The organism is Micromonospora sp. URMC 106 (genome assembly GCF_051386395.1).
Lineage (GTDB): Bacteria > Actinomycetota > Actinomycetes > Mycobacteriales > Micromonosporaceae > Micromonospora.
The window spans coordinates 1-57,671 of the sequence record NZ_JBPQTP010000001.1 but is presented as its reverse complement, the minus strand read 5'-3'; the positions used below and the strand labels follow the sequence as shown (position 1 = coordinate 57,671).

The 57,671-nt window shown below is 74.7% G+C and carries 38 protein-coding genes and 1 pseudogene (1 of these 39 running past the window's edge); 30 read left to right on the top strand and 9 right to left on the bottom strand.

The window, feature by feature from the left end:
• A protein-coding gene (locus tag ACSNOB_RS00195; RefSeq protein WP_436684380.1) for a glycosyl hydrolase family 18 protein crosses the window boundary here: on the top strand, positions 1–1,240 show its 3' end. The gene continues 1,307 nt to the left of window position 1, outside the view; only the last 1,240 of its 2,547 coding nucleotides appear in the window; its start codon lies beyond the left edge, outside the window; the stop codon is at positions 1,238–1,240.
• A gap of 167 nt (positions 1,241–1,407) precedes the next feature.
• Positions 1,408–1,794, top strand: a complete 387-nt coding sequence (locus tag ACSNOB_RS00190; protein WP_393112524.1) for a hypothetical protein — start codon at positions 1,408–1,410, stop codon at positions 1,792–1,794.
• Between the two features lie 217 nt (positions 1,795–2,011).
• Here ACSNOB_RS00190 and ACSNOB_RS00185 read toward each other — a convergent pair whose 3' ends face one another.
• Entirely contained in the window at positions 2,012–2,938 is a 927-nt protein-coding gene (locus tag ACSNOB_RS00185; RefSeq protein ID WP_436684379.1) for a LysR family transcriptional regulator, read from the bottom strand.
• 230 nt (positions 2,939–3,168) lie between these two features.
• Between ACSNOB_RS00185 and ACSNOB_RS00180 the strand changes: the two genes are divergently transcribed.
• The 3 genes from ACSNOB_RS00180 to ACSNOB_RS00170 all read left to right on the top strand — a co-directional run bounded on the left by ACSNOB_RS00180 (position 3,169) and on the right by ACSNOB_RS00170 (position 6,476).
• Positions 3,169–4,137: a YeiH family protein gene (locus ACSNOB_RS00180; protein WP_436684377.1), complete on the top strand. Its 969-nt coding sequence runs from the start codon at positions 3,169–3,171 to the stop codon at positions 4,135–4,137.
• A 169-nt stretch (positions 4,138–4,306) separates the two neighbouring features.
• The gene (locus tag ACSNOB_RS00175) at positions 4,307–5,134 is read left to right on the top strand and encodes a DUF72 domain-containing protein (protein ID WP_436684547.1); all 828 of its coding nucleotides are present in this window, start codon (positions 4,307–4,309) and stop codon (positions 5,132–5,134) included.
• Positions 5,135–5,210: 76 nt separating this feature from the next.
• Positions 5,211–6,476 (top strand): MFS transporter, encoded by a 1,266-nt coding sequence (locus ACSNOB_RS00170; RefSeq protein ID WP_436684375.1) that lies wholly within the window; start codon positions 5,211–5,213, stop codon positions 6,474–6,476.
• A gap of 310 nt (positions 6,477–6,786) precedes the next feature.
• On the opposite strand, the gene ACSNOB_RS00165 is transcribed toward ACSNOB_RS00170, so the two are convergent.
• Complete coding sequence (locus ACSNOB_RS00165) at positions 6,787–7,692, bottom strand: polysaccharide deacetylase family protein (RefSeq protein WP_436684373.1); 906 nt, start codon at positions 7,690–7,692, stop codon at positions 6,787–6,789.
• Between the two features lie 52 nt (positions 7,693–7,744).
• Here ACSNOB_RS00165 and ACSNOB_RS00160 point away from each other — a divergent pair.
• A pseudogene (locus ACSNOB_RS00160) lies at positions 7,745–7,882 on the top strand (MerR family DNA-binding transcriptional regulator); the annotation flags it as partial.
• Here the strand turns inward: ACSNOB_RS00160 and ACSNOB_RS00155 are convergent.
• Both ACSNOB_RS00155 and ACSNOB_RS00150 read right to left on the bottom strand, forming a co-directional pair.
• Positions 7,855–8,028: a hypothetical protein gene (locus tag ACSNOB_RS00155; protein WP_436684553.1), complete on the bottom strand. Its 174-nt coding sequence runs from the start codon at positions 8,026–8,028 to the stop codon at positions 7,855–7,857. The pseudogene ACSNOB_RS00160 and the gene ACSNOB_RS00155 overlap by 28 nt on opposite strands.
• 53 nt (positions 8,029–8,081) lie before the next feature.
• Positions 8,082–8,255, bottom strand: a complete 174-nt coding sequence (locus ACSNOB_RS00150; RefSeq protein WP_436684552.1) for a hypothetical protein — start codon at positions 8,253–8,255, stop codon at positions 8,082–8,084.
• Between the two features lie 7 nt (positions 8,256–8,262).
• Between ACSNOB_RS00150 and ACSNOB_RS00145 the strand changes: the two genes are divergently transcribed.
• Entirely contained in the window at positions 8,263–8,415 is a 153-nt protein-coding gene (locus tag ACSNOB_RS00145) for a hypothetical protein (protein ID WP_436684550.1), read from the top strand.
• Positions 8,416–8,585: 170 nt separating this feature from the next.
• On the opposite strand, the gene ACSNOB_RS00140 is transcribed toward ACSNOB_RS00145, so the two are convergent.
• Positions 8,586–9,071 (bottom strand): nucleoside deaminase, encoded by a 486-nt coding sequence (locus ACSNOB_RS00140; RefSeq protein ID WP_436684371.1) that lies wholly within the window; start codon positions 9,069–9,071, stop codon positions 8,586–8,588.
• Positions 9,072–9,440: 369 nt separating this feature from the next.
• Here ACSNOB_RS00140 and ACSNOB_RS00135 point away from each other — a divergent pair, with 369 nt between their 5' ends.
• The 8 genes from ACSNOB_RS00135 (at position 9,441) to ACSNOB_RS00100 (ending at position 17,779) form a co-directional block, all read left to right on the top strand.
• Entirely contained in the window at positions 9,441–10,145 is a 705-nt protein-coding gene (locus ACSNOB_RS00135; RefSeq protein ID WP_436684369.1) for a GntR family transcriptional regulator, read from the top strand.
• A 135-nt stretch (positions 10,146–10,280) separates the two neighbouring features.
• On the top strand, positions 10,281–11,174 hold the full coding sequence (locus ACSNOB_RS00130) for a dihydrodipicolinate synthase family protein (RefSeq protein WP_436684367.1): 894 nt from the start codon (positions 10,281–10,283) through the stop codon (positions 11,172–11,174).
• On the top strand, positions 11,174–12,175 hold the full coding sequence (locus ACSNOB_RS00125) for a proline racemase family protein (protein ID WP_436684365.1): 1,002 nt from the start codon (positions 11,174–11,176) through the stop codon (positions 12,173–12,175). Before ACSNOB_RS00130 ends, ACSNOB_RS00125 begins: the two co-directional genes overlap by 1 nt.
• Entirely contained in the window at positions 12,172–13,581 is a 1,410-nt protein-coding gene (locus ACSNOB_RS00120; protein WP_436684363.1) for an aldehyde dehydrogenase family protein, read from the top strand. The genes ACSNOB_RS00125 and ACSNOB_RS00120 overlap by 4 nt, the downstream gene beginning before the upstream one ends.
• The gene (locus ACSNOB_RS00115) at positions 13,578–14,993 is read left to right on the top strand and encodes an aminopeptidase P family protein (protein WP_436684361.1); all 1,416 of its coding nucleotides are present in this window, start codon (positions 13,578–13,580) and stop codon (positions 14,991–14,993) included. The genes ACSNOB_RS00120 and ACSNOB_RS00115 overlap by 4 nt, the downstream gene beginning before the upstream one ends.
• The gene (locus tag ACSNOB_RS00110; RefSeq protein WP_436684359.1) at positions 14,990–16,132 is read left to right on the top strand and encodes an NAD(P)/FAD-dependent oxidoreductase; all 1,143 of its coding nucleotides are present in this window, start codon (positions 14,990–14,992) and stop codon (positions 16,130–16,132) included. The genes ACSNOB_RS00115 and ACSNOB_RS00110 overlap by 4 nt, the downstream gene beginning before the upstream one ends.
• Positions 16,119–16,373, top strand: coding sequence for a (2Fe-2S)-binding protein (locus ACSNOB_RS00105; protein WP_393106297.1), 255 nt, complete (start codon positions 16,119–16,121; stop codon positions 16,371–16,373). The genes ACSNOB_RS00110 and ACSNOB_RS00105 overlap by 14 nt, the downstream gene beginning before the upstream one ends.
• The gene (locus ACSNOB_RS00100) at positions 16,370–17,779 is read left to right on the top strand and encodes an FAD-dependent oxidoreductase (RefSeq protein WP_436684357.1); all 1,410 of its coding nucleotides are present in this window, start codon (positions 16,370–16,372) and stop codon (positions 17,777–17,779) included. The genes ACSNOB_RS00105 and ACSNOB_RS00100 overlap by 4 nt, the downstream gene beginning before the upstream one ends.
• 51 nt (positions 17,780–17,830) lie before the next feature.
• Here ACSNOB_RS00100 and ACSNOB_RS00095 read toward each other — a convergent pair whose 3' ends face one another.
• Together ACSNOB_RS00095 and ACSNOB_RS00090 are read right to left on the bottom strand one after the other, a co-directional pair.
• Positions 17,831–19,438 (bottom strand): L-lactate permease, encoded by a 1,608-nt coding sequence (locus ACSNOB_RS00095; protein WP_436684355.1) that lies wholly within the window; start codon positions 19,436–19,438, stop codon positions 17,831–17,833.
• Between the two features lie 246 nt (positions 19,439–19,684).
• Positions 19,685–20,899, bottom strand: a complete 1,215-nt coding sequence (locus ACSNOB_RS00090; protein WP_436684353.1) for a low temperature requirement protein A — start codon at positions 20,897–20,899, stop codon at positions 19,685–19,687.
• Between the two features lie 211 nt (positions 20,900–21,110).
• On the opposite strand from ACSNOB_RS00090, the gene ACSNOB_RS00085 reads away from it, so the two are divergent.
• From ACSNOB_RS00085 to ACSNOB_RS00045, 9 genes are all read left to right on the top strand, one after another.
• Complete coding sequence (locus ACSNOB_RS00085) at positions 21,111–21,701, top strand: hypothetical protein (RefSeq protein WP_436684351.1); 591 nt, start codon at positions 21,111–21,113, stop codon at positions 21,699–21,701.
• An 88-nt stretch (positions 21,702–21,789) separates the two neighbouring features.
• Positions 21,790–22,065: a hypothetical protein gene (locus ACSNOB_RS00080; RefSeq protein ID WP_393106307.1), complete on the top strand. Its 276-nt coding sequence runs from the start codon at positions 21,790–21,792 to the stop codon at positions 22,063–22,065.
• A 236-nt stretch (positions 22,066–22,301) separates the two neighbouring features.
• Positions 22,302–22,826 carry a DUF421 domain-containing protein gene (locus tag ACSNOB_RS00075; protein WP_436684348.1) on the top strand — a complete coding sequence of 175 codons (525 nt, stop codon included), beginning with the start codon at positions 22,302–22,304 and terminating at the stop codon, positions 22,824–22,826.
• A gap of 711 nt (positions 22,827–23,537) precedes the next feature.
• Entirely contained in the window at positions 23,538–27,902 is a 4,365-nt protein-coding gene (locus ACSNOB_RS00070; RefSeq protein ID WP_436684346.1) for a peptidoglycan-binding protein, read from the top strand.
• A 55-nt stretch (positions 27,903–27,957) separates the two neighbouring features.
• Entirely contained in the window at positions 27,958–31,524 is a 3,567-nt protein-coding gene (locus tag ACSNOB_RS00065; RefSeq protein WP_436684345.1) for a DUF6603 domain-containing protein, read from the top strand.
• Position 31,525: 1 nt separating this feature from the next.
• Entirely contained in the window at positions 31,526–36,328 is a 4,803-nt protein-coding gene (locus ACSNOB_RS00060; protein ID WP_436684343.1) for a hypothetical protein, read from the top strand.
• On the top strand, positions 36,328–40,845 hold the full coding sequence (locus tag ACSNOB_RS00055) for a hypothetical protein (RefSeq protein ID WP_436684342.1): 4,518 nt from the start codon (positions 36,328–36,330) through the stop codon (positions 40,843–40,845). Before ACSNOB_RS00060 ends, ACSNOB_RS00055 begins: the two co-directional genes overlap by 1 nt.
• Positions 40,842–42,680, top strand: coding sequence for a hypothetical protein (locus ACSNOB_RS00050; RefSeq protein ID WP_436684340.1), 1,839 nt, complete (start codon positions 40,842–40,844; stop codon positions 42,678–42,680). The genes ACSNOB_RS00055 and ACSNOB_RS00050 overlap by 4 nt, the downstream gene beginning before the upstream one ends.
• A gap of 48 nt (positions 42,681–42,728) precedes the next feature.
• Positions 42,729–44,534 carry a hypothetical protein gene (locus tag ACSNOB_RS00045; protein ID WP_436684338.1) on the top strand — a complete coding sequence of 602 codons (1,806 nt, stop codon included), beginning with the start codon at positions 42,729–42,731 and terminating at the stop codon, positions 44,532–44,534.
• A gap of 144 nt (positions 44,535–44,678) precedes the next feature.
• Here the strand turns inward: ACSNOB_RS00045 and ACSNOB_RS00040 are convergent, their stop codons facing one another.
• Both ACSNOB_RS00040 and ACSNOB_RS00035 read right to left on the bottom strand, forming a co-directional pair.
• Complete coding sequence (locus ACSNOB_RS00040; RefSeq protein WP_436684337.1) at positions 44,679–46,568, bottom strand: glycerophosphodiester phosphodiesterase family protein; 1,890 nt, start codon at positions 46,566–46,568, stop codon at positions 44,679–44,681.
• 125 nt (positions 46,569–46,693) lie between these two features.
• Positions 46,694–48,355: a glycoside hydrolase family 10 protein gene (locus ACSNOB_RS00035; protein WP_436684335.1), complete on the bottom strand. Its 1,662-nt coding sequence runs from the start codon at positions 48,353–48,355 to the stop codon at positions 46,694–46,696.
• A 212-nt stretch (positions 48,356–48,567) separates the two neighbouring features.
• On the opposite strand from ACSNOB_RS00035, the gene ACSNOB_RS00030 reads away from it, so the two are divergent.
• The 6 genes from ACSNOB_RS00030 to ACSNOB_RS00005 all read left to right on the top strand — a co-directional run.
• Positions 48,568–49,569, top strand: a complete 1,002-nt coding sequence (locus ACSNOB_RS00030) for a LacI family DNA-binding transcriptional regulator (protein ID WP_436684334.1) — start codon at positions 48,568–48,570, stop codon at positions 49,567–49,569.
• A 526-nt stretch (positions 49,570–50,095) separates the two neighbouring features.
• Entirely contained in the window at positions 50,096–51,475 is a 1,380-nt protein-coding gene (locus ACSNOB_RS00025) for an ABC transporter substrate-binding protein (RefSeq protein ID WP_436684333.1), read from the top strand.
• A gap of 77 nt (positions 51,476–51,552) precedes the next feature.
• On the top strand, positions 51,553–52,503 hold the full coding sequence (locus tag ACSNOB_RS00020) for a carbohydrate ABC transporter permease (RefSeq protein ID WP_436684332.1): 951 nt from the start codon (positions 51,553–51,555) through the stop codon (positions 52,501–52,503).
• Between the two features lie 12 nt (positions 52,504–52,515).
• Positions 52,516–53,403: a carbohydrate ABC transporter permease gene (locus ACSNOB_RS00015; RefSeq protein WP_436684331.1), complete on the top strand. Its 888-nt coding sequence runs from the start codon at positions 52,516–52,518 to the stop codon at positions 53,401–53,403.
• A 170-nt stretch (positions 53,404–53,573) separates the two neighbouring features.
• A complete protein-coding gene (locus tag ACSNOB_RS00010; RefSeq protein ID WP_436684330.1) occupies positions 53,574–55,253 on the top strand; it encodes a glycoside hydrolase family 13 protein in 1,680 nt (559 codons plus the stop codon).
• 120 nt (positions 55,254–55,373) lie between these two features.
• Positions 55,374–57,671 (top strand): galactose-binding domain-containing protein (locus ACSNOB_RS00005; RefSeq protein WP_436684329.1); only part of this gene is annotated, 2,298 nt, incomplete at its 3' end.

Genomic DNA, 57,671 nt, shown 5'->3' with positions numbered 1-57,671 from the left:
CGCCGGCGCGGAGGTGCCGGCCGGGGCGAACCCGATGTGGCACGCCAAGAACCTCGAACAGGGCATCACCCCCGACTACCTGCCCGCCTACGGGTTGACCCCCGGCACCGACCCGGCCGACCGGCTCACCGGCAGCTACGCCCGGCACTACTCCCCGGCCCTGGTCGCGCCCTGGCTGTGGAACGCGCAGAAGAGCGTCTTCCTCTCCACCGAGGACGAGCAGTCACTCGGGGCGAAGGCCGACTACGTCGTGGACAAGGGAATCGGCGGCGTGATGATCTGGGAACTCGCCGGTGACTACGCGTACGACCCGGCAAAGGGCCAGTACGCGATGGGCGACACGCTGACCGGCCTGCTGCACGACAAGTTCACCGCCGCGCCGGCCTACGGAGCGCGCCGCGCCACCATCCCACTGCCCACCCGGACCATCGCGGCGACCGTCTCGGTAGGAGGGTTCGCCCTCGGCGACAACAACTACCCGATCAACCCCGAGCTGCGGCTGACCAACAACACCGGCAGCCCCATCCCCGCCGGGGCGCAGTTGGAGTTCGACTACCCCACCACCACGCCGACCCTCACCCAGCAGTCCGGCTGGGCGTTGACGATCGTGTCGACCGGCCACACCGGCGGCAACCGCGGTGGGCTGAAGGGCGACTACCACCGGGTACGCCTCACCGTCCCGGCCGCCATCGCACCCGGGTCGCACGCCGAGGTGACCCTCAACTACCAGCTACCGATCTCCGGACCGGCCAACTTCACCCTCGCCTTCGGCGGCCAGACGTACGCACTGGCCAGCGACTTCGCCCGTGGGGGCGAGCCGGTGACACCGTCGCCCAGCCCGACGGGCTCGACCCCGCCCGGCGGCGGGACCTGCACGGCGCCGGCCTGGTCCGCCGGCACTGCCTACGCCGGCGGGGCACGGGTGTCGCACGGCGGCCGCACGTGGAGCGCGAGGTGGTGGACCCAGGGTGAGACACCGGGCAGCGCGGCGGTCTGGTCCGACGACGGGCCCTGCACCGGCGCGCCGTCGCCCACCGCGAGTCCGTCACCCACGGCGACGAGCAGTCCGTCACAGACCGGGGGCACGTGCACGGCGCCGGCCTGGTCGGCCGCCACCGCGTACAGCGGCGGCGCCGTGGTCTCCCACGGCGGTCACCGGTACACGGCACGGTGGTGGACCCAGGGCGACGTACCCGGGTCGAGCGGCCAGAGCGTCTGGACCGACAACGGCCCCTGCTGAGATCTCCGGGCGGGCCGCCAGAGAGTCGGCGGCCCGCCCGGTCCCGGGGTCAGCGCCAGCCCGCCTTCTTCCAAGCTGCCGCGTTCAGCCGGAACCGGTCCCCCGGGGCGACCGCGTGACATCCTCTATCGACAGTTGTCATCGTCCATACAGAGGAGACGTCACACATGCGATCTCGGTTGCTCTCCATCGCGTCCGCGCTGGCGCTCGTCACGAGCGGCTCGGTGCTGGCGCTGATGCCCGCGAGCCCGGCCAGCGCGCACTGCAGCGGCCACGGCACCCACCCGGATCTGTACAGCGGGGGCGCCATCTCGTTCGGGAACGGGACCAACATCCGCGCCTACCCGCACGTCGACTGCGGCAGTCGCGGACTCGGATACCCGAGCCAAGGGATCGACGTCCACTGCGCCACCTACACCAACGCGCTGTGGATCTTCCTCCGCAACACCACCACCGGAGTCAACGGGTGGTCCCGGCTGGACGCCCTCAACGTCTCGCAGCCCACCACCATCGCCGACTGCTCGAGCGCGGTCGCCACGCACCGGCTGGCCTGAGCGCCGGCGGCGGACGTCGGCCGACGCGCGACCTACCGTCAGCGATCCGGGACCAGGCTGAAGGTATCCGCGCGTCGCCGGACCCGGCCTCCCCACGGACGTCGGGTCGCCGTCGCCGGAGACCGCCGTCCGCGGGGGCGCCACCGCCACGGAGGGCTGCTCAGCGCAGCCGGTGACACCCTGCGCCGCCGCAGCGGCACCGACCTCGACGGCTGGGCTACCGCGCGGATCCGTCCGCTCCCCGACGCGGGCGAGCCGCGATGGCGAGGAGGTCCCGGGCCGGTCCCGCAGGCCGTTGACCCGCCGGCCAGACCGCGCGGAGCGGGCGGCGGAGATCCACGCCGGTCACCGGGACCCGCACGAGACGGCCGGCGGCCAACTCGTCGTCGATCGCCAGGTTGCTCAGGACGGCGGGGCCGGCGCCGGCGGCCACCGCCGCTCGCATCGCGCTGGTGGTGGAGAGTTCCAGCAGCGGCGGGGCGAGCGGCGCGTGTGCGCGCAGCGCCGTTTCCAGGGCGTGCCGGGTGCCGGAGTTGGGCTCCCGCTGCACCAGGCGGGTCGCGGCGAGTTCGGCAGCCTCGATCGGCCGGCGCCGCCGCGCCCACCGATGGCCGGGATGGGTCACGACGGTGAGTTCGTCGTGGGCGACGACGCGCGAGTCCAGCCCGGGGGCCACCTGCGGCCCCTCCACGAAGCCGAGGTCCGCCGCGCCGTCACCGACGGCCCGTGCGACGTCCGTGGAGTTCATCGCGTGCAGGCTGACCGCCGTCTGCGGTCGCTGTGCGGCGAGCCGGACGAGCCACGTCGGCAGCAGGTGCTCCGCCACGGTGAGGCTTGCGGCGACCCGCAGCCGCACGTCCCGCTCGGCGCGCAACGAGCGGATGCCGGCGTCGAGTGTCGCAGCCGCCCGCAGCACGTCGCGTGCCCAGTCGGCCACCAGCCGGCCCTCGGACGTCAGCGTGGATCCGCGCGGACCCCGCTCGATCAGCGGGAAACCGACGAGCCGCTCCATGGTGCGGACCCGGGCCGTGACCGCCGGCTGTCCGATCCCGCGTGCCTGTGCCGCCCGGCCGAGGCTTCCGGTGGCATCGACGAGCAGCAACAGCTCGAGCGCGTCCAGGTCCGGAACTCGCGACAAATCCACGCCAACACCCTACGCCGACCCATCAGCCGCCCTGATGACCCCATCACCCGGAGCCACCTAGTGGGCCGACCGCCACTGCTGCACTGTCAAGGGGATCTCACCTCTCGGGAGGCACCGTGGTCAACGGAGACCGGAACAGGCCCACCCTGGCCGTACGCGACGCTCACCGCGGGCACGAGGGCGCTCGACCGCGGCAACCCGGGTCACGACCGCGCCGGGCACCGAGCGCCATGCCCGGGCTGCTCCTGGTCGCGGCGGCCACCGCGGTGGCGTTCGCCGTGACGCGCGTCCTGCCGGCCGTGCCCGCCTCCACGGTCGCCGTGGCGCTGGGGATGCTCGTGGTGAATCTCGGCGCGCACCGGCCGGCGTTGCGTCCCGGCACCCGGGTGGCCTCCCGGCACCTGCTGCAGCTCGCGGTGGTGCTCCTCGGCCTACAGCTGAGCCTCGGCCACCTCGCGCAGATAGGCGTCCCGGGCCTCGCCGTCGTGGTCGGCACGGTCGTGGTCACGTTCACCGGCACCCGGCTGCTCGGGCGGCTGCTCGGGGTCTCCCGCGCCCGCTCGCTGCTGGTCGCCACCGGCTTCTCCATCTGCGGTGCCTCGGCGGTCGCGGCGATGGAGAAGGTGACGGACCACCACGACGACGACGCCCCCGCAGCGGTGGCGCTGGTCACGCTGTGCGGCAGCCTCGGCATCGTCCTGCTGCCGCTGCTACGCGGGCCGCTGGACCTGGACCCGGTCGCGTTCGGCGAATGGGTCGGCGCCAGCGTCCACGACATCGGGCAGACGGTCGCCACCGCCAACCAGGTGCCCGGCGCGCTCCACACCGCCGTCACGGTGAAGCTGGCCCGGGTCGCGCTCCTCGCGCCCCTCGTGGCCACGGTGGCCCTCGCCACGCGCCGGGCCGCAGGAGGGGTGTCGGACGCACCGCGCCGGCGGCCGCCGGCGGTGCCGCCGTTCCTCGTCGGGTTCCTCGTCGCGGTCGCCCTCGCCAGCACCCCGCTGATCCCGGACCGGCCGGCAGCCGCCGCGCGTCACGTGCAACACGTCCTGCTCGTCGCCGCGCTCTTCGGGCTCGGCACCGGCATCCACCTGCCCACCCTCCGGCGCACCGGCGGCCGCACCCTGGCCCTGGGGTTGGCCAGCTGGCTCCTGGTGGCCGGCACCGCCTACGTCGGCGTGCGGCTCCTCGGCGACTGACGGCCGCGCCATCGGCGTCACTCCCCCGACAGCACGTGGTCCGCACGGCCGTCGTCTCCTGCCTTCGGCACGGCTGGCCCCGGCCGGCTACCGTACTCGGGGCTCGGGTCGCCCCGGGCCGGGCGGAGCGGGGTGGGAGGTTCCGATGCGCCTGCACGTGGGGTGCGCCATGTGGACGCACAAGTCCTGGCAGGGGCGCTTCCTGCCGCACCCGCTGCCGGCCCACGAGCGGCTGCGCGCCTACGCCGGGTGGTGCACCGCCGTCGAGGGGAACACCACCTTCTACGCGACCCCGGGGCGGGAGACGGTGGCGTCGTGGGCGCGGCAGACCGACCCGGACTTCCGGTTCGTGCTCAAGCTGCCGAAGGTCGTCACGCACGAACGCCGGCTCACCGGCGCCGACGAGGACCTGCGGGTCTTCCTCGACGCGATCGAGCCCCTCGGCCCACGGGCCCACGCCCTCTGGATCCAGTTGCCCGGCTCGTTCGGCCCCACCGACGTACCCTCGCTCGCCCGCTTCCTGCGCGGGCTCCCCGCCGACCACCGCTACGCCGTGGAGGTCCGCCACCCCGCGTTCTTCGACGACCCCCGGGCGGTGCGGACGTTGGAGGACACGCTCGACACGGTCGGCGCGGAGTGGATCCCCTTCGACACCACCGCCTTCTTCCGCACCCCGCCGACCAGCGACGCGGAGCGGGAGGCGTGGACCAGGAAGCCGCGTACACCGCTGCGCACCCGGGCGCTGACCGACCGGCCGATCGTCCGGTACCTCGGCCGCGACGACCCCGCGCGGACCGTCGAGGGCTGGCAACCGTGGCTCGACGTGGTGACCACCTGGCTGCGCGAGGGCCGCACGCCGACCGTGTTCGTGCACACACCGGACAACGCCGACGCGCCCGAGCTCGCCCGCGGATTCCACGACGAGGTGCGGGCGCGCCTGCCGGGCGTCGAGCCGCTGCCCGAGCCGACCCCGGTCGGACCGTCGACGCTGTTCTGAGCGGCCGCTGCCGCGCACGGACCGGGGCCCGTAACCCGGTCGGCGGAAGCCGCGGCCGCTGGTAGGTTCGCTCGCCGTGACGGCAATCAGGAGCGAACGACTCGGCAGGCGCTTCACCTGGCTCCTGGCGGCCAGCACCACGTCGGCGCTGGGCAGCGGGATGGCCACGGTGGCGGCGCCGCTGTACGTGGCGTCGCGGACCGACGACCCGTTGGTCGTGTCGGCGGGCGCCGCGGTGGCGTGGCTGCCGTGGCTGCTGTTCTCGCTGCCCGGCGGGGTCCTCGCCGACCGGGTCGACCGGCGTCGGCTGATGATCGCCATCGACTGGGTGCGGGTGGCCGCCCTGCTGGTGCTGGCCGGCGCGATCGTCACCGGCGTGGCCGGGGTGGCGCTGCTGTACGCCGTGCTGTTCGTGGTGAACGCCGGTGAGGTGGTGTTCCGCACGGCTGCCCAGGCGGTGCTGCCGGCGGTGGTGCCCCGGTCGCGGCTGGAGCGGGCCAACGGCTGGCTGGGCGCGGGCACCACGGTCATGCACAACATGGTCGCCGGGCCGCTCGGCGGGTTCCTCTTCGTGGTGGCCGCCGCCATCCCCTTCGCCGTCAACGCCGGCACGTACGCCCTCAGCGCCGTCCTCGTCGGCCTGATGGCCGGGTCGTACCGCGGATCGCCGGAGACGGGCGGACGCCGCTCGGTGCGCGCGGAGGTCGCCGAGGGGTTCCGCTGGCTGCTCTCCCAGCGGCTGCTGCGCACCATGACCCTGCTGATCGGGCTGCTCAACCTCACCCTCACCGCGGCCCTCGCGGTGCTGGTGCTGCTCGCCACGCAACGGCTGGGCCTCGGCTCGGTCGGCTACGGCGCCCTCTTCACCTGCCTCGCGGTCGGTGGGCTGCTCGGCTCGGCCGTCGGGGACCGGCTCGTCGCCGCGGTCACCGCGACGTGGACCATCCGGATCGGCCTGCTGGTGGAGGCGGGGCTGCACCTGGCGCTGGCCGCCTCCCGCAGCGCGGTGGTCGTCGGGGTCGCGCTGTTCGCCTTCGGGGTGCACAGCGCGTTGTGGAACATCGTCGCCAACTCGCTGCGGCAGCGGTTGACCCCGGCCGCGCTGCAAGGCCGGGTGGGCAGCACGAACCTGTTCATCGCCGCCGGCGGCAACTGCCTCGGCGCGCTGCTCGGCGGGGTGGTCGCCGCCCGGTTCGGGCTGACCGCGCCCTACTGGGTGGGGCTCGTGGTCGCCCTCGCGGTGATCGCGGCGACCTGGCGGGTCTTCGACCGGGCCACGGTCGCCGCCGCGTACGCCGATCCCACCCCGGCGGCCCCGGAGACTCCCGCCACCGTCGTCTGAGCGCGTTCGGCGGCCCCCACCACACCGACCTCTACATCACCACCTCCCCACCAGGGCCCGCCGGCCGACGACCGTTCGCCGGCCGGGGCGCTCTTCCGGATCCGGCCCGAGGCGCCGGGCTTCCCCGAGCACACCTTCGCGAGCTGACAGCGCCGGGAAAGGCGCGAGAGTCGTTCCTGAGCGAAGGAAGCACGACCGGTACGGACCATGCATCGATCGTGACCGGCCGCACGTCCCGCCCGGCAGAGCGTCCTTCCCCGCCGGGGCGGGGAAGGACGCTCTGCCGGGGGCCGGACAGGCCGACCGGACGCTACGCGGGAGGCCGGCCGGGTGCGACGACGGTGCGCTGGTAGTGCGCGGCGATCTCGTCGCTGGTCGTCAGCCAGATGTCGGGCTGCGCCGCGAGGTACGCCAACGCCTGGTCCAGGTACTTGGCGCGGAACGGCTGACCGATGACGAACGGGTGCAGGGCCAGCGCCATGACCCGGCCGCTGTGCTCGGAGTCCGCGTGCAACTGCTCGTACTGGTCCCTGACGATCTGGACGAACTCGGGCCCGGTGACGCCCCTGCCGAACAGCAGGAGGTCGTTGAGTTCGACCGAGTACGGGACGCTGACCATGCCCGGCACGTTCAGCCGGTAGGGCTGGTCGTCGTTGGTCCAGTCCAGCAGGTAGCTCAGTCCCAGTTCGGCGAGCAACGTCGGCGTGTGGAACGTCTCGGTCAGCCCCGGACCCATCCAGCCCTGCGGCCGCCGGCCGGTGGCGGCGCCGATCGTGTCGACGACATCGGTGAGGAACCGGCGCTCCTCGTCGAGCGACATGCCGGCATGCAGGATCGAGTTGGTCCGCCCGTGCGCGAGCCAGGCCCAGTTCCGGCTCAGGCCGGCCTCGACGATCTGGGGGTGGTGGTGAGCGACGGCGGAGTTCAGCAGCACACTCGCCCGGATGTCGTGCCGGTCGAGGCTGTCGACGGCGCGCCAGATGCCGACGCGGGAGCCGTAGTCCCGCCAGCCGTAGTTCAGCGCGTCGGGGACCAGGTCCGCCGTTCCGGGCCAGATGCTGGTGGAGGGTCGGTCGAGCAGGAAGTGCTCGACGTTCAGCCCGATGTAGGCGGCGACCCTGGCGCCACCGGGCCAGCTGATCCGGGGGCGGTCGGTGATCGGGCTGTAGTCGAAGAGCCGGTTCTCCGCCGTGTCGGTCGTGCTCGTGTCCGTCATGCCGACAAGGTAGAAGCTAACATCGGTGTCAGGTTCAAGTCCGGAGGATGCGATGCGGATCGGTGAGCTCGCGCGGCGCACCGGGGTGAGCGAGCGATCGCTGCGCTACTACGAGCAGCAGGGCCTGCTGACGGCCGACCGCACGCCCGGCGGCCAGCGCGACTATCCGGAGTGGGCGGTCGACCGGGTCATCCGCATCCAGGAGTTGTTCGCCGCGGGGCTGCACAGCAAGCGGATCGCGCGGCTGCTCCCGTGCATGCGCGACGCCGACGGCGGCCCCTCGGAGATCGCCACGCCCCAGTTGGTCGCCGAGCTGAGCGCGGAACGCGCCCGCATCGATCGGATGATCACCGAGCTGACCAGTTCCCGCGACGTGCTGGACGACGTGATCAGCACGGCGTCGCGGGCCCAGCGGGTAGGCGGCTGCGTCCGGCACGCGGGCCGGCGGTGCGGGCCCCGGCCGCCGCGGCCAGCTCGTCGCGCCGGCGCAGCACCTCCGCGCGGTCCAGGCCCTCCAGCACGTAGTCGGCCGCGTCGAAGCACGGGTCGCCGGCGCGGGCCATCGGGTCGATGGAAGGCGCCGGCAGGCTCGCCCGGCGCTCCGGCTACTGGCTGGTCGGCGGCTGCGCGGTGATCGGGGTGACCGCCCTCGACGGCCACGTCGTGCTGGCGTCCGTCGCGGACGCGGACGCGGACGCGGACGCGGACGCGGCGGCTCGGTAGCGGTGTCGGCCGCGCGACCGGGGCGACGTCCGACACGACGGGCGCGGCCGCGCGCCTACGCAGCGACGGCAACCCGGCAGAACGTGCTCACCCCGACGCGGGACCGTGCCTCCGCCACGCCGATCCCGGTCGGGCCGTCCCCGCTGCCGACGGCATCGCCGCGTGCGCGATCATCGCGCCCGGGCGAAACGCCGCCGGTGGAGCGACTCGACCTCGGCCGCCAACTCGTCGACCGGCCCGTCGACGCGGACCCCCGGCACGACGTCGGTGATCGGCAGTGCCGCCACCGGCGCGGCGGGCACATCCCACTCCCGCAGCCAACCCTGCAGCTGCGCGGACGACGTGGCGTAGACGATGCGGCCGAGCCCGACCCAGCCGTGCGCCGCCGCACACATCGGACAGTGCTCGCCGGAGGTGTACACGGTCGCCGCCGCGCGTTCGGCCGGGCTCATGTTCGCCGCGGACCAGCGGGCGATCTCGAACTCCGGATGGCGGGTCTGGTCGCCGCCCTTCACCCGGTTGCGGTCCTCGAACAGCACGGCACCGGCGCCGTCGACCAGGACGGACCCGAAGGGCTCGTCGCCGTCGGCCAGGGCCTCGGCCGCGAGTTCGACACAGCGCCGCAGGTGGCGGATGTCGGTCTCCGTGATCGGCACCGCGGGAGCCTATCACCGCTGACGATCTCCAGCCGCTGCTCTCCGCACCGCCGAACGGGTGTCCCCGCCGCCGGAGAAACCGGAGGCGATCACATTCGTCGGGCGCGCGAAGACGCACTTCCGTGACGAGCGCCCGGAGCCGCGACAGACGATCCGGCGGGCGCCCGCCGGGGCGGACGAGGCCGGCGCGACCGGCGCCACCGGGTAAGCTCCGGGATCGGCGTGCGGATGGCGGTGACACCGGGACGGGACGGCGCCGCACCGCTTCGGGCACCTGAAGCCGGGCGGCGGCGTCGGCCGGGCGTACGGTGACGCGGGACGACGGTCCGAGGGGTGAGGCGCTGGCTGACGAGCCAGGGTGGGGTGGTTGTGGCAGCCGACTGGCAGGCGGGCGGCGTTCGCCCCACCGGAGGGCCGGCGCTGACGGCGCTGCGGAACCGGCAGAGCCTCCGCGAGGAGGTGGCGCAGGCGCTCCGCGCGGCGATCGTGGCCGGTCAGCTCAGGCCCGAGAAGACCTACTCGGCCCCGACGCTGGCGACCCAGTTCGGGGTCTCCCCGACCCCGGTGCGGGAGGCGATCCTCGACCTCGCCAAGGAGGGCCTGGTCACGATCGTCAAGAACAAGGGATTCCGCATCAGGTCCCTCTCCGAACGGGAACTCGACGAGATCACGGAGATCCGGGAGCTGTTGGAGATTCCGGTGGTCGCCGACCAGGTCGGCCGGCTGTCCACCGGGCAACTGCGCGAGCTGTCAGCCCTGGCGGAGGCGATCGTCACGGCGGCGGGTCGGGGCGACGTCGTGACGTACGTCGAGGCGGACCACGAGTTCCACCTGACCGTGCTGCGCGCGGGCGGGAACCTGCGGCTGGTGGAGACCGTGGCCGACCTGCGTAGCCGCACCCGCCTGTACGGGCTCGACGCGCTGGTCGAGAGCGGGCAGCTGGTGGCGTCGGCGAATGAGCACGTCGAGCTGGTGGAGCTGCTCGCGGCGGGTGACCGGGAGGCGGTGGTCGACCTGATGCGGCGTCACCTGCGGCACGTCCGGGGCATCTGGGCCGCCCGCCCGGAGCGGTAGGGCGGCGCGCGGGAGGCAGCGCGACTCGTGCGGGCGGCCGGCCCGCCGGTCGTCCGCCGCATGGGCACGTTCCGGGGCTTTTGACGGCGCCGCCGACCCTGCTACGGTGCTATGTAACATATTACTGGAGGCTGCATGGCGCACATGCCCTGGCGAGGCGTCCTGGTGGCGACCGCCCTACCGTTCCGCCGCACCGACCTGACCATCGACCACGACACCTACGCCGCCCACGTCCGGTGGCTCGCCGACAACGGCTGCCACGGTGTCGTCCCCAACGGCTCCCTGGGGGAGTACCAGGTGCTCAGCGCCGACGAACGCGCGGCCGTGGTGCGCACGGCGGTACAGGCCGCACCGCCCGGGTTCGCGGTGATTCCCGGCGTGTCCGCCTACGGCGCCGACGAAGCGCGACGCTGGGCGGAGCAGGCCGGTGAGGCGGGCTGCCCGGCGGTCATGCTGCTGCCGCCCACGGCCTACCGCGCGGACGACGCCGCCGTGCTGGCGCACTACCGCGAGGCGGCCAGGGCCGGCCTGCCGATCGTCGCCTACAACAACCCGCTCGACACCCGGGTGGACCTCACGCCGACCCTGCTGCGCCGCCTGCACGACGAGGGCCTGATCGTCGCGGTCAAGGAGTTCAGCGGCGACGTCCGCCGCGCGTACACGATCGCGGAACTCGCACCCGGGCTCGACGTCCTGGCCGGCGCGGACGACGTGGCGCTCGAACTGCTGGTCGCGGGCGCGGTCGGCTGGATCGGCGGCTACCAGAACGCCCTCCCGGCCAGCTGCGTGCGCCTCTACCAGGCCGCGGTCTCCGGCGACCTGGCCGCCGCGACGCCGCTCTACCGGGCCCTGCACCCGCTGCTGCGCTGGGACTCCCGCACCGAGTTCGTCCAGGCGATCAAGCTCTCCATGGACGTGGCCGGCCGGACCGGCGGACCCACCCGCCAGCCCCGGCAGCCGCTCGCACCGGCGGACGCCGAGGACATCCGCGCGACCACCGAGAAGCTGATCGCGGCGGGGCACCGCTGATGCGCAGCAACCGCGTCATCCACGTCGTCGACTCGCACACCGAGGGGATGCCCACCCGCGTGGTGACCGGCGGCGTCCCGGTGCTCCCCGGCGCCACCATGGCGCAGCGCCGGGAACACCTGATGACCCACCTCGACGACCTGCGCACCTTCCTGATGTACGAACCCCGGGGCCACTCGGCGATGTCCGGAGCGATCCTGCAGCCGCCGACCCGGCCGGACGCCGACGTCGGCGTGGTCTACATCGAGGTGTCCGGCTGCCTGCCGATGTGCGGGCACGGCACCATCGGCGTGGCCACCGTGCTGGTCGAGACCGGCATGGTGGCCGTCACCGAGCCGGTGACCACCGTCCGCCTGGACACCCCGGCCGGGCTGGTGGTGGCGTCGGTGGCCGTCGCCGACGGCCGCGCCACCGGCGTCACCATCCGCAACGTCCCCTCCTTCGTGGCGGAACTGGACGCCACCGTCGAGATACCCGGCTACGGGCAGGTCCGCTACGACCTCGCCTACGGTGGCAACTTCTACGCCATCGTGGACCTCCCCCGGCTGGGGCTGCGCCTCGACCGGGCCGACAGGCAGCGGCTGCTGGACGTCGGCCTGGCCATCATGGCGGCGATCAACGACGAGAAGGCCCCGGTACACCCGGAGCAGCCGGAGATCTCCGGCTGCCGTCACGTCCACCTGGTCGCCGAGGGGTCGACCGCCCGCCTGTCCCGGCACGCCATGGTGATCCACCCGGGCTGGTTCGACCGCTCCCCCTGCGGGACCGGCACCTCGGCGAGGATGGCCCAGCTGCACGCCCGAGGGCTCCTCCCCCTGGACCAGGACTTCGTCAACGAGTCGCTGCTCGGCACCCGGTTCACCGGCCGGCTGGTCGGCACGGCCACCGTGGCGGGCCGACCCGCGGTGGTACCGACCATCACGGGCCGGGCGTGGCTCACCGGCACCGCACAGCACTTCCTCGACCCTGACGACCCCTTCCCGGCGGGATTCCTGTTGTGAGTGAACTGATCCAGAGCCGTTCCCCCCAGAACCCGGACGACGTCGTCGCGGAACACGCCCCGGTCCCCCCGCACCGCGTGGCGGACCTGGCCGCCCGGGCCCGCGTGGCGCAGGCCGTATGGCGACGGGAGGGACCGGCCGGCCGCGCCTCCGCCCTGCGCGTGGCGGCGGAGCGGATGCGCGCGCGCGCCGACGCGACCGCCGACCTGATCGTCCGCGAGGTGGGCAAGCCCGTGGCCGAGGCCCGCGCCGAGGTCGGCCGGGCCGCCGCGATCCTCGACTACTACGCGCAGTCCTGCTTCGCCGCCACCGGGGACCTGCTGCCGCCGTCCCTCCCGGCGGAGCAGCCCGGCCTGCTGTACACCGAACGGCGACCCCGCGGCGTCGCCGGGCTCGTCACCCCCTGGAACTTCCCGGTGGCGATTCCGCTGTGGAAGGCCGCCCCCGCCCTGGCCACCGGCAACGCGGTGCTACTCAAGCCGTCCCCCGAGGCGCTCGCCTGCGCCGAGGCGGTGGGGCGCCTGTTCGACGGGCTGCTTCCCGACGGGCTGCTGCAGGTCCTACCCGGCGGCGCGGAGACCGGCCAGGCCGTCATCGACGCGGCCGACGTCGTCTCGTTCACCGGGTCGGCGGCGGTGGGCGCCGAGGTGGCCGTCGCCGCCGCCCGCGCCGGCGTGCCGGTCCAGGCGGAGATGGGCGGGCAGAACGCCGCCGTGGTGCTGCCCGACGCCGACCTCGCCGCGACCGCCGCGATGCTCGCCGCCGCCGCGATGGGGTACGCCGGCCAGAAGTGCACCGCGACCAGGCGGATCGTCGTGGTCGGGGACCCCGCGCCGCTCACCGAGGCGCTGGTGGCCGCGGTGGCGGCACTGCCGTGCGGTGACCCGGCGCGGGCCGACGTCGCCGTCGGCCCCGTCATCACCCCGGTCGCGCGCGACCGGGTCCGCGACGCCGTCGAGGCCGCCCGGGCCGACGGCGGGCGGGTCCTCACACCCGGCGGCGACACCGGCCTCCTCGTCGCGCCGGTGCTGCTCGACCGCCTCGACCCGGGCCACCCGGTGGCCCGGGAGGAGACGTTCGGGCCGCTGGCCACCATCTTCGCCGTGCCGGACCTGGCCGCCGCGATCACGCTGGTCAACGACGTGCGGTACGGGCTGGTGACCTCGGTGCACGGCCGCGACCTCGGCCTGCTGCTCGAGGCGGCACGCGGCGTCGACAGCGGCCTGATCCGCGTCAACGCGCCGACCACCGGGGTGGACTTCCACGCGCCGTTCGGCGGCGAGAAGGCCTCCAGCCACGGTCCGCGCGAGCAGGGGACCGCCGCGCTCGACTTCTACACCTCGACCCGCACCGTCACCCTCGCCGCTCCCCCACCCCCGCCCGTCCCCGCCGAGGAGTCCGCGTGAACCGCACCGACCTGCACACCGGCAGCCACGACCTGCCGGTCAGCCCCGCCCTGGAGGAGTTCATGCTCTCCGGCTGGGCCGACAGCGAGCAGCACGACCTGCCCGTCGACGACGTCGCCGGCTGGACCGGGGCGCGGCGGGCGCGACTGCACGCCCGGTTCCCCGGCGAACGGCTCGTCGTCCCCGCCGGCGGGTACAAGCAGCGGTCCAACGACCAGAGTTACCGCTTCCGGCCGCACTCGGCGTACGCCTGGCTCACCGGCGACCAGTCCTCCGACGGGGTCCTGGTGGTCGAACCCGACGGCGAGGCGACCCTGTTCCTGCGGCCCCGCTCGGACCGGCGCAGCGGAGAGTTCTTCCGGGACCGGGTGTACGGCGAGTTGTGGGCCGGCCGCCGTCCCACCCTCGGGGAGAGCAGCCGGCGCTTGGCGGTGCCGACCCGGCACGTGGCCGAGTTGGAGGCGGCGCTGTCCGGGCCGCGCGTCCCGACCCGGGTGCTGCGCGGCGTCGACGGGCGCGTGGACGCGCTGCTCGCCGACGCGGCCGGGCCGGGCGACGCGGAGTTCGCCGCCGTGCTGGCCGAGCTGCGGCTGGTCAAGGACGCCTGGGAGATCGACCAGCTCGAACAGGCCGTGGCGATCACCACCCGCGGGTTCGAGGACGTGGTCCGGGCCCTGCCGACGGCGAAGCGCACCTCCGAGCGGTACCTGGAGGGGGTGTTCTGGCAGCGCGCCCGCCTCGAGGGCAACGACGTCGGCTACCACTCGATCGTGGCCGCCGGCGCGCACGCGGCCACGCTGCACTGGATCGACAACGACGGGCCGGTCCGCGACGGCGACCTGTTGCTGCTCGACGCGGGCGCGGAGACCCGGTCGCTGTACACCGCGGACATCACCCGGGTCTTCCCGGTGTCCGGCCGGTTCAGCCCGTTGCAGCGTGACCTGTACGAGCTGTGCCGACAGGCCAACGACGCCGCCCTGGAGTGCCTGAAACCCGGCGTCGAGTTCCGGGCGTTCCACCGGGCCGCGATGACGGTGCTGGCGTACGGGCTCGCGGACCTCGGGGTGCTGCCCTGTTCGGCGGAGCGGGCCCTGGCGGAGGACTCCGGCCTGTACCGCCGGTGGACCCTGTGCGGCTCGGGTCACATGCTCGGTCTGGACGTGCACGACTGCGCCGCCGCCCGGGCCGGCAGCTATCTGGACGGGCGGCTCGAGGCCGGGCACGTGCTCACGGTCGAGCCGGGGCTGTACTTCCAGCCCGACGACGAGCTGATCCCCGCCGAGTTGCGCGGGCTGGGCCTGCGCATCGAGGAGGACGTCCTGATCACCGACGACGGGTACCGGCTGCTCTCCGACGGCCTGCCGAGGCGGGCGGACGACGTCGAGACGTGGATGCACCAGGTCGGTTCGTGACCGCTGCGGACGTCGTCGTCGTCGGAGCCGGGATGACCGGCGTCGCCTGCGCGTACTACGCCGCCCGGGCGGGGCTGACGGTCACCGTGGTCGACCGTGGCGGGGTGGCCTCCGGCACCACCGGCGCCGGTGAGGGCAACATCCTGGTCTCCGACAAGCCACCCGGCCCGGAGCTGGACCTCGCGCGTCGTTCCGCGGAGCTGTGGCGGGAACTCGGCGACGCCGTGGGCGGGGCGCGCTTCGAGCTGGAACACAAGGGCGGCCTGGTGGTGGCGGCCTCGCCGGCGGAGGACGCCGCGCTGCGTGCCTTCGCCGCCGGCCAGCGCGCCGCCGGGGTCGAGGCGTACGAGGTGGCCGCCGACGAGTTGTCCGACCACGAGCCGCACCTGGCGACGGACCTGGCCGGCGGCGTGCACTACCCGCAGGACATGCAGGTGCAGCCGATGCTCGCCGCCGCCCACCTGCTCCGCGCGGCCGGGGTGACGGTGCTGACCGGCACCAGGGTGGTCGGCCTCCCCCGGGACGCCGCCGGGGCGATCCGGGGCGTGCAGACCGACCGGGGGCTGCTGCCCACGAGGGCGGTGGTCAACGCCGCCGGGGTCTGGGCCGCGGAGGTCGCCGCCCTGGCCGGCGCGCACCTGCCGATCCTGCCCCGGCGCGGCTTCGTCCTGGTCACCGAGCCGCTGCCCGCGCTCATCCGGCACAAGGTTTACGCCGCCGACTACGTCGCCAACGTCGGGCGCAGCTCCACCGACCTGCAGGTGTCCCCGGTGGTCGAGGGGACGCGGGCGGGCACGGTCCTGATCGGGTCCACCCGGGAACGGGTGGGATTCGATCCGGCCTTCTCGCTGCCGGCACTGCGCGGGCTCGCCGCGGGCGCGGTGCGGCTGTTCCCGGTCCTCGGCGCCGTGTCGGCGATCCGCGCCTACCGGGGCTTCCGGCCGTACAGCCCCGACCACCTGCCGACCATCGGCGCCGACCCCCGGGCGCCGGGCCTGCACCACGCCGCCGGTCACGAGGGGGCGGGGATCGGGCTCGCCCCGGCGACCGGCGAGGCCGTCGCGGCCCTGCTGACCGGCCGGCCGCCGCGCACAGACCTACGACCCTTCGCACCGGAGCGTCACGATGTTCACCTTTGACGGCCGCCCGATCCCCACCGACGGGGAGCAGACGATCGCCGCCGCCCTGCTCGCCGCCGGCATCCGCTCGTGGCGGCACACCCGTGTCGGGGGCCGGCCGCGGGGAGTGTTCTGCGGGATAGGCGTCTGCTTCGACTGCCTGGTCCGGGTCAACGGCGTACCGTCCCAGCGGGCCTGCCTGGTGACCGCCCGGCCCGGCGACGCGGTCGAGCCCCAGGACGAGCTGCGGGAGCGGGCATGACCGCGTACGACGTGCTGGTGGTCGGCGCCGGCCCCGCCGGGTTGGCGGCGGCGGTCAGCGCCGCCGACGCCGGTTGCCGGGTGGCCGTGCTGGACGCCGGGCCGCGTCCGGGCGGACAGTACTGGCGCCACCGCTCCGGCGCGGACGGCCGGGGGCACCACGACTGGTCGACGTTCACCGGGCTGCGGGCCCGGCTGCGCCGGGTCGACCACCGCACGGACGCCGCCGTCTGGTTCGTCGAGTCCCGCCCCGACCCCGCCGGCCCGTGGTTCGCCGTCCACACCCGCGCGGGGGTCGTGCACGGCCGACGGCTCGTCATCGCCACCGGCGCCCACGACCGGGTCGTGCCGTTCCCCGGCTGGGACCTGCCCGGCGTGGTCACCGCCGGCGGCGCTCAGGCCCTGCTCAAGGGGCAGGGCGTGGTCTTCGCCCGGAGGGTCGTGGTGGCGGGCACCGGCCCGTTCCTGCTGCCGGTCGCGACCGGCCTCGCCGAGGCGGGCGGCACGGTGGTCGGCGTGTACGAGGCCAACGACCCGCTCGGGTACGTGCGGCAGGTCCGCCCGGTCCTCGGCGCGGCCGGCAAGCTCGCCGAAGCCGGGCGGTACGGGTGGCGGATGCTGCGCCACCGGGTGCCCTACCACCGGCGGACGACGGTGGTCGCGGCGCACGGCACCGACCGGTTGACCGGGGTGACGGTCGCCGCGGTCGGCCCGCGCGGCGCCGTCGTGCCGGGCAGCGAGACCGCTGTGGAGTGCGACGGCCTCGCGGTCGGCTTCGGGTTCACCCCACAGCTGGAGCTGGCGACGGCGCTCGGCTGCGCCACCCGGTTGGACCGGGACGGCAGCCTGGTGCTGGACGTCGGCTCGGACCAGGCGACCTCGGTGCCGGGGGTGTACGCCGCCGGGGAGGTCACCGGGGTCGGCGGGGCCGGGCTGGCCCTGGTCGAGGGGCAGCTCGCCGGCGGCGCCGTCGCCGTGTCCCTGCGCCGTCCCCTGCCCTGGTCCGCCAGGCGGCAGGACCGGCTGCTGCGGACCCGGCGCCGGCTACGCCGGTTCGCCGCGGCGCTGCACGCGGTGCATCCCGTGCCGCCCTCCTGGCCGGACCTGTGCCACGACGACACGCTGCTCTGCCGCTGCGAGGAGGTGCCGGTCGGGGCGGTACGGCGGGCGGTGCGGGAGTTGGCCGCCGGGGACGCCCGGGGCGCGAAGCTGCTGACCCGGGCCGGCATGGGCTGGTGCCAGGGCAGGATCTGCGGCTACGCGACGGCCTGCCTGACCGCGCGGGAGGCGACGCGGCGGCCCGGCGTGGCGGACCTGGCCGGGCACACGTCGCGCCCGCTGGCGCAGCCGATCACGCTCGGCGAGCTGGCGGCGGGGGATCCGACGGGTGGCGTGGGCAGCTCGTGACGGGTCTCCCCGGGCGAGCTGTCCGGTCGTCCCGAGCGGGCGGCGCCCACGCTAGGGCACCATCCAGGACAGCAGGGGCGTCGCCTGCAACCCGACCAGCAGACACATCAGGGCGAGCAGCAGCACACTCCAGCCGAACATGCGCCGGAACAGGTCGCCCTCCCGTCCGGTGAGCCCGACGGCGGCCGCGGCGATCGTGAGGTTCTGCAGGCTGATCATCTTGCCGAGCGTGCCGCCGGAGGCGTTGGCCGCCGCGAGCAGGACCGGATCGAGGCCGGCCCGCTGGGCCGCGGCCACCTGCAGCGCGCCGAACAGCGAGTTCGACGAGGTGTCCGAGCCGGTCAGGGCGACCCCCAGCCAGCCGAGGACGGGCGCCAGGACGGCGAAGAGACCACCCGCCCCGGCCATCCAGACGCCCAGGGTCGCGACCTGTCCGGCGGCGTTCATGGTGAACGACAGGGCCAGCAGCCCGACCACCGTCAGGACGGCCCACCGCAGCTCGGCCAGGGTGCGCCCGTACAGTCGCAGGGCATCGCGCGGTGACACCCGCAGCAGCCCCATCGTGATCAGGCCGGCCACGACCAGCAACGAGCCGGGCGCGGCGAGCCAGGCGAAGCGGAAGGTCGACAGCGGTGACGGGGCGCCGGAGGCCGTGCGCACGTGCAGGCCGGGCCAGGAGACCGTCAGCGTGCCGGCGTCGAGCAACTGCTTGACGGCCGGCACCTGGGAAGCCGCGAAGACCGCCACGATCGTCACGTACGGCGCGTACGCCCGCCACTGCGCGCCCCGCGGCGGCGGCGCGTCGCGCTCGGGCAGGCCCCCACCGGCCGCCACGGGAACCGCCTGCCGCACCGCGGGCCGGCGCGTGACGAGCAGCAGGGCGACCGTCCCCGCGAAGGCGGCGACGATGTCGGCGAGCGCGGCCGTCAGGAAGTTCGTGGTGACGAACTGGGCCACCGCGAACGCGGTGCCGCACGCCAGCGCCGGACGCCACAGCTCCCGTACGCCCCGGCGGCCGTCGACGACGACGAGCAGGACCAGCGGGACGACGACCGCGATCACCGGGACCTGCCGGCCGGCCATCATGCCCAGCTCCGTCGCGGGCAGCCCGGTCACGCCGGCCAGTGTGGTGATCGGCAGGCCGAGCGGCCCGAACGCCGCCGGCACCGTGTTGGCGACCAGCGCCACGGCGGCTGCCCGGACCGGGGCGAAGCCGAGCGCCAGCAGCATGACCGTCGTGACGGCCACCGGCGTGCCCTGCCCCGCCAGCGCCTCGAGCAGCGACCCGAAGCAGAACGCGATCACCATGGCCTGGACACGGCGATCGTCGCTGATCCGGGCGAAGCCCTGCCGCAGCGTGTCGAAGTGGCCCGTGTGCACGGTCATCCGGTAGATCCAGATCGCCGTGCCGAACGTCCAGACGAGGGGGAAGAGGGCGAAGGTGGCGCCCTGACCGGCAGCCAGCAGCGTCTGCGACAGCGGCATCCGCCACAGCCACCAGGCCAGCACGACCGCCACGGCCAGCGCGCCGAAGGCCGCCACCCAGGCCCGCGTACGCACGACCCCGAGCAGGACGAACAGGGTGATCAGGGGCAGCGCGGCGCAGGCGGCGCTCAGCGCGAGCGAACCGGCGACCGGTTCCAGGGGCTGCTGGTACATCGAGACCGCCTCCGCTGCGGACGCCCCCGGTCCTACGGCGGGCGTGGCGTACGGCTCATCTCACCGGACGCGGCGGCGCGCCACGTCTCCCAGCTTGCGCAAGCCCTCTCGCCCCGGCCGCGGCGGCAGCGGCGGTGCGGTCGCCGGGACAGCCACGGGCCTCGGTCAACGGTGGACGGGCGTCCGCGCGGACGCCGCCCGTTCGAGATCGGCTGTCCGCGACCGGCGACCCGGTGAGGTCGGGCTCTAGAAGCCCGGCGAGGGTGCCTCGGGCGGGCGGCCGGCGGCGTGGTGGGCGTCGGCGAGGGCGATGCCGAGCAGCACGGCCGCCGCCACGACCGACGCGGCCAGTGCCGGGGCGTAGGCGAGGGGCACGGCGGAGGCCGCCAGCACGGCGATCCCGACCAGGCGCCGGCGCGACAGCCGGTCGAACACGACCCGCTCGAGCCGGATGCGACCGTAGAGGAAGAGCACGGGTCCGCCGAGGATCGCGGCGAGCCACGCCGGTTCCGGTCGACCGGTCGGCTGGGTCAGCACGATCTCGAAACCGGCGGCCATCCCGACGATGCCCACCACCATGACGACGTGGGCGACGCCGGTGGCCTGCCCGGCCACGAGCCGGTCGGTGGCCGTGACGACAGCCTCGGCGAGGACCTGACCCGAACGGTAGAAGTAGATCCGCCACAGCAGCACCGTCGACAGGTACGCCACGACCAGCGCCGCCGAGGTCGCCGCGGTGACGGGCTGGTTGGTGAAGGTGAGGCCGACGGCGAGCACGCTCTCCCCGAGCGCGATCATCAGCAGCTGTTGGTAGCGCTCGGGCAGGTGGTGGCCGCTGTCCATCGCCCAGGCGCTGACGGGCGGCCGGCTCATCCCCGGGACCGGCCATCGCAGCTGGGCCGCGACGATGTCCACGGTGACCGCGGTCGCCCACAGCGCCGCCCGGGCGTTGCCGTTGGTCACCGCTCCGGCGACCCAGATGGACCCGCCCGCCACGCACCACAGCGACGACCGGACGTAGAGGTGCCGCAGCGCGTGCCCGCGCAGGGTGGGGATCAGGACGAGTGGCCGGACGCAGTGCAGGAGCAGGTACGGCACCACGAACGCCCAGCCCCGGCCGACGAACGCGTAGGGCAGCGACGAGGACATGACGAGCAGGCCGAAGGCGCTGGCCAGGACGATCCATTGGATCATGGGCCGGCGGGGGTCGAACCAGCTGGTGATGTGCGCCGTGGTGATCCACAGCCAGATGAGCGGCATCGTCAGCACGAGCAGGTAGGCCAGCGATCGCCACCGCAGGACGGGGTCACCGCTGGAGAGGTCGTGGACGACCCGGTTGACGACCCCGGCGAGCGCGAACACCAGCACCAGGTCGACGAACAGCTCCAGGAAGTTCGCCTGCCGCACGTCCTGGTGCCGCCGCAAGAGGTCCCGGTCCGGTCCGCCTGCCCGTAGCCCCATGACTGCCATGCTGGCCGCTGACGTGTCGGCCGGACGGCCGGTTGCCCACCTCCACCCACACGAGGCCGCCCTCCGCACCGGAGCGGGCCGCGGCGGGATCACGGTCGGAAAGTTCCGCTCTTCGGCGGAAACAGGCGGTGGAAAGCGTTTCGGAACCCTACGGTCGGTTAGCGGGACGTGTCCGGGTACGGCCTATCCGAGGAGACAGCTCATGCAGATGACCGCGACCGACAACCACGCCCTCGCGCAGGCGGTCCACGACATCGGGTCCGCGCTGTGGTTCGGGGGCACGGTCATGGGCGTCGCCGGGGTGAACAAGTCCGGCAGCGACCTGACCCAGGGCATCGACCGGATCCGGGTCGCCGAGTCCGCCTGGGGCCGGTTCGGTCCCGTCCAGTGGCTCGGCATCGGCGCGACCCTGCTCGCCGGGCTCCAGCTGACCCGGGTGGGCGGCCGCCGGATGGCGCTGCAGAAGGGCTTCGCCTCCGTCGGAGCGCTGAAGGCCGGCACGGCGGTGCTGGGGGCGGCGGCGACCGCCTACGCCGCCTACTGCGGCAGCCGGATCGGGAGGCTGGCCGAGGAGGCGCAGCAACGCGGCGACCGGGTGGAGGTCAAGGACGCCACCATACCCACCCCGAACACCCCCGACCAGATCGCCACGTGGCAGCGCCGGCAGCGGCTGACCCAGTACGCCGTGCCCGTCCTCTCGGGCGCGAACATCGCCCTCGGCTCGTACCTCGTGCAGTCCTACCGCACCGCCGCCACGACCAAGGGGGTGCTGCGTCGGCTCCTGCCGGACTGACGGGTGTGGGTGACAAGCGAGCGGGTAGGTGCCATCGGAACGGGTGGGTGTTCGAGCGGCGGCACGGGTCGAGCGGGATGGAGTGACGATGACGCGACGGTGGGACGAGTCCGGCGATCCGCTGCGCGAGCCGCCCGAGGCGGACGCGGTGGAACAGCGGCAGACAGTCGACGACGACCCCGACGCGGAGCCGGCACCGACGCGCCTGCCCACGGAGGCCACCGAGGCCGACGTCGCGGAGCAGGGTGCGGAGGTCCCTGGCGAGCGGGACGGCTCACCGCCGACCCTGCCCGCGGACGCCAACCCCGCCGACGTCCTGGAGCAGCGCGCGACGATCACGCCGGACGAGGAGCGCCGCGACTGACGCCACCCCGGCCGACGTCCGGGCCGGTTCACCCGTGCCGCGCCGGACCCGGCTCCGCCGTGCGCCACCGCGTCAGGCTTCGGCAACGGCGGGGCCCGCGCGCCCGTCCGCTCCGCCCGCCGGCCGCACCCGCCGGGCCGCCTGACTGATCGACGCCCACCGCCGGCCGTCGGCGACCGCGGGTTGCCGGGCGAACCGGGACGACTGGACCGGTCACGCCGCGGGTAACCGCCGCCGTGGCCGACTGGCAGAGGGTATTCACACCGGACACGCCGCTGCTGGAGATCGTGGTCCGGGGCAGTGTCATCTACCTGGCGCTGTTCCTCCTGCTGCGGGTCCTGCTCAAGCGGGAGAGCGGCACCACCGGCGTCACCGACCTGCTGGTCATCGTGTTGATCGCCGACGCCGCACAGAACGGCATGGCGGACGACTACACCTCCGTCACCGACGGGATCATCCTGGTCTCGGTGATCATCGGTTGGTCGTACCTGCTCGACGCCGTGGCGTACCGCTGGCCCGCCGCCGCCCGGATCATCCACCCGCGCCCGCTGATGCTGGTGCGCGACGGGCGGATCCTGCGCCGCAACATGCGCCGCGAGCTGGTCACCGAGGAGGAACTGCTCGGTCAGCTCCGCGAGCAGGGCGTCGCCGACCTCGCCGACGTACGCGAGGTGCGGATGGAGTCCGACGGGCAGTTCAGCGTCATCACCCGCGGCGGCGACCAGCCGCACAAGAAGCCCGGCCGGCGCGGGGCCGCCTGACGGGCCGTCCCGGCCCGGTCCGCAGGTGGGACGACAGCCGCGGGGGCGCCGGGGCACGTCGGGCCACGACGGCGGCGATCGCCCGCCGCCCGGAGCGTCCGCGACCCGGCGGGTCGGGCGCGACCGACGGAACCCGGCGCCGTCTCGGCTGGACGGGCAGCGGTTGTCGTGCGGACGGCCGAAAGATCCGGCCCCCGTGTCCCGGCCGCCCGGGACAGCGGACCCTGTCGCTGGTACGCCCCGGGCCGACAGACTCTGCGGCGAGGTGACCGGCGGGCCCGCCGGAACCGTTGCGCCGCAACGCTGTCGGCCCGGCCACGCGCTCACGCCGTGCCGCGTGGACGTGGTCGGTCACCCGACATCCGGATCCGCGACCTCGTGCCGACATCGACGCGCGCGGTGGCCGTCCACACGGGGAGGGGAAGGTATGCGACCAGATGCGCACCCGGCCCGGCGCAGCCGGCGTTACCGCGCCGTCGAGCCCGGGAGCAAGCCGGCGTCGGGTCTCCGTCAGCGGATCGGCCTGAGTGGACAGCCGGCCCGCCCGGTCGGCCCGCCCCGACCGCCGTCGATCCGATGGTTGTCGAACGCCGAGGTGGATCTTCCGCTCCGTTGCGCGGTAGGCGCGGCAGGGCCCGGTGACTTCAATCGTCGTAGACACCGCGCGACTTCCACCGTCCCGTCGCTCGGCCCCGGTCGAAGGGATGTGCGATGACGGCTCCGTCCGAACTGCCACTGGTCCTCTGCGGTCCCGTCGTACGCCGCGTGGACCCGACGAGCGTCACCGTGTTCGTCGCGCTGCGCGCGGAGTGCACGGTGACGCTGAGCGTGTTCGCGGTGGGCGCGGCTCCCGGATTCGCGCGCGGCGCCACGGTCGGCGCCGCCAGCCGCGCGACGGTGCGCCTCGGCGACCGGCTGCACGTCGTCGCGGTCACCGCGAGCGGCGTCACCCTGCAACCAGGCACGCTCTACGGCTACGACCTGGCATTCTCCGGCGGTTCGACGGCCGGCAGCCTGTTCGACCCCGGCGTGGTGGGCCTCGACGCGGCGGCCGCGCGGGCGGCGTTGACGTACGCGGGACACCCGCAGGCGCCGGCCGCCGTGCCCGCGTTCCCGACCTTCGCCACCCCGCCGGGCGACCCGAACCGGCTGCGGATCTTCCACGGGTCGTGCCGCAAGCCGCACGGCGAGGGCGTCGACGCCTTCCCCGCGGTGGACCCCGTCATCGCCGCCTCCGTGGGCGACCCGAACCTGCGCCCGCACCAGCTGGTGCTCGGCGGTGACCAGATCTACGCCGACGACGTGGCCGACCCGCTGCTCGCGTTGATCCACGGCCACGACGCGCTGCCGCCGAACGGCAACGACCCGGCGGTGCCCGCGTACGTCGGGCTGGCCGCGCGGCTGGGGCTGGCCGCGGAGGTGCTGCCGGTCGGCACGACGGCCCCGCCGACGGACGCGATGTACGCGCCGGGCAGGCGCGCCGCGGTGATGGCCCAGGACGCGAAGTTCACCTCCGGCGAGGCGGACAGCCACCTGATGTCGCTGCGCGAGTACCTGTGCATGTACCTGCTGGTCTGGTCGGACGTGCTGTGGCCGGCGCACTTCCCGCGGTTCGAGCACGTGCTGCCGGCGGACACCCGGATCCTGAAGGACCCGCAGGGCCACGAGCCCGGCGCGACGGTCTACGACCAGCTGCTGGCCGGGCGGGAGTACACGCCCACCACGCAGCAGAAGGAGATCGTCGAGCGGTTCCAGCGGTGGCAGCGGCAGGCCATCGCCGTGCGGGGGTTCCGGCTCGGCCTGCCGGCGGTGCGCCGGCAGCTGGCGAACGTGCCGACGTACATGGTGGCCGACGACCACGAGGTCACCGACGACTGGAACATGACCAGCACCTGGGTGACCGACGCCGTGGTGAACGCCCCGCTCGGGCGGCGGGTGGTACGCAACGGGATGGCCGCGTTCGCCGTCTTCCAGGCGTGGGGCAACACCCCGGACCGGTTCGCCGAGACGGGTGCCGCCGGGGAGCCGGGTCGGGCGGCGCTGGCCGCGCTGCGCGGGTGGCTGGCAGCCCCGAACGACGCCGACGACGTGGCGCTGCGTACCCGCCTCGGGTTGCCCACGGCGGTCACCGCCCAGGGCCGGCTCGCCCGGCCGGCGGGCGCGCTGACCTACCACTGGAGCGTCACCTGGCCGCGCTACCAGCTACTCGGGCTGGACACCCGCACCTGGCGGCAGTACCCGGCCGGGGCGGGCAACCCGGGCGGCCTGCTCCACGACGACCAGCCGCTCAACGACATGATCGCCGGCAACGTGCTCGGCGACGACGCGGTCACCGTCGTCGCCCAACCGGTCGCCCTGTTCGGCGTGCCCGTCCTGGAGCAGCTCGCGCAACCCGTCGCGAGGGCGTTCGCCGGCCGGTACGGGGCGGACGCGGAGGACGCGTGGGTGACCAGCGACGCGGCGCTGCACAAGTTCCTCGGCCGGCTCTTCGCCGCCGCGCCGCCCGGCGCCGACGGCGTCCGGCGCCGCCGGGTGGTCATGCTCGGCGGCGACATCCACTTCGGCTCCGCCGAACGGATTCGCTACTCCGCCACCCTGCCGTACGCCTGCGGACCCGACCCGGCGAAGCCGTTCGAGGGGGTCAACCGCACCGAGGGGGTGCTGGCCGGCTTCGTCTCCAGCGGCTTGCGCAACGAGAACGACGAGACCCGCGTCCTGCACGACCTGGGGTACGTGCCGCTGCTCGACGGCACCGGGCGCATCGACCTGGTCGGGTGGGCCAACGAGCTGCCCGGCAAGGAGGGCCAGCGGACGCAGGCCGGCGTGCAGGTGACCCTGGCCGCCGACGACGTGACCGGCTGGTGGGTGTCCGGGCGGCCCGCCGTCGGCGACGTCGACGGGTTGAAGCTGCTGACCCGGCCGCCGGAGTGGAACGTGCACGTGCAGTTCGTCCGCCACGACGAGGCGGACCCGCGGGTGCACCGCGACGGCACGCCGGAGCCGGTGGTGGACCCGGCCGGCCTGCCGCGCGCAGCGGCGCTCGCGCAGTACCTGGCGGCGGCCCGGAACCTGGACGGCTACAAGGGCTCCTGGGGCAACGGCAAGGAGATCGTCGGCCACAACAACCTCGGCGAGATCACGTTCGACTGGCGGGACGGGGAGTGCAAGTCGGCGACGCAGCGACTGTGGTGGCACCTGCCCAGCGAGAACCGGGCGGCCGCCCTGACCACGTTCACCGTCGACCTGTCCTACGGCTGCTCGCTGACCGTCACCGGGCCGTACGGGGGCTGGGTGCTGCGCGCCGACGACCGGGACGCCACGGCGACGACGAAGGCCCGCTACGACGGCGCCGAGCGGCCCGCGTCGCTGGTCACCGACCAGTGGGTACGCCGGCTCCAGCAGGACCTGGCGACGTTGGGGTTCCTGGCGCCGGACGCGGTCGACGGGGCGTACGGCATGGTCACCTACTGGGCGGTGCTGGAGTTCCAGACGTACGCCCGCCGCGAACGGGCGGCGGTCGAGCCGGCCGGCGCCACCGCCCCCCGCTACTCCGACCGGCTGCAACCGGTGGACGTGCCGGAGGCCGAGCGGTACCTGGGCCCGGTCAGCGGGATGGCGGATCTCGCCACCCAGGTGGCGATCAAGCGGTGGCTGGACAAGCGGTGGCGCAGCCCCGTCGTGGTCGAGGCGTGGCAGGTGGCCGGCGACGCGCCGCAACGGCTGGACAAGCCGAACGTGTGGAACTTCGACGAGGTCACCGCCGCCGACCGGCGGGTCTACTCGCGGGTGGTCACCGGCCGGCCGGCCGGCGCGGGCCGCGCGCCCGAGGGACACCCGGAGCTGATCCGGCTGGGCGCCTACCGGGCGCACCCACCCGCGGCCGAGTGGAGCGGACCGGTCCTCGACGCCGAGTCGGAGCTGCTGCCCGAGGCGGTGCTGCCCCGCCCGCAGGGACACGGCACCGGCCCGTCGCTGGCCGCGCTCGTCGCGGCGATCGGCGCCGGCGGGGACGCCGGCGCCCGCGCCGCCCGACAGCTGTCCACCTTCAAGGTGCTGCGGGCCGTCGCCGAGAACCGGGTACCGGACGCCGCCGGCGGCTACCTCGACGCGGTCGCCGCCGACGACCCGGCCGTGATCCGGTTCGGCCCGTTCGGCTGGCGGGCGCACGGGCCGCTGCCCGCGCCGACGAGCGTGCCCACCCACCTGGACCTGCGCTCCGAGCCGGGCGAGATGTGGGCGTACCTGGCGTTCCTGCGCGCCACCGACCGGGACGCCTACGACGCGCTGGGCGGGCACGCCGGGGTCGCCGCCGTCCCCGGGTGGGGACGCGACGGCGGCGGGCTGCTCGCCGCCGACCTGCGGGTGCTGCGGGCCCGCCCGGCGCGCAGCGACGCGGCCGGCGCCGCCCGCGAGGGCATCAGCACCACGCTGGAGCTGCTGGGGCTGCGCTCCTGGCACTGGATGCACCGCTACGCGCTGGCGCTGCGCGGCGACGACGGCGTCCGCCGCGGCACGTGGACGTTCGCCCGGCAGCGGCTGCACGACCTGCTCGCCACCGACTGGGACTCCCCCGACCCGGAGGCCGCCGCCACCGTGGCGAACGTGCCCGGCGCGGACGGCAACCCACGGCGGGCCCGCGTCGGCGACGTGTTCACCTCCGAGCGGGCGGTGGCGCTGCTCGCCTGCTGGCAGCAGCACCGGGCGCACCAGCTCGTCGCGGTGGGCCCGCCGGCCTCGACCGCCGAGAAGCCGGAGTTCCGCGGCCGGGCGCGCGCCGCCACGCAGCTGCACCTGGTGCTGACCAAGGCCCGGGAGCTGGGAGCCGACTTCGGCGGGCCGCCCACCGGCTGGGCCGACGCGCACGAGACCGCGTTGATCACCGCCATCGGCCAGGTCGTCGCCGGCGACGCCGAGGTCGCCACCGCGCTCACCCGGCTCGCCACCTGGCCGGCCTGGCCCACGGGACGGCACTACACCCTGCCGCTCGACGCGCTGCCCGCCGCCGACCGGGGCCTGTCGGCGGCCCGGGGATCGCTGCGGCTGGATCTCGACGGCCTGCCGAGGGTGACCGCGTGACCAGCACAGCACCGACGGCGGGCCGCCGGCGCCGACACGAGGGACGGGATGGACGATGAGCGACGCCAAGAACGCGCTGGCACTGCTGTGGAACGAGATCCGGCTGCTGGCCGAGCCGGTGCTGGGCGCGTACGACCCGTGGCGGCGGGCCCGGCTGCTGCGCGCCCTGGGCTGGGACCTGGAGGCGGTCAGCGGGTTCGACGCCGCCCGCTTCGAGGACTGGGTCAAGACCGTCGAGCCGGCGCTGGACGCGCTGACGGCCGCGACGTCCGAGGCCCGGTTCGACAGCCTGGCGGCGGTGCAGAAGCTCGGCAAGGCCGCCGGTGACGCGGTCGGCAAGATCGGCGCGTTGCCCCCGACGCTGCAGTTGCAGCTGCCGGACGTGGCCGGCCTGCCCGAGGAGCTCGCCGACGACCTGCTCGACCTGCTGGTGCTGACCTACCTGCTGCGCCGGGCGCCGTGGACGCTGCCCGTGCTGGATCTGCTCGGCCTCGTCACCCCCGCCGTCGAGGCGGCGCCCAGCGCGCCGATGCCGCCGGGCGACGCCCCGATCCGGTTGCCCCGCCGCCGCGACGAGCTGCACCTGGAGCGCGTCGTCGACCTCGTCGCCGACCCCGCCGCCTACTTCCGCGGCCTGTACGCACCGGCCGGCTGGGACACCCCGGAGGGCGTCGCCGAGCTGTCCGCCCGGCTGCTGCCGCGACTGGCCCGGGCGCTGCGGTCCCTCGGTGTCGACGCCGACCAGGGCGTACGCCCCGACGTCGGCCCCGACCAGGGCGAGGTGGGTCGGCGGCTGGCCGACAGCCTGCTGCGGCTGCGGTTCACCGGGCTGCGCACCCCCGGCGGCGAGCCGCCACCCGCCGGGGGCGCGCCGTGGCAGCCCACCTTCGGCCTCGGCGTCACCCTCGGCCTGGCGAGCTGGGACGGCCGGCTCACGGTGATCCTCGCGCCGACCGGCGAGGCACACCTGGAGGGGGCGATCGGCGCGTGGAACGTCGCCACCGACCTCAGCGGCGCCGGCCCCGCCATCGCCGTCAACGCCGACGGGGTCACGTTCAGCGACGCCGCGTCGGCGGTGAAGTGGGCCGCCGAGATCGCCCGGATCGCGCCCGCCGGCGAACCCGGCTGGATCATCGGCGCGCCGCAGGGCACCCACCTCGCCGTCGGGCAGCTCGTCGTCACCGGCCGCGCCAGCCTCGGCGCCGGCCGCGACGACGTCGAGCTGGGCGTGCGGGCCGGCCGCGCCGAACTGGTCGTCCGGGCCGGCGACGGCGACGGGCTGCTGGGCAGGCTGCTGCCCGCCGACGGACTGCGGCTCGGCTTCGACCTCGGCGCCGCCTGGTCGATGCGGACCGGCCTGCACCTGGCCGGGGCCGCCGCGCTGACCGCCGAGTTCCCGGTGCACCTGTCCTGGCACGGCATCGGCGTCGAGGGGCTGCGGATCGCGCTGGCGGCCTCCACCGGGTCCCGCGCGGTCAGCCTGCTGATCACCACCACCGTGCGGGCCACCCTGGGGCCGCTGCACGTCACCGTGCAGAACATCGGCGTCCGCGCCGACCTCACCTTCCCGCCGGCGCTGCCGGCCGGCGGCGCCGACGCCGCCCGCGGCGGCAACCTCGGCGTGGCGAACCTGGAGCCCGGCTTCAAGGCCCCCGACGGGATCGCGCTGCGGATGGAGAACGGCTTCGTCTCCGGCGGTGGGTACCTGTTCGTCGACGAACCCCGCGGCATGTACGCCGGCGCCCTGCAGCTCGGCCTCACCTCGAACGCGCCGTTCACCCCGATCAAGGGGTTCCGGATCCAGGCCACCGCCATCGTCAACACCCGCAACCCGGACGGCACCCGGCTCACCGAGGCCGACGGCGGGCACACCTTCTCCCTGCTGCTCGCCGGAACGTACGAGTGGTTCCCCGGCCTGATGCTGTTCTGGGGCATCTCCATCACCGGCCTGGGTCTGGTCGTCGGGCACAACCGGCGCACCAACCCGGAGGAGTTCCGCAACGCCGCCCGCGCCGGCACCCTCGACACGCTGCTGTTCCCGCAGGACCCCCTCGGCAACGCGCCCGCCGTCATCGCCACCCTCAGCCGGCTCTTCCCGGTCGACACCACCGGCACCGTCCTCGGCGCGATGGTGCGGCTGAACTTCCTCAACGGGCAGGTCGTCGCCGACCTGGGCGTGCTCGTCGAGTTCCCCGACCCGGTGCGCGTCCTGCTGGCCGGCAAGCTGGTCATCGACTTCAAGACCGCCGGCAAGTTCCGGCTGGACTCCTTCGGCATGGTCGACTTCGCCAGCCGCGAGATCACCCTCGACGCCGCGCTGATCGACTCGAAACTGTTCGGCCGGCCGGTCTCCGGCGAGATGGCGCTGCGGGCCCGCTGGGGCTCCGGCAGCACCTTCGCCATCTCGATCGGCGGCTTCCACCCCCGCTACACACCCCCGCCCGGCTTCCCGCCGACGATGAAGCGGTTCTCCATCCAACTGCGCAAGAACGCCAAGGACATCAACCTGGAGGCGTACCTCGCGGTCACCACCAACACCGCCCAGTTCGGCGCCGCGCTGACCCTGAAGTTCGAAGGCGGCGGATTCCTCATCGAGGGCCGCGCCTGGCTCGACGTGATGTTCCAGTTCAAGCCGTTCTGGTTCACCGCCGAGTTGGGCGCCACCGTGTCGTTGAAGTTCCGCGGCACGGAACTGCTGGCGGTGAACCTGAAGATCGGCATCTCCGGCCCGCACCCGTGGCGGGCCTGGGGCGAGGCCCGGATCAAGTTCCTGTTCTGGGAGGCGTCGGCCAAGTTCACCTGGACCGACGGGGACACCACGGATCCCCACGAACCCACCTACCTCAACGCCGCCGGCATGCTGCGGGAGGCGCTGTCCACCCCGCAGGCGTGGGAGGTCCGGCCCGCCATCGGCGCCGGCGAGCCGGTGACCCTGCGCGACCTGACCGGCTGGACCGGGCCGATGCTGCTGCAACCCGGCGCGCACCTGTCGGTGCGGGAGAACGTGCTGCCGCTGGACACCGACCTACAACGCATCGGCACGTCCCGGATCAGCGGACCGAACCGGTTCACGCTGACCGGGGTGCGCGTCGGCACCGGCGACGACGCCCTGGCCGGCAGCCTCGGCGACACGGTGGAGGACGACTTCGCGCCCGGGCAGTTCCGCGACCTGTCCCCCGTCGAGCAGCTCACCACCCCGGGCTTCGTGCGGCTCGCCGCCGGGCGGAGAGTCGCGCTGCCGGAGGGCACCACCCTGCCGCCGGCCGACCTGACCACCTTCGCCGAGCTGGCCGGCGACGCCGCGTACGACCGGATCGTCATCGACGACCCCGACGCCGCCGGCCGGCCCCTGCCCGCCCAGCCGGCCACGGCGCGGCTGGCCGCCCCCGGCGGCGACCTGCTGGCCCGCTTCGCCGCCACCGCCCCGGCCGCGTACGCGGGCCGCCGCGCCCGCTTCACCGGCCCCACCCCGGACCTGGCCGCCACCGCGTCGGCCGCCCGCGCCCGGCGCGCCAGCGTGCCGGCGCAGCGGCGCGCGGACGCCGCGCCGGCCGCGCCGCGCCGCCCCCGCGTCCGGGTGCCCCAACCGAGGATCACGCCCGTCGAGCTGGAGGTCTGCTGACATGGGTGGCCTGCGTTTCCTGCCCTGGGTCCGCGACGGCGTCGCCCGCGTGGTCGCCCACACCGACACGCTCAGCGGCGCCCTGCCCCGCCCCCGCGCCGAGGTGACCCTCAGCGTCGCCGCGCTCGGCACCGACACCGCCACCGGCGACACCGAACAGATCGCCGGAACCACGACCGCGCTGCTGCACGGCCCGGGCGACGTCGTCGGCGTGGACCCGCAGGAGATCATCCGCAGTCACCCGGCGCCCGGCGCGGAGAACGTCGAGGTGTCCCTGTTGGCCGCGGTGGAATTCGACAGCCCCGACCTGCCGTGGCTCTACACCCCCGCCCGGCCCGACGCCGACGGCGCGCTGCGCCCGTGGCTGGTCCTCGTGGTGGTGCCGGCCGGCGCCGACGGCGCGGAGCTGCGCACCGAACCCGGCCAGGCCCTGCCCCGGCTGGCCACCACGGTGCGGCACCTGCCGGTGCTGGCCGACTCGTGGGCGTGGGCGCACGCCCAGGTGCTGGTCACCGACGACGACGAGGACCTCGCCGAGGTCATCGCCTCCGCCCCGGAGCGCACCCTGTCGCGGCTGCTGTGCCCCCGCCGGCTCGCCGCCGGCACCGACTACGTCGCCGCCGTGGTGCCCGCCTTCGCCGCCGGGGTCCGCGCCGGCCTCGGCCAGAGCGTCGACGACACCGGCCCGCTCGCCCCCGCCTGGGGTCCCGACTCGCCGCATCCCGGCCCGGACGACGCGGTGCTACTGCCCGTCTACCACCACTGGACGTTCCGGACCGGCCCGGACGGGGACTTCGAGTCGTTGGCCCGCCGGCTGCGGTCCCGGGTCCTGCCCGACGACGTGGGCCGGCAACCGGTCGACATCGCCGCTCCCGGCGGCGGCCTGCCGCACAGCGACGACGAGGGTGTCGAGGGCCGGTCGGTGCTCGGCTTCGAGGGCGCCCTGGCCGCCCCCGGCATGACCCCGACCGTCTGGGCCGACGACGTCCGCCAGGCCTGGCAGGACGCGCTCACCGACCTGCTGCGCCACGCCGACGACCGGCTCACCCCGCCGCTGTACGGCAACATCCACAGCCAGCAGGGGCAGGTTCCCGCCCCCGGCGCCGAACCGCGCTGGCTGGCCGGGCTCAACCTCGACCCCCGCTACCGGGCCGCCGCCGCCCTCGGCACGCAGGTGGTGCAACGCCACCAGGAGGACCTGGCCGCCGCCGCCTGGGAACGGGCCGCCGAACTGCGCGAGGCCAACGAGCAACTGCGCCGTGGCCAGGCCGCCCGGGATACCGCCACCGCCCTGTTCAGCCGCCGGGTCGACCCCGCCTCCCCCGGCACGCCCCTCGGCGACGATCAGCTCGTGGCCCTGACCCAGCCGGTGCACGACCTCGTCGAGCCGGGGCCCACCGCCCGCTCCGCCGCCGCCGGTGACCCGCTGGACCGGCAGCTGGACGGCAACCCGGGCGCCCGCGCCGCCACCACCGCGCCGCTGCGCCGGCTGCTGCGACCCCGCGGGCCCCTCGCCCGCCGGGTCGACCCCGACGGCGGGCCGGCCGCGCTGGCCCGGCTGGCCGGCGGCACCAGCCCGGTGCCCGCCGCGAAGGTGCCCGCGGGCGGCAAGGTGCTGGACACGCTGGTCACCGACGGGCGCGGGCTCGGCTCGCTGACCCGCGCCGTCATCGAACAGGCCGCCCAGAACCCGTGGTGGCACACGACCACCACCACCGCCGCCACCGCGGCGGGCACGAAGGCCCTGGCGCTCGACGAGCCGGTCACCAGCGTGGCCACCAACGGCGGCGACCTGTTGAACGGCGACCGCTTCTTCGTCGGCGCCGCCGACGGGCGACTGTTCGAGCGCCGCCGCATCGGCGACGAGTGGGTGTGGCGCGACCACGGCCTCCCGCCGGGCACCGCCGTGGCCACCTCCGGTGCCACCGTCGCGCCCCACCGGGTGTTCGTGCGCACCCGCGACAGCCGCCTGTTCGAGCGGCGCTGGGACGGCGACCGGTGGGTGTGGCGCGACTGCGGCGCGCCGCCGCTCGGGGTGCGCAGCCGACCGGCGGCCGGCGGCAACCTGATCTACCTGCTCGGCGGTGACGGCAACCTGCACCGCTACGACCCCGCGACCGGGTCGTGGGCGTCGCTGGGAGCGCCGGCGATGTGGTCCACCGAGCGGCTCTGGGGGACCCCGCGCCCGACCGGGTCGGCCGTGCTGGTCGCCACCAGCCACAACCGGCTGTTCGTCCACGGTGGGCAGTGGAGCCAGGTCGGCAACGACGCCATCCCGCCGGTGTGGGGCTCCCCCGCCAGCCTGCACCCGTCCGCGTACGGGTCCCGGTTCTCCTACCTGACGCCGGACGGCTGGCTGGTCTCCCAGCTGCCCGACGGGTCCCTCTACCGGCACGACGCCGCCCCCGAGGGGCGCCGGCTCGTCTCGCTCGGGCAGCAGGCGGCGCAGATCGGCGAGGACGACGGCATGTCGATCATCGCCCTCGGCGCGACCGACGCCGACCCGGCCGACCTGCGCCTGATGCGCCGCTACCGCTGGTACCACGACGGGCACGAGCGGGAGTACTGGGGCTGGGGCGTGATCGGGACGGTGCCGGACGGCGGCCTGGGCCGGCACCGTCCCGGCCCGGTGCTCGGCGCGTTCCGCAGCGGCGAGATCTTTGCCGTCACCGCCGACGGCCGGCTCACCTCCTGGCCCTGGGGTTACTCGGGCGACTGGATCGACCACGGCCTGCCGGCCGACCCGCGCGGCGCCGGCTTCGACACGGCGCTTCCCCCGCCGCACCTGCGGTTCGCCCCCCGGGTGGGGCTGCTCGCCTCGCTGCTGTTCGGCCACACCGCCAGGACGGGCACCGCCCGGCGCACCCGACTGCAGGTGGCGCACAACGTGGGCGACGACGGGGCGGTGCAGGAGAGCGCCCTGACCGCGCCCGTGGACGGGCCGGTCGCGCCGGCGGCGGTGCGCGCCGCCGCCACCACGATCGGCCGCCTGCAGCCGTCCGACCGGCCGGCGATGGTCACCGCCTTCCTGGCATCCGGACCGGACGGCACCTGCCGGATCAGCTACTGGGTCGGCGGGGACGTCACCGCCGACGGCGCGGCGGCCGGCGGCTGGACCGGCCCGTACGAGCTGCCCGACCCGGTCAACGGCGACGCCGCCGGACTCGACGTCGTCCTGGCCGACCTCGACGGCGACGACCAGCTCGAACTCGTCGTCGCGTACGGGGTGAGCCGCCCCGGCGGCAGCGACAACCGGGTGTACTACCGGGTCGGTTGGGGCCTGGACGCCACCGGCAGGGCCACCCGTGGGTGGAGCGACTCCCAGCCCACCCCACAGAAGCTCGACACCATCTCCGCCGTCGGCGTGGACGTGGTCGACATGACCGGCGACCAGAGGCCGGACCTGGTCGTGTTCGCGGCCGGCACGGCCGGCGGCAACCCGGTGGCCCGCTACCGCACCGGCGTCGGGCTCAACCGCCGGGGCCGGGTCGTCAGCGGCTGGAACCACGAGCACGCGGTGCCCGACGAGGCGGCGGTCGCCGGCGCGGCCGGCGCGGGCATCGCCGTGGCCGACGTGACCGGCACCCGCCGCCCCGACCTGATCGTCGCCCGGCGCAGCGGCGCGACCATCACCTACCGCGCCGCCTTCGACCTCGACCCGGGTGGCGTCCCGGTCAGTTGGAGCCCCGCCGTCACCGTCACCGGGGCCGCCGACGCCGACAACGCCCACGGTTGCTCGGTCACCATCGCCGACCTGCGGGCCGACCTCGTGGCCGACCGGGCCCGGATGGGCGACGACTTCATGGCCGCGGCCGCGGCGCACCAGGGCCGGCTCGCCCCGGCGCAGTCGCTGGCCCGCGACCACCGGCCCGCGCCGGTCGACCTCGCCACCGCGGCGGCGGCCGTACGCGACACCGTCCGCCCGGAGACCGCGGTGGCCGGGGAGGTGCTGGCCGGGCTGACCCTCGGCGAGGGCGACCTGGTCGACGCCCTGCCCGACAGCGGCGACCCGCTGCGGCGGCTGCTCGCCGGGGTCACCTTCACCGTCCCCGCGTACGAGCTGCTGCGCGGGCTCTCCCAGGAGCACGTGGTGCCGAACCTGCCGGCCGTGGCGCCGGAGACCATGACCGCGCTGGCCGCCAACCCCCGCTTCATCGAGGCGTTCCTGGTCGGGCTGAACCACGAGATGAGCCGGGAGATGCTGTGGCGGGAGTTCCCCGCCGACCCGCGGCAGACCTGGTTCCGGCAGTTCTGGGACGTCCGCGGCGCCGCCTCGGCCGGCGCCCCGCTGACCGACATCCCGCCGTTGACCGATCCCGCGTGGCGCAACGGGCCGCTGGGCAGCCACCTCACCGCCGTCGGCGCCCCCGGCGAGCAGTCGCTGGTGCTGGTCGTCCGGGGTGAGCTGCTGCGCCGCTACCCCTCCACCATCGTCACCATGCGCCAGGCAGCGTGGACCGGCCCCGAGCAGCGGGAACCCACCGGGCCGGACGTGCTGCCCATCTTCCGCGCGTGGCTCTCCCCCGACCTGCTGCTGTTCGGCTTCCCGTTCACCGCCGAGGTCGCCCGGGGCGCCCCCCGGCAGGCCGCCGGCGCCCCCGGCCACTTCTTCCTGCTGCGCGAGCAGCCCGCCGCGCCCCGCTTCGGCGTCGACCTCACCGGCGACCCGCCGCCCCCGGACGCGGTGGTCTTCGCCGCGCGGCACGGCCGCAACGCCGCCGACACCGCCTTGTCCGTGCTGCAACGCCCCGTCCTGCTCGCCCGCCACGCCAGCGACCTGCTACCGAGCCCGGAGAACCAGTGATGACCACCTCGCCGTACGCCGCGAACCGGCCGCCGCTGGCCACCGTGCTGACGCAGACCCCGTGGACGCTCTCCGCGCTCGCGCCCGCCGTCATGCTGCCGGTGCGCCTGGAGACCCGGTTCGCCGGCGCGACCCTGAGGATCCGCGTCTACCCCGACCAGATCCACGTCGACGACCACGAGCCGGGGCTCACCGCCGAGGAGATCGCCGCCGGCCGCAGGTACTGGGGCGAGGGGCGGCCGGGCGGTGTCACCGGCACACCCGACGAGGCGGCCTGGACCGACCTGGTCCGCCGCTTCGACGCGCCCCGCGCCACCTGGATCGCCCGGGTCATGGAACCGGTCGGCGGCGACTTCCCCGAGCTGGTTCCCCGGCCCGGCCCCTGGTGCGAACCGGCCCGGGCCCGGCTGCTGCCCACCTGCTGGTACGCCGTGGGCCGCACCGTCAGCGGCCGGCTGTTCACCGGCACCTCCAACCCCGTCACCCCGGACCTGCCCGTCGGTCCCACCCCCGTGCCGGCCGAGGAGGACGGCACCATCGACCAGGTGCCGGCCGAGGCGCCCCCGGTGGACGCCGGGATGCGCTGGACCGTCGACTTCGCCACCGCCGAGGCCGCCGGCATGGCCCTGACGGTCACCGTCCCCCTCGGCGGCGACGGGAAACCGGAGACGGTGGAACGGCTGCTGGTCTTCGGACTCGACGCCGCCGCCACGCCGGCCGCCTCCGCCAAGGCCCTCGCTCGCCTGCTGGAGGCGCACGCCGCGACCGACGGGCTGGCGTTCCTCGCCCCGGACACCCCCACCAACAACACCGCCGCCGCCACCCCGGCAGCGGTACCGACCACCGCCGCGCCGACCGCCGCCGACAGCGCCGCCGACGCCGAGGCGCCGGAGGCCGCCGCCGCGCTGGTCGCCGCCGCGCTCGGCGTGGCGCTGACCGCCGAGCCGGACGACGCGCTGACCGCCGCCCGGGGCAGGCCGACCCGCGCGGGCGCGCCGACCGCGCTCGCCCGCGGCGCCGGCGCGACCGTGGCCGACCGGCCCACCGGCCGGCTGGTCCGCCGGCTGCTCTGGCCGGCCAGCTTCGGCGCCCTGCTGCGGGACCTGCTGCCGGTGGCCACCCCCGCCGAACAGGCCGCGCTGCGCGACCACTTCGTCGCGCACGTGCACGCCGAAGGACCCCTGCCCACGCTGCGCGTCGGCCGCCAGCCGTACGGGCTGCTGCCGGTGGCCAGCCTGCGCGACTGGCGCCCGGCCGGCACCGGCGAGGCCCGGGCCGTCGGGCTGCTGAGCAGCCTGTGGCAGCGGGTGTGGCTGCCCTCGCCGGTGCCCCGGATCGTGCCCGGTCTCGCCGATCCGGAGCGCACCCTGCTGGACATCCTGGCCACCGACGCGCGGGTGCTGGAGGTACGCGCCCGCAGCATGCTCGGCAACGAGTACGTCAGCTGGCTGTGGCGCTTCGCCCGCCTCGGCCTCGGCGACGGCTGGCGCGAACAGCTCGTCGAACCGGCCCGGGCCCTGCTCTCCGCGCTCGGCCTGGGCGGCCCCACCGACCCGCGGCTGTCCCTGGCCGTGTTCGCCAAGGAGGCGTACGCCCTCGGCACGCCCCTGCTGGACGGGCCCGGGGAGCCCGACGCCGCCCGGATCGGGGCGTACCTCGACGCGCTGGCCGCCGTCGGTCTCAAGGGCGACGAGGTGCCGGCGCGTCCCTCCGACGGTCCGGTGCCGCTGTTCCACCGGCTGCTGCGCGCCGCCCTGATCGCCGAGCACTCCGCCGCCGCGCACGCGTTCGCCGCCGAGGCGTCCCTGCCCGCCGCGGCGGAGATCCCGGAGCCGGAACTGGTCGACATCCGCCCGCACGACAGCACGCGGGTGCTGCGCCGCCGCCTCGCCGTGCCCGTGCCCGGCGCCCCCGGCGAGACCGTCGGCAGCTACCTCGCCGGCCCTCAGCCCGACCCCCGCCACGTCCGGGCGACCACCGACCTGCGCGCCTTCCGCGCCGCGCTGGACGACCTGGCCGGACAGCTCGACGACGGGCTGTCCCCCGCCGACCTGCACCGGCACGTCGCCGGCACCCTCGGGCTGGCCACGCACCGGCTGGACGCCTGGGTCACCTCGCTGGCCACCCGCCGGCTGGCCCAGCTCACCGCCGGGCCGCCGCCCGGCGTGCACGTCGGCGGGTACGGCTGGCTGGTCGACCTGCGGCCGGCCGGGCCACCGCGCCTGGTGCCCCGCCCCGCCGACGTGCCCGAGACCGTGGCGCCGCCGACGCTGCCGGCCGCCCCGGAGGGCGCCGGGCACGTGCACGCCCCCTCGCCGGCGCAGGCGGTCACCACTGCGGTGCTGCGCAGCGCGTGGCGCTCCCACCAGGGCGGCGACAACCCCCTGGCCGTCGACCTCTCCTCCCGCCGGGTCCGCCTCGCCGAGCAGCTGCTGGACGGCGTCCGCGCCGGCCAGAGCCTCGGCGCGCTGCTCGGCTACCGCTTCGAGCGTGGCCTGCACGACCACCCGGACGGTCCGCTGGACCAGTTCCTGCCGACGTTCCGCCGGCTCGCGCCGGTGCGCGCCCACCGCGTCGACGCCGGCGACGACGCCACCACGGTCACGCCGACCGTGGAGTCGGCGGCGACCGTCGACGGGTTGGAGCTGCACCGGCTGCACCGGGCCGGGGCCGTCGAGACGCAGCTGAACGCGCTGCCCGGGGCGGCCCGGACCGCCGTGCGACAGGTCCTCGCCGACCTCGCCGACGCCACCGACGCGGTGGCCGACACCCTGCTCGCCGAGGGCGTGCACCAGCTCGCCCTGGGCGACATGAACCGGGCCGCGGCGGCCGTCGACGCGGCCTCCGGCGCCGCCACCAGCCCCCCGCAGTTGCACGTCACCCGCACCCCGGTCACCGGCGCGGCCCTCACCCACCGGGTGCTGCTGGTGGTCAACGTCGACGACCGGTGGCAGCGGCTGCGGCAGGACTGGCCGACGGCCCGCGCCCAGCACCCGCGCATCATGGTCGCCGCCACGGACGCACTCGCCTCCGTGCTGCTGCCGCCGTCGTGGCGGGTGTTCTGGCGCTACCGCTGGCACGCCCCGGACGGGGTCACCGCGACCCCCTGGCGGGACGCCAGCCTGGACCGCTTGCAGATCCCGGCGATCGACCTGCTCGCCGCCCCGCCGCATCCCGGCCGCCCCGACGACGCCGAACTGGACCGGCGCCTCACCCTCGTCGCGTGGGCGAAGCTGGTGCCCGCCGGGGTCGGTCCGGACTGGACGCTGGAGCTGGACTACGACCGCGACCCGGCCTGGCCGGCCGACAGGGTCGGCCTGGCCGAGTTCCTGCACGCCGTCAACGTGCTGCGGGACCTGGTCGGCCGGTCCCGGCCGGTCGTCGCCGCCGACCTCGGCCTGGAGCCCGACGCGCCCCCGGAGTTCGACAACGTGCTCAAGTCGCAGGCCGACGAGCAGTGGCACGCGGCGCGCGGCGCGGCGACGGCACTGCACGCCGTCCCCGGCGGGAACGGGCCGGGCTGGGACGAGACGGCGGTCCGTCAGCTGCTGGACACCGCCGCCGGCTTCGGCGTCGTCGGCGCGGTACCGCCCCCGCCGACGGCCGACAGCGCCCGCGCGGTCGCCGACGCGGCCCTGGTCGCCCGCGCGGAGCTGGACCGTCGGCTGGCCGCCCACTGCCGGGTCGTCGCCGAGCTGCACGACCGGACGCCCTGCCCGCCGGCGGCCTGCGCCTGCGACCCGGCGACCGACTTCGACCGCCCGTCGGCGCCCTCGGCGCGGCGGCGCGACGCCCAGATCGCCCGCGTCCGGGCGCTGCTCGGTGCCGACATGCCGGTCCTGACCCGCGCCACCGCGCCGCAGCCGGGGCAACTGGCCACCGCCCTCGCCGCCAGCGACGCGCTGCAGGGCGGCTCCCCGCACCCCGTACGCCGGTGGCTGTCCCGCTACGGCCGCGTCCGGCCCGCCGTGGGCCGGCTGCAGGAGGTGCTGACCACCGCGCAGGCCCTGGACGCCGGCGGCGTCGTGAAGCTGCCCGCCGCCGTGCGGGTGGCGCAGCTCCCCCACGCCCCCGGCGACCGCTGGGTGGGCGAGGCGCCACCGCGGGCCGACACCGAACCGGTGTCCCTGGTCGTCGTCGCTCCCGGCGGCATCGACGCGACCCGGCCGGTGCACGGCCTGCTGGTCGACGAGTGGACGGAGGTGGTGCCCGCCGGGCGGGTGCAGACCGGCGTCACCTTCGAGTACGACGCCCCCGGCGCCGCCGCCCCGCAGGCGGTCCTGCTGGGCCTCGCGCCCGAGGGCGCCGGCTCGTGGCAGCCGGCCACCCTCGCCCAGGTGCTGGAGGAGGCCCTCGACCTGGCCGTCGCCCGCGCCGTCGACGTCGACTCCCTCGGCGCCGCCGGGCACTTCCTGCCCGCCCTCTACTTCCCCACCAACGTCGCCGAGACCGCGACCACCACCGACTTCGTCCCCGACGCGACGCTGGCGCCGCAGGGCGGACAGGAGGGCCAGTGACCACCGTCGACCCCACCCAGACCGACACGCACACCCCGTCGGTCACCACCTGGACCCGCCTCGAACCGCGTACCCGGCGCGCCGACCTGGCCCCCGCCGTGGACGCCCGCGTCGCCGATCCCCTGTGGCTGCTGGCCCGGCAGTGGCAGCTCGGCGAGTTCACCGGCGAGGACACCGGGTCCCCGGTCAGCGCCCGCGTGCACGCCGAGATCGCCCCGTTCAGCCGCTACCGGCCCGGCACCGACTCCGGCAGCACCGTCGGGCTGCCCGCCGCCGTCCCGCTGGAGGCGGTGGTGGAGCGGGAGTCCGCCGCCACCGCCGGCGACCTGCGCTTCGCCGTGGAGAGCGGCCAGCACCTGCTGCGGTTGCTCGCCGACGCCGGCGCGGGCGAACTCGCCCCCCGGCTGTGCGCCCGGTATCCCGTCCCGGCCGTCCCGCCCGACGCCGCCTCGGCGGCGGACGCCGAGACGCGGGGCTACCTGCGCATCGCCGCCGGTCGCGCGCCGCACGGCGAGCTGGCGCTGCGCGCCTGCGCCGAGGGCCGGTTCGTCGCCGAGAACGAGGTGCCGTCCACGCTGGTCGGCGCGGTCACCGCCGCCGTCGACGAGTGGCTGGCCTGGCTGGGCGTGCCGCCCCGCCCCGCCGGCCCGCCGGACGGCTACCTGCTGCAACTGCCCGCCGTGCTGGCGCCGGAGGCGTCGAGGCCGCCCGCGCCGCCCTGGCCGCCGGCGGACTTCACCCCGCTGTTCAGCGCACCCGGCCAGGAGGGACCGGCGTGGCGGCGGGAACGGATGGAGTACGACTTCGCCGTCGCCGCCCACGGCTCCGAGGGCGAGCTGGTGCTCACCGCCCACGAGTACGACGGGGACCGCCTCGACTGGTACCACTTCGACCACGAACCCGGGGCGACCCTCGACGCCGCCCCGAAGGTCGAGGACGTCGTGAAGGTGCTGCTGCCCACCCCCGTCGCGTACGCCGGCATGCCGTCGACCCGGTTCTGGGAGTTGGAGGACGCCCAGGTCAACCTGGCCGGCATCGGCGCTGGCGCCGGGGACCTCGCCCGCATGTTCCTGGTCGAGTACGGCCTCGTCTACGCCAACGACCACTTCCTGGTGCCGCTGGAACTGCCCGTCGGGTCGGCCACCCGGATCCGCTCGATGATCGTCACCGACACGTTCGGCATCCAGACGCTGGTGCCGGCCGCGCCCGACGACACGGCGCTGTTCCGCCCGTCCGGGGCGACCGCCGGCGGGCCGGCCGACGTGCTGGTCCTGCCCGCCACGGCCGCCACCACCCTCGACTCCGAGCCGGTGGAGGAGGTCCGCCTCGGCCGCGACGAGATGGCGAACCTGGCCTGGGCCGTCGAGCGGACCGTCACCGGCGCCACCGGCCGCCCGATCGACCGCGGCGCACAGGTCGGCCGGGCGGCGCCGCCACCGCGACCGCCCGCCGCCGACACGGTGCCCATCCCGTCGTACGCCTTCGCCACCACCGTGCCGGAGAACTGGGTGCCGCTGGTTCCCGGGCCGACGCAGGGCCGGCCGGACGTCGTGCGGCTGCGCCGGCTCCCGCTGCAACAGCCGTCCCGGCAGGGCCCGCCGGTCGCGGTCACCGGTCACAGCCGCCTGCTCGACTGGCGCTGGCGCGGCGACGACCTGGTCGAGCTGGCCATCCCCGAGGAGGAGGTGCCGCGCGCCGGCGCCCGGCTGCTGCGCCAGTGGCAGTTGGCCCGGTGGACCGACGGCTCCGTGCACCTCTGGCTGGGCCGCGCCCGCCGCGCCGGCACGGGCGAGCTGTCCAGCGGCCTGCGCTACGACACCGTCCAACCGCGCTGAACGACCCCGCCCGCGCATCGACCGAGACAGATCAGCGGAGAGCACACCATGACGATCACCTGGAAGAACGACCTGCCGCTGCCGATGGCCCGGCCCCGGTACTACGACCACCAGTACCTGCGCGCCGGCGACCTGACCCAGGCGCTGGACTATCTGCTGGCGCGGCAGAACCTCGCCGCCCGGCTGCTGCAGCCCCGGGGCGTGGTCAGCGGCCTCGGCCTGACCGCCACCGGCGGCGACGTGACGGTCGGCCAGGGCGTGGCGATCGACGGCGCCGGCCGGGTCGTCGTGCTGCCGGACGACAGCCGCAGGGCGCTGCCCACCGAGGGCAGCAGCTGGTACGTGGTGCTCCGCTACCACGAGTTCCTCGACGGGATGCGCGACGAGGGCGGCGTCGCCGGGCCGACCCGGTGGACGGAGGAGGGCCGCATCGAGTTCTCCGCCGCCGCGCCCGCCGACCCGGCGCACGCCATCGTGCTGGGCCGGGTCACCCGCGCCGGCGGCACGGTCACCGTGGAGGGCACCGGGCGGGTGGCGGCCGGGCTCCGGGTTCCGGTCGGGGCGATCGTGCCGGCCGTCGGCGCCGGCCCCCAGTCCGGCATCACCTTCCCCGCCGACCCCGGCGGCGGCCTCGGCGACGAGGCGTACATCCGGTACTGGCCGTACAACGGCGAGAACACCATCCTGCGGATCGCCAACAACAACGACCCCGACGACATCATCGCCTTCACGCAGCACAACGCGGACCGGCTGCGCATCGCCGGCGGCATGCTGCACCTGGGCAGCATGGAGGGCACGTCCGTCACCGCCGGGCAGGTGGTCACCGCGCTCGGCTTCTGGGGGCCCGGCGTGCAGCACGCGCAGCTGTCGTTCCGGGCCGGCCGGGGCTTCGAGCTGGTGGACCGCAGCGCCGAGACGCCGGGGCTCGGCTACGCCGAGGGCAGCAAGCCGTACGCCGACCTGGCGGTCCGGGAGCTGCGGGCGGCGAGCCTGCGCGGGCGGGGCGGGCTGTCGCTGACCGCCGAGGGCGGCTTCGCCCTGCGGGCGACCGGCGGGGTCACCGTGGTCAAGGACACCAACGGCAACGGCGACCTGACGGTGCAGGGTGGCCTGTCGACGGGCGGGAACATCTCCATGCCGTCCCACGGCTACCTCTCCGGCGCCAACCGGCTGCACATCAACGGCCCCGAACGGCTCTACCTGCTCAACAGCGCCGGCGTCTACATCGGCTACGGCGGTGGCACCGGCCCGGAGACCGGCTGCCTGTGGGTGGAGAAGCGCGGTTTCTTCGGCGGCAACGTCCAGGTCAACGGGCAGCTCGGGGTGGCGGTCAGCCCGAACACGGTGCCCTCCTGGAGCGGCGGCGGCATCAGCACGTACGACCTGTTCGCCTCCGGCGCGATCTACCTCGGCACCGAGGCGTCCGGGTACACGATCAGCCTGACGGCCGGCAGCGGCGTGATCAAGGGCAAGTCCAAGCAGTTCGCGATCGACCACCCGCTGGACGCCCCCGACGCCACGCAGCGCCGCCAGCTGATCCACGCCGCCATCGAGGGGCCGGAGAACGGCGTCTACTACCGGGGCGAGGCGCGGTTGAGCGCCGGCGTCGCGCGGGTGGACCTGCCGGACTACTTCGAGGCGCTGACCCGGCCCGAGGGCCGCACCGTGCAGCTGACGCCGGTCTTCGAGGACGACGAGCCGGTGTCGCCGCTGGCCGCGAGCCGGGTGACGGACGGTTCGTTCCGGGTCCGCACCGTCGACGGGTCGCCCGCGTCGCACGCCTTCTACTGGGAGGTCAAGGCCGTCCGCGACGACCTGGAGCCGCTCGACGTGGAGGTTCCCGCGCCGTACTGATCCGCCCCGACCGCGAGGCGCGTCGACGGTGGTCGGTGCGAGGGCCGGGACGCACGGTCCGCGGGTCCCGTCGCGTCGCCGCCGGCCCGGCCGGCGCCCTGCGCGGCGGCGGGCGGGTCGCCCCCGCCCGCCGCCGTCGTACGGTCAGTCCGCGGCGAGGGCCCGCGCGTCGGCGGCCACGACGCGCGCCAGCTCCACGGGGAGCCGCCGGCCGGCCTGCTGGTCGGCGTGGCGGGCCAGCTCGGCGTAGCGGCCTTGGACGAGCAGTGCGCTGAGCGTGGCGCGGGTGCCCCGCTCGATGTCGGCGGTCAGGATCACGTACCCGAGCCCCGCCGCGCTCGCCTGGACGGTGAAGGCGCTGGTGGCCGACGCCCGGCCGGCCGGTCCGACGGCCTCGGCGCGCAGCGTGTGCCGGCCGGCGGGCAGGGTGGCCAGGTCCAGCGGCGCGCCGGGGTCGACCGGCCGCCCGTCGAGGGTGACGGTCACGGTCTCGGCGTGCGTCGTGGTGACGGTGAGGGTCGGCTGCTGCGCCCGGTCCAGGGTGGCGCCGTCGGCCGGCGCGGCGATCGCGACGGTCGGCGTGGCGGGCGGACGCTGCAGGTACGCGGCGTTCCAGCCGGCCAGCTCCGCGGGACGGTTGGTGATGATCCCGTCGACGTCGGCCTGCTCCAGCGCCTGCCACTGGTTCGCCGAGTCGATCGTCCACACCAGCACGGCCACGCCCGCGTCGTGCAGGGCGCGCACCGCGTCCGGCCGGGTCAGCAACGCCGTCCCGCTCGGGTTGTACGCGGTCAGGCCGAGCTCGCGGGCGATCGCCACCGGGTCGGCGTCGAGGCTGCTGCGCAGCAGCCCGAGGGGCAACTCCGGGGCCAGCTCGCGGGTGTGGCGCAGGGCGTCCACCTCGAAGCTCTGGATGAACACCCGGCCGGTCATCCGCTCGGCGCGGATCACCTCGACGATCCGGGCGACCTCGTCGCGGGTGTGCGCGCCCTTGATCTCCAGCAGCAGATTGCCGCCGCGGGTGCGCAGGTCGGCGAGCTGCTCGGCGAGCGTGGGCAGCCTCTCCCCGGCGTACGACGGCGCGAACCAGGAGCCGGCGTCGAGCGCCTTGAGCTGGGCAGCGGTGAGGTCGCGGATCCGGCCGGCGCCGTCGGTGGTCCGGTCCACGGTGGCGTCGTGCAGCACGAACGGCACGCCGTCGCGGGACGGCTGCACGTCGTTCTCGATCCAGTCGGCGTTGGCCCGGCGGGCCGCCTCCTGGGCGACCAGGGTGTTCTCCGGGGCGGCCGACGAGGCGCCGCGGTGGGCGATCACGGTGAGCGGGCTGCCGTCCGGGCGGAGGTAGCCGTTGGGGGCCAGCTCGGTGACCCGCACGTCGTCGAAGGAGACGGTGGCGCCGTTGACCAGCAGCGCCTGCCCGCCGCCGGCGGAGCGTTGCAGGCTGCTGGTCCGCAGCGCCTCGCGCCCGTCGACGAACCAGCGCGCCTGGCTGCCGTGCACCTCCACGGCGACCCGCACGTCCCGCCCGGTGCCGGCGGCGTACGGGCCGGCGCCGGTGTTGGTGACGTTCCAGGCGTCGGCGGTGGTGCGCTGGGCGAATTCGAGGCCGTTGCTGGCGGTGGTGCCGCTGCGCATCGTGGCGATCCACCAGGGGGTCGCGCCGTCGGCGGGCACGTCGAGGCCCAGCGCCGTCCAGCGGGTGGCGGACGCGACGGACTCGAACCGGACGGTCGCCTCGAACCGGAAGTCGTTCAGGTGCCGACCGAAGGTGATCTTGTTGTTCTGGCTCGAACTGGCGGAGGTGCCGTACAGCCGGCCGTTCTCCACCTTCCAGGTGCCGTCGACGGCCCGCCAGCCGGCGGGCAGCCGGCCCGCGGAGAAGTCCTCGGCGACGGCCACCGCGCCGGGCTCGGCGGCCGCGGGCGGCGACGGGGGCAGCACGGCGAGCAGGCCGGCCGACAGCGCCAGGACGGCGAGCGCGGCGACGGGACGGCTCGGGTTTCCGCGTCGGTAGCGGATGGGGCGAGGTGTCATGATCCGGACCGTAGGAACGTCACCGGAACGCCCGGCCAACCCGCCGTGGCGGCGGCGATAACGTCGCCCCTCGAACGTGTGCGAGGCGCTCGGAGCGCCGCCGCGGCGGGCGGGGCCGTGGCTCCCTACAGGGTGCCGACGGAGATCGGGGCGCTGAGTCGACCCTCGTTCCCGCTGCGGTCCAGCCCGGACAGGCAGTAGGACAGCGGTCGGTCGGTCGGGGCGGCGCGGTCGACCCAGCCGGCGCCCCGGGTGGTGCCGACGAGCCGGGCGGTGTCGCCGTCCACGCGGTAGACGGCGACGCTCGCGGCGCCGTCCGCCCGCCAGGTCAGCTCCACCCCACCGGCGTCCGCACGCCGCGCGCCGGTCGGCGTGGGGGCGTCCGGCGGCGCCGCCGGAAGCTGCGCCATCGTGGGCACCAGCGCCGGGCCGGCGTAGTGTGCCCGGCTGTACCGGCTGACCGCCCCGAGTTTGTCGGCGCGCACCTGTCTAGCACTGAAGTGGACGCTTCCGCGCACGCCGTGGCGGCGGTTGAGGGTGAGCTGGCGGTCCAGCTCGGCCGGGTCACGCCAGGCCCCGCGCTCGCCCACCCGGTAGTCGGCCTGGCCGATGTAGAGCTGCACCCGGGTGCCCCGCACCGTGGCCGCCCACCACGGCAGCAGCGCGGCGTAGTCCGCCCGGTCGAAACCGATGTGCCAGTAGAGCTGCGGCACGACGTAGTCCAGCCACTGCTTCCGCACCCAGAGCCGGGTGTCGGCGTAGATGTCGTCGTAGCTCTGCAGACCGGCCGTCGCCGAGCCGGCCGGGTCGGTGCGCTCGTTGCGCCAGATGCCGAACGGGCTGATGCCGAACTTCACCCACGGCTTGATCGCCTTGATCCGCTCGCTCATCTCGCGGACCAGCGTGTTGACGTTGTCCCGGCGCCAGGCGTGCTTGTCCGCGAACCCCCGGCCGTACCGGGCGAACGCCGCGCCGTCCGGAAAGTCCTGCCCGGCCTCAGGGTACGGGTAGAAGAAGTCGTCGAAGTGCACCCCGTCGACGTCGTAGCGCTGCACCGCCTCCAGCATGGAGTCCTCGACGAACCTGCGCGCCTGGGGGATGCCCGGGTTGAAGTAGAGGCGGCTGCCGGGCCGGTCGGCGCTGGGATAGGTCACCACCCAGTCGCGGTGCCGCCGCAGCGGGTGTGTCGGGGCGAGCTGGTCCAGCCGGGGGCCGGGCCCACCCACCGTGGCCGGCTGACCGCCCCGGTACGGATTGAACCAGGCATGGAACTCCAGGTTCCGGGCGTGCGCCTCGGCGACCATGAACTCCATGGGGTCCCACCCCGGGTCGCGGCCGTCGCGGCGCCCGGTCAGCCACTCCGACCAGGGCGCGTACGCCGACGGCCAGAGCGCGTCCCCGCTGGGCCGCACGTGCACGAAGACCGCGTTGTGGTTGTGCCGCACCGCGAGGTCGAGCCAGCCCCGGAACTCCGCTTGCACGGTCTCGGCCGGCAGCCCGCGCCGGCTCGGCCAGTCGATGTTGTTCACCGTCGTGATCCACATGCCGCGCAACTCGCGTGGCGCCCGGGCCGCCCGGCCGGCGCAGACGCCGGTGCCCGCCGGGCCGGCGGCGGACGGCGCGCCGAACGCGGCCGCGTCGCCCGGCTCCGGTGCGCCCCCGTCGCCGGCCATCCGGTTCCGCAGCGACCACGCCCCGCCCGCGACCGCCACGGCGAGCACGGCGACCACCGCCACGAGCCTTCGGGCGCGACGGGCGGTGGGGGCGGGCGGAGCAGCGGTGGGCATCGCACCAGTCTGCCCAGTGCCGGCGCGCCGGGTGAACCGGTTGGCCCGTTACTTAACGGTCAGCTAAGGCCGCCGTGCGAAGCCGGGCCGGCCCGCTCCGAGCGGGCCGCCGGGATGCGCGGCGCAAACTTTCGGGGCCGACTGACGCCTCTCGTCATCGCGCGGCAGAGCCCTGTTCATTTCTTGCACCGCGATGACGTACGATTGCGACCGTGACGAAGCGGCTGAGCGAGGTGGCCCGGAAGGCAGGCGTCAGCGAGGCCACCGTGAGCCGGGTGCTCAACGGCCGCGGTGGCGTCTCCGAGGCGACCCGCACCGCGGTGCTCACCGCGCTGGACGTGCTCGGCTACGAGCGGCCGACCAAACTGCGCGGCGAGCGCGCCCGGCTGGTCGGCCTGGTGCTGCCCGAGTTGCAGAACCCGATCTTCCCGGCGCTCGCCGAGGTGGTCACCGGATCCCTGGCCCAGCGCGGCTTCACCCCGGCGCTCTGCGCCCGGACCATCGGCGGCGTCTCCGAGTCCGACTACGTGGAGATGCTCCTCGACCACCAGGTCAGCGGGGTCATCTTCGCCGGCGGGTCGTACGCGCTGGCCGACGCGTCGCACGAGCACTACCGGCGGCTGACCGACCGGGGGCTGCCGGTGGTGCTGGTCAACGCGGGCGTGGGCGAGCTCGGCTTTCCCCGGGTGTCCACCGACGACGCGGTGGCGGTGGAGCAGGCGTACGGGCACCTGCGCTCGCTCGGGCACGAGCGGATCGGCATGGTGCTCGGCCCGGAGGGGCACGTGCCGTCCCGGCGCAAGCTGGACGCGATGGTTCAGGTGGCGAACTGGACCGACGCCACGGGTTTCGTCGAGCGCTCCAGCTTCTCCATGGAAGGGGCGCGGGTCGCCGCGACCAAGCTCGTCGAGCGCGGCGTGACCGGCATCGTCTGCGCCAGCGACGTGCTGGCCCTGGGCACCATCCGGGCCGCCCGACGGCTGGGGCGCGCGGTGCCGACCGACGTGTCGGTGGTGGGCTTCGACGACTCCGCGTTCATGACCTGCACCGACCCGCCCTTGACCACCGTGCGGCAGCCGATCGAGACGATGGGGCAGGCCGCGGTCGACCTGCTGGTCACCCAGATCGAGGGGGCCGGCGTGCTGCACGACGAGTTGCTGTTCGAGCCCGAGCTCGTGGTACGCGCCTCCACCGCGCCCGCCCCCGGCCGCTGAGCCGGTCGGCCCGGCCATCGGTCGGCCGCCGGCCACGCTTCCCGCCGCCGACCACCGCGCCCCGGCAGTGACCGGCCCGGCGGCACGACCACCGCCCCGCCACCTGCACGGCGCTCCGGCCGTCGCCCGCCGCCCGCGGTCGACGGCCGTTCCGTCGTTGCCGGGCATCGGCCCATCCACCGCCGTGCGGCCCACCCCAGGGGCAGCTCCGGCGATCCCTGCTCCCGTCGGGCGATCGGCGCGAGGACGAGCACCAATGTGGGGCGAGGCGCCCCAATCCGGACAGCCTTCCGGGCGTTGTCGATATTTCTCGGCTATCAGTCGCTTCCTTGCAGCCATAGATCGATACCTTGCGGGGATCAGTCCGCCTCGCTACAGTGACTCCACTCACAGCAGGCCCCCGACGCCGCCAGCGGCCGTCAGGTCACGCGTCGGAGCCGGATCAGTAGCAGGGCATCGCCGCGGTGGCGGTCACCGCGGATCAGCGCACGTCCTTGGAGACACCCGTTCCCGAGAGGATGGACAGATGTCCGTACCGCAGTACCGGAAGGCTGCGGCGTTGGCGCTCGTGGCCGGCCTGGGGCTCAGCCTTGCGGCTTGCTCCACGAAGAGCGACGACGCGACGAACGATGCGAGCGGCAAGGTCACCATCACGGTCGACTGCCAGCCGGTCGGCTCCCAGAAAGAGCTGCTGAAGAACTGGAACGACGATGTCGTCGCGTTCCAGCAACAGAACCCGGACATCGTCATCAAGAGCGTCAGCGTCGGCGAGCAGTGCAACAACCCGCCGGACTTCACCGCCCGCCTGGCCGGCGGCACCGTGACCGACGTGTTCTACGGGTACATGACCGATCTCCAGCAGGTGCTCGACTCCGGTCAGGCGATGGACGTCACGGCGTACGCCAACAAGGAGACGATCCCGACCTGGGACAGCATCGACCCGGCGCTCAAGGAGGTCTTCAGCGACGGCGGCAAGCTCTACGGCGTCCCGGTGAAGAACTACTCGATGGGCCTGGTCTACAACAAGGTCCTGTTCCAGCAGGCGGGGCTCGACGTGAACAACCCGCCCAGGACGTGGCCCGAGGTCCGGGCCGCCGCCAAGAAGATCTCCGCGCTCGGCAACGGCATCGCCGGTTATTCCGAGTACAGCGCCGGCAACACCGGCGGCTGGCACTTCACCTCCCTGCTCTACTCCCAGGGCGGGCAGGTGCTGACCGCCGACGGCAGGAAGGCCGACTTCAACAACGCCATGGGCAGGCAGGTCCTGCAGAACCTCAAGGACATGCGCTACGGCGACAACAGCATGGGCAGCCGCCAACTGCTGCAGTGGGGCGACCTGCTGACCAACGCCGCCGCGGGCAGGGTGGGCATGTTCATCGGCGCGCCGGACGCCACCCAGGCGATCGTCAGCCAGTTCCAGGGCAAGTTCCAGGACTGGGCGATGGGCCCGCTGCCCGGTCAGGACGGCCCGGCGAAGGCGACGCTCGGCGGTGGCGAGGGCTACTTCTTCAAGAAGGGCCTCTCCCCCGAGCAGGTCAAGGCCGGTCTGAAGTGGATCGCGTACCAGAAGCTGACGCCGGGCAAGGGCCAGTTCGACTACGTCCGGGCCAAGCCACAGAACTACCCGGTCGGCCTGCCCCAGCCGCTGCTCTTCGCGGGCGGCAGCGAGGCACAGAAGCAGGAGTTCGAGCTGCGCAGGGCGAACGCGAACGTCGACACCGCCAACTTCGCGATCTTCGAGGCGAACCCGGTGCCGATCAAGGGCGAACCGCGCCACGCACAGGCGATCTACGCGGTGCTCGACGCGGCGATGTCCGGGGTGCTGACGAACCCGAACGCGAACATCGACGCGCTGCTCAAGACGGCCGAGGACAAGGTCAACAAGCTCCTCGCCGCGGAGAGCTGATCCGGCGGGTGGGGGCCGCGCCGGCGCCCACCCCAGCCGCGCCGCACCGACCGGCCACCGACCTCGCAGGAGTTGCCTTGGCGATCACCACCCTCCCGGGGAGCACCAGGAAGACCCGTCGCCCGCCGTCCCCGACAGGGCCGCGGCGCACGAGCCTCGGCCGCAAGGTCCGGGACAACCTGACCGGGCACGCGTTCCTGATCGGCGCGGTGCTCTGCTTCGTCGTCTTCTCCTGGTACCCGATGGTCCGCGGCATCGTCATGAGCTTCCAGCGCACCCGGCGGGGCGAGACCGTCTGGGTGGGTTGGGACAACTACGCCCGCATCATCGACGACCCCAGCTTCTGGACCGCCTGGCGGAACACGTTCACCTTCACGCTCCTCGCGCTCGTCCTCGGCTACGCGGTGCCGTTCTTCGTGGCGCTCCTGCTCAACGAGTTCCGTCACGCCAAGGGGTACCTGCGGATCCTGGTCTACCTGCCGGTGATGCTGCCGCCGGCGTCGGCGCTCTTCCTCTTCAAGTTCTACGCGTACGACCCCAGCGAGGCGGGACTGTTCAACGCGATCCTCAAGGCGCTGCACCTGCCGACGTCGCAGTGGATGCAGTCTCCCGGGATGACGATGCCGGCGATGGTGATCGCGTCGACCTGGATGAACATGGGCAGCGCAGTGCTGATCTACCTGGCGGCGTTGCAGAACATCCCCGGCGAACTCTACGAGGCGGCCGAACTCGACGGTGCCGGGATCTGGCGGCGGATCCGGCACGTGACCATCCCGCAGACCCGGCTGATCCTCGCGCTCCTGGCGATGCTGCAGATCGTGGCCACCATGCAGCTCTTCGTCGAGCCGCTGATCCTCGCCAACGGCGCGGGCGCGGAGGATTCCGCCACGTCGGTCGCGTACCTCATCTACCAGCACGGGTTCTTCCAGAACGACCTCAACGGCGCCGCGGCGCTCGGCGTGATCATGCTCGTGGTGCTGGCCGGCTTCTCCGCCGCCTACGTGCGGCTGACCGCGAAACAGGACTAGGACGGAGGAGGAATGGCACAGGACTCCGCGACCCGGACACTCGTCTCCCATGCCCAGCTCAGGCGGGGCCGCGGCAGGCTGGTCTACTGGACACTGCTCGCCGTCGTCGTCACGGTATTCACACTCGTCTTCCTCGGGCCGCTCTACTGGATGGTCACCGGCGCGCTCAAGTCCGGCCAGGAGATCGCGCAGACCCCGCCGACGCTGTTCCCTCGGCACCCCCAGTGGCAGAACTACGCCGACGCCTGGAACAACCTCGACCTCGCCAAGCTGCTGTTCAACACGTTCTACTACGCGGCCGGCGCGGTGGTGTTCCAACTCGTCCTCGACACCGCCGCGGCGTACTCCCTGTCGAAGCTTCGACCGATCTTCGGCAACGTGATCCTCGGCCTGATGCTGGCGACGCTGATGATCCCCGCGATGGTCCTCATCGTCCCGCAGTACGTGACCGTGATCGACCTGCCGATCCTGCACGTCAACCTGCTCGACTCGCCCTTCGCGATCTGGTTGCCCCTGGTCGCGAACGCGTTCAACATCTTCCTGCTGAAACGGTTCTTCGACTCCATCCCGGAGGACCTGATGGCGGCCGCCCTGGTGGACGGGGCGACACCGCTGCGCACGCTCTGGTCGATCATCCTGCCGATGTCGCGGCCCATCCTCGGCGTGGTCGCCATCTTCGCCGTGACCGCGGTCTGGAAGGACTTCCTCTGGCCGAAGCTGGTCATGCCGTCGCCCGAGACCCGGACGGTCAGCGTCGGCATCTACGCCTTCTCGGGCGGCACGCCCATGAACGTGGTGATCGCCGCGTCGGTCATCGCCGCGATCCCGACCGTCATCGTCTTCCTGATCTTCCAGCGCAACATCATGTCCGGCCTGACCACGGGCAGCCTCAAGGGATAGCCCCGACGACGCGGACGCCGAGCGGCGCCGCCGGCCGACGGGCTCGACGAAGGCCCGACCGCACCGGCACACACCACCAGCGCAACCGCCGCGGCGAACGACGACCGTTCGCCCGACACACATCCAGGTCCGGCGATCCGCCGACGTACCGACGCAGAAAGCAGGTGCCCGTGTCCACAGGAGACGACCCACGGTGGTGGCGCAGCGCGGTGATCTACCAGATCTACCCGCGCAGCTTCGCCGACGGCAACGGCGACGGCATCGGCGACATCGCGGGCATCCGGGAGCGCCTGGCGCACCTGTCCGACCTGGGGGTCGACGCGCTCTGGCTCAGCCCCTGGTACCCGTCGCCGATGGCCGACGCCGGCTACGACGTCGCCGACCACCGGGACATCGACCCGGTCTTCGGCACCCTCGCCGAGGCCGAGGAGTTGATCGCCCAGGCCCACCGGTCGGGGCTGCGGATCATCGTCGACCTGGTGCCGAACCACTGCTCGGACGCCCACCCGTGGTTCCAGGCGGCGCTGGCCGGCGGCCCGGACGCCCCGGAGCGGGAGCTGTTCTGGTTCCGCCCCGGGCGCGGCCCGGACGGGGCGGAGAAGCCCACCGACTGGGTGTCGCCGTTCGGGGGCGACACCTGGACCCGGACCACCAACCCGGACGGCACGCCGGGCGACTGGTACCTGCACCTGTTCGCCCCGCAGCAACCCGACTTCAACTGGGACCACCCGCGGGTGCGCGCCGAGTTCGAGGACATCCTGCGGTTCTGGCTGGACCGGAGCGTCGACGGCATCCGGATCGACTCCGCCGCCATGCTCGCCAAGGACCCGGCGCTGCCGGAGGCCACCCCGGACGGCCCGAGCCCGTTCGTCGACGTCGACGCGGTGCACGAGATCTACCGCAGCTGGCGGCGGATCGTCGAGCAGTACCCGGGCGGTCGCGCCCTGATCGGCGAGGTGTGGCTGCCCGACCACCAGCGGTTCGCCAACTACCTGCGCCCGGACGAGCTGCACGCCGCGTTCAACTTCGACTTCCTCGGCTGCGCCTGGGAGGCGTCCGCGCTGCGCGCCTGCGTCGACGCGACGCTGGCCGCGCACGCACCCGTCGACGCCCCCGCCACCTGGGTGCTCTCCAACCACGACGTCACCCGGCACGTCACCCGCTACGGCCGGGCGGACACCACGTTCAGCTTCGCCGCCAAACGCGAGGGCGTCCCCAGCGACCTGGAGCTGGGCACCCGACGGGCCCGGGCGGCGGCGCTGCTCTCCCTCTCGTTGCCCGGTGCCGCCTACGTGTACCAGGGCGAGGAGCTGGGCCTGTGGGAGGTCGAGGACATTCCGCCCGAGCTGCGGCAGGACCCGATGTTCGTCCGCTCCGGCGGGGTCGATCCGGGCCGCGACGGGTGCCGCGTGCCGCTGCCCTGGTCGGGCGACGCGCCGCCGTTCGGCTTCAGCCCGGACGACGCGACGGCCCCGCCGTGGCTGCCCCAGCCGGCCGACTGGAAGGACCGCACCGCCCGTACCCAGACCGGCGACGACCACTCGATGCTGGAGCTGTACCGGGCCGCCCTCGCCATCCGCCGGCGCCACCCGGCGCTGGGCGACGGCGCGATGACCTGGCTGCCGGCCCCGGACGGGGTGCTCGCCTTCCACCGCCCACCCGGCTTCACCTGCCTGGTCAACCTCTCCGCCACGGCGGTGCCGCTGCCGCCACACGCCGAGCGGCTGCTGGCCAGCGGGCCGCTGGACGACGAGCGGCTGCCACCGGACACCGCCGTCTGGCTGCGTACCACCGAACCGACGCCGACGCCCGACGCCACCGCGACCGGCGCTGAGCCCGCCCCGGCCTGACCCACCACCGCGGTGCCGGCGGCCCGTCCCGGCCGCCGGCACCCCCACCGACGAGGAGGTTCGCGCACCGCACGCCGCACACGGGGGACCTGACCACCTGAGGAAAGGCAGAGGTCGCTCATGGCCGACCACACCACCCCACGTCACCCGAGCAGAACCCGGATCCGCACGGGGCTGGCCGCCCTCGCCGGCACCGCCCTCGCCGCGGCCTCGATCTCCGTCGTCACGCTCACCGGCACCGCCGCCCCGGCCCACGCGGCAGGGCTGTCCCCGTTCGACATCCCCGGCCGGGGCGCCACCGTCCCCTTCGTCGAGCACGAGGCCGAGGAGGTCGCGCACACCGGCACGAAGATCGGCCCGGACCGGCGGTACGGCACGCTGCCGTCGGAGGCCTCCGGCCGGGAGGCGGTCACCCTCGACGCGGTCGGCGAGTACGTCGAGTTCACCCTCACCGCGCCGGCCAACGCGGTCACCTTCCGGTACAGCCTGCCGGACAACGCCGCCGGCACCGGCCGGGACGCCACCATCGACCTGCGGGCCGACGGCACCCTGGTCAAGGCCGTGCCCGTCACCTCCCGGTACGGCTGGTACTACGGCGGCTACCCGTTCAACAACAACCCGGGCGACACCAACCCGCACCACTTCTACGACGAGACCCGGACCATGTTCGGGACCACCCACCCGGCCGGCACCAAGATCCGGCTCCAGGTCTCCTCGACCGCCCAGTCGCCGACCTTCACCATCGACCTGGCCGACTTCGAGCTGGTCGGCGACCCGATCACCAAGCCCGCCGGCGTCCTCGACGTGGTCACCGACTTCGGCGCCGACCCGACCGGGGCCACCGACTCCACCGCGAAGTTCCAGGCCGCCGTGGACGCCGGGAAGGCGCAGGGGCGCGCGGTGTGGATCTCGCGCGGCACCTTCACCCTCTGGGACCACGTGGTGGTCGACGGGGTGACCCTGCGCGGGGCCGGGCCGTGGTACTCGGTGCTCGGCGGCCGGCACCCCACCGACCGCAAGCGCGCCGCCGGCATCTACGGCAAGTACGTCCCCGGCGGCGGCTACGGCGGCGGGATCCGGCCGCACGAGGCCGGCGGCCCGAGCCGCAACGTGACCCTGCGCGACTTCGCCATCATCGGCGACATCCGGGAGCGGGTGGACGAGGACCAGGTCAACGCCATCGGCGGGGCGATGTCGAACTCCGTGGTCGACAACGTCTGGATGCAGCACACCAAGGTCGGGGCCTGGATGGACGGCCCGATGGACAACTTCACCATCCGCAACAGCCGGATCCTCGACCAGACCGCCGACGGGGTGAACTTCCACTGGGGCGTCACCAACTCCACGGTGACCAACACCTTCGTCCGCAACACCGGCGACGACGCGCTCGCCATGTGGGCGCAGAGCGTGCCGAACGTCAACAACTCCTTCACGTTCAACACGATCGGCGTGACGATCCTCGCCAACCACCTGGTCACCTACGGCGGCCGCGACATCAGGATCACCGACAACGTCACCGCCGACTCGGTCACCAACGGCGGCGGCATCCACGTGGCCAACCGCTACCCGGGGGTGACCGGCCCGACCGCCGTCTCCGGGACGATCACCGTCGCCCGGAACACCCTGATCCGCAACGGCAACTCCGACTACAACTGGCGCTTCGGCGTCGGCGCGATCTGGTTCTCCGCGCTCAACGAGCCCATCCAGGGCGCGTCGATCACCGTCACCGACACCGACATCCTGGACAGCTCGTACGCGGCGCTGCACTGGATCGAGGGCGCCACCAGCGGGATCAGCTTCAGCAACGTACGCATCGACGGCGCCGGCACGTACGCCCTCCAGGTGCAGGCGCCCAGCCAGGTGTCCTTCACGAACGTGCGGGCCACCGGAATCGCCCAGGCCAACCCGATCCACAACTGCGTCGGCAGCGGCTTCCAGATCACCCAGGGCGCCGGCAACTCCGGCTGGTACACGGCCACCCCGTACTGCGGGCCGTGGCCCGAGCCGCAGTGGGGCGGCGGCCCGACCAGCCCGCCCCCGACCACGCCACCGCCCACCACCCCGCCACCCACGGGCGGGAACCTCGCGCGGGGCAGGCCGGTGACCGCGTCCAGCTCGACCCAGAACTACGTCGCGGCGAACGCGGTGGACGGCAACGCCGCCAGCTACTGGGAGAGCGCCAACAACGCCTTCCCGCAGACGCTCACCGTCGACCTCGGCGCGGCGCGCGCCGTCGACCGGGTGGTGCTGAAGCTGCCCGCCGGCTGGGAGCGGCGCACCCAGACGCTGTCGGTGCTCGGCTCGACCGACGGCTCGTCGTGGGCCACGCTCGCCGCGCCGGCCGGCCGCACCTTCGACCCGGCCAGCGGCAACACCGTGACGATCGGCGTACCGGCCGGCGACCGCCGGTTCGTCCGG

Bases quoted from the DNA above. Each gene is read 5' to 3' on its own strand.
- ACSNOB_RS00190 (WP_393112524.1), top strand. From the start codon at position 1,408: ATGCGATCTCGGTTGCTCTCCATCGCGTCCGCGCTGGCGCTCGTCACG.
- ACSNOB_RS00180 (WP_436684377.1), top strand. From the start codon at position 3,169: ATGCCCGGGCTGCTCCTGGTCGCGGCGGCCACCGCGGTGGCGTTCGCC.
- ACSNOB_RS00175 (WP_436684547.1), top strand. From the start codon at position 4,307: ATGTGGACGCACAAGTCCTGGCAGGGGCGCTTCCTGCCGCACCCGCTG.
- ACSNOB_RS00165 (WP_436684373.1), bottom strand. From the start codon at position 7,692: ATGACGGACACGAGCACGACCGACACGGCGGAGAACCGGCTCTTCGAC.
- ACSNOB_RS00155 (WP_436684553.1), bottom strand. From the start codon at position 8,028: ATGCGGGCGCGTTCCGCGCTCAGCTCGGCGACCAACTGGGGCGTGGCG.
- ACSNOB_RS00150 (WP_436684552.1), bottom strand. From the start codon at position 8,255: ATGGCCCGCGCCGGCGACCCGTGCTTCGACGCGGCCGACTACGTGCTG.
- ACSNOB_RS00145 (WP_436684550.1), top strand. From the start codon at position 8,263: ATGGAAGGCGCCGGCAGGCTCGCCCGGCGCTCCGGCTACTGGCTGGTC.
- ACSNOB_RS00130 (WP_436684367.1), top strand. From the start codon at position 10,281: ATGGCGCACATGCCCTGGCGAGGCGTCCTGGTGGCGACCGCCCTACCG.
- ACSNOB_RS00125 (WP_436684365.1), top strand. From the start codon at position 11,174: ATGCGCAGCAACCGCGTCATCCACGTCGTCGACTCGCACACCGAGGGG.
- ACSNOB_RS00105 (WP_393106297.1), top strand. From the start codon at position 16,119: ATGTTCACCTTTGACGGCCGCCCGATCCCCACCGACGGGGAGCAGACG.
- ACSNOB_RS00100 (WP_436684357.1), top strand. From the start codon at position 16,370: ATGACCGCGTACGACGTGCTGGTGGTCGGCGCCGGCCCCGCCGGGTTG.
- ACSNOB_RS00095 (WP_436684355.1), bottom strand. From the start codon at position 19,438: ATGTACCAGCAGCCCCTGGAACCGGTCGCCGGTTCGCTCGCGCTGAGC.
- ACSNOB_RS00090 (WP_436684353.1), bottom strand. From the start codon at position 20,899: ATGGGGCTACGGGCAGGCGGACCGGACCGGGACCTCTTGCGGCGGCAC.
- ACSNOB_RS00085 (WP_436684351.1), top strand. From the start codon at position 21,111: ATGCAGATGACCGCGACCGACAACCACGCCCTCGCGCAGGCGGTCCAC.
- ACSNOB_RS00080 (WP_393106307.1), top strand. From the start codon at position 21,790: ATGACGCGACGGTGGGACGAGTCCGGCGATCCGCTGCGCGAGCCGCCC.
- ACSNOB_RS00070 (WP_436684346.1), top strand. From the start codon at position 23,538: ATGACGGCTCCGTCCGAACTGCCACTGGTCCTCTGCGGTCCCGTCGTA.
- ACSNOB_RS00065 (WP_436684345.1), top strand. From the start codon at position 27,958: ATGAGCGACGCCAAGAACGCGCTGGCACTGCTGTGGAACGAGATCCGG.
- ACSNOB_RS00060 (WP_436684343.1), top strand. From the start codon at position 31,526: ATGGGTGGCCTGCGTTTCCTGCCCTGGGTCCGCGACGGCGTCGCCCGC.
- ACSNOB_RS00055 (WP_436684342.1), top strand. From the start codon at position 36,328: ATGACCACCTCGCCGTACGCCGCGAACCGGCCGCCGCTGGCCACCGTG.
- ACSNOB_RS00045 (WP_436684338.1), top strand. From the start codon at position 42,729: ATGACGATCACCTGGAAGAACGACCTGCCGCTGCCGATGGCCCGGCCC.
- ACSNOB_RS00040 (WP_436684337.1), bottom strand. From the start codon at position 46,568: ATGACACCTCGCCCCATCCGCTACCGACGCGGAAACCCGAGCCGTCCC.
- ACSNOB_RS00035 (WP_436684335.1), bottom strand. From the start codon at position 48,355: ATGCCCACCGCTGCTCCGCCCGCCCCCACCGCCCGTCGCGCCCGAAGG.
- ACSNOB_RS00025 (WP_436684333.1), top strand. From the start codon at position 50,096: ATGTCCGTACCGCAGTACCGGAAGGCTGCGGCGTTGGCGCTCGTGGCC.
- ACSNOB_RS00015 (WP_436684331.1), top strand. From the start codon at position 52,516: ATGGCACAGGACTCCGCGACCCGGACACTCGTCTCCCATGCCCAGCTC.